The following is a 42456-nucleotide window of genomic DNA, read 5'->3' as shown; positions in this document are numbered from 1 at the left end:
TGCCGAGTACAAATGTTTGCCTGAAGATGGATTGGTGGCCATCAAACCGGCCAATGTGAGCTATGAGGAGGCTGCCGCTGTTCCCATCGGGGGAATAACCGCGTTGAACTTTCTAAGGAAGGGGAATATCGCGAGCGGAATGAAGGTCCTTATTTATGGTGCCTCTGGAAGTGTGGGGACTTATGCGGTGCAGCTTGCCAAATATTACGGGGCAGATGTAACAGGGGTATGCAGTACTGCCAATCTTGAGATGGTAAGATCTATAGGAGCCGATCGGGTTATAGATTATACGAAACAGGATTTCATGGCGCTTGAAGAAAGCTATGATCTAATCTTTGATGCCGTTGGGAAAATGATATCGAAAGTCAAAGAATCGACATTCAAAAAAGCACTGCGTACGAACGGAAAATATGTGAGTGTGGCTATGTCACAAAAGCCTCGCGTTGAAGATCTTATCTTCCTACAAGAGCAACTTGCAGCCGGTAACATTAAACCAGTTATAGACAGACGCTATTCGTTGGAACAAATTCCTGATGCCCATCGTTATGTCGAACAGAAACATAAGAAGGGAAATGTCGTCATTACTGTAAGTGAAACTGCCCGTTAGTGACAGCGCGGAGAACCCCACCACAAATAACGGCCAAAAAAGGGAGTATCCTCACACTCCCTTTAAGCTAACATTGTCTATTATCAAATGCCTACTTCACATTAATCCAATAAGGTTGAACCATATAGACCCCTTAACTTACGGTCTTATGGACAAAATCAATCTCATTTCTGATCCCTTTATGGGCGTCATTCCAGAGGCCCTTTATCAGGCGAATGCGCAGCAGGCATGTGTTAGGGTCTTCATCGTTATTGGCTTCGTAATACCAATCGGCGAATATGGTGCGCAGCTTTGTCATCATCTCTGCGTTCTTCTCTTCACATACCCAGCCCAGGTTCTCACCGATACCATCGGCCGTAAAGTTCTCGACGATGATACAAACGGCGACTTCGGGGTTCTGGGCGATCTGCTGCATCTTGCCTGAGGTCGCGTAAGTGACGGTGTAGAACGCGCCGTCCTCATAATAGGCATCCACAATGCGGGCGGCGGGACGGCTTTTGCCATTGGCCCCCGGTTCCAGCGCGATAGTGGACAGAGTGATCAGGCCGTCCTTATTACCCACTTGTTCTTCCAGCAGCTTCATGGCTTCGTCGTACTTGCTCATTGAATTACCTCCTAAAGTGTCATAAGGCATATATTATTAAGCTTATCATTGTAAAATTTTGGTGCATGTGAAGAATATTACGATCTTAGCAATTGTATAAGGTACTCGAGAAGGTGCACTTCAAAAAAATGAAGCACTTAGAGTCAGGAACAGATTAGCGGAAATTATCTAAATAGAACAACCAATATCAGGTTTGTTGTTGCTGCCGTAAATAGACTTGGCAAAATGCTCCCGGTTCTCAAAACGGTCCATCCCCCGGCAATACCGATGGTCATAGCATATATAGTGAATATTACTCCCTGTGTAAAGGACATAAACATAAACATAGGGGCGCCGCAGCATAATGAAAATAGTGCCGACTGAACGAAAATGGCCCTTTTATTTCCGATTTTAGCTCTAAGTAAGTGTAATAAATATCCTCTAAAGAAGAGTTCTTCGCCGAACATAGTGACAAACCCACTGTAAAAATACATTCCCGCTAATGATGAAAAGAGATCATACTGGTTCAGCCATGCAAAGGTTGTATCTGGATGTTGCCCTTTGCTGACAAGGTGAATGAAGGATTTATAGGTGCTTGACCATGGTTCGAATACAGCAAACACAACAAGCACTACACATAAATTCATGTTCATATACTTCAGGAATTTTTTTATTGGCATTTCCTTTATAGGGATTTCGTGTACATTGTTTGATTTACATAAATAAATGAACGGCACGAGTATCCAAATAAAAGTGAGGATCGGATAACTCCCCTGTAGAAGGTATGTGGCCGAAAAGGTTGCACCTAATGCTAAAACGGACCATGTAATGTAAAGGATGCGTTTATTGTTGATTTTCGTAAATGCCATGAGCGCTAGTATAAAAAGTCCAACAATGATAACCGCAAAAGGGATCTCCAGGGCTACAGCAGAGTCGCTTTTACTCTTGTTCAAATGAAGTAACTCTGAGACCGTAATGCCTTCAACCGGAATTAATATCTTGGTGTATTTATGAAATCCCTTGTAGGTTTCAATCGTACGCTTGTCAACATTCCACTTCCAAACCTTGTTAAAATTGCCTTTAAAGGAAATATATATTTCGTTGTTTTGAGGATCAAACAGCATTGTACATTGGGTTGGATAATTGCCGGTATCTTGTTTTGTTATGCTCAACAGTTCCAGTCCGCGGTCAATATTGAAGACATTCATATACTTCGATAGATATTCACTAGCAACCTTATATCTGTCAGCCCCTATTCCTTGAATAAATTTTGCATCCGTGTTCGTATAGTCCGAGTTTTTATAGTTGGTCATGATAATAAAATCATTCTTCATCGTTATCATTTCATTCTTGTGATCGCCGCTTTCCACGATCATGGCGTTTCCGTTCTTGTCTGCAACTAATCGGTGCAAGGTCGGATAGGGATATTGAACGATTCGATTGGAGACCAAGAACTCCTTGATTATATTGGAGTCTCCTGTGCTATAAAGATAGTTATCCATCGCATCGAAATAGAACTCGCCTTTTCCCGGCCTGCTTTTACCTGAGGTTTGCGGGTATTGCATTTGCGAAGATATAAATAAACCTTTCGAATTATATTGAACCGTAGGGCTGAATTCACCGCCCGCCCCCTTGGAGCTATCCTTAAACATAATGGAAAATACCTTGATACTGCCCTTCTGGGACGGCTTTAGCATGATCTCTGCATCCGGGTAATCGAAGTTCATACCGTATAAAACAATGTCTTTGGAGTAGACAGCAAACGAGGTACAGGCATAAACCTGTCCGCTTGATAGCAATAATGTGATACTGATGAATGCAAGCATGAAGTACTTTCTCATATTGGCCACCCCGAGAAATCCGCCATTGTAATACGAATCATCCCTCATTGAATTTCGGTATACTCGAGAATATCTCCAGGCTGACAGTTGAGCTCCTTACAGATCGCTTCAAGGGTATTGAATCGGATCCCTTTAACTTTCCCGTTTTTAAGCAATGATAAGTTAACCGTTGATATGCCTACTTTATCGGCAAGTTCATTTAATGATATTTTTCTATCTGCCATAACCCGATCTAGTCTAATGATTATCGCCATTCTAGTCACCTCATACGATGGAATCGTTGTCCTGCTGCAGTTTTAACCCGTAATGAAATATTTCAGCCATTCCCATAGCGAAGATTCCACATAGGATAGGCCAAAACGGGATGGAAGCACGAATATGTAACCTTAGATGTTCTGTACCAGGTAATAGGAAGTCTTGGGTGAAAAGTTGTTTTAGGATAATTCCCAAAACGAGAATGACAGCGGAGTACAGGAAGAAAGAATAAGAAATATGTCTTAGCCTATAGACATTGTTCATGATAAACGGAGAATGATGATCTAAAAACGATTTGAAAATATTCGAAAACTGCCGCACTAAATAAAGCAAGAGAATCCACGTCGCTAGGATATTCATTCCGATGGAAACGATAGCTGGGGTTGAAAAACCCGATAGCAGTTTGCTATCCACATTAATTTGAAGTCCAGGAGTGGTAAACTCGATTACCAGGTGACCCAGGGGTAATTTGTCCATGTAATGGAGTCCTATAAAAACAGAGGCGGCAATGAACATGAAGATACCGGCTCCTAAAACAAAGTACCAAACCGCAAGGGTAACTTTAGTATAATGATTTATTTTTTTTGCAGTTTCATTCTTCTGTTTCATAACGATTCGAATCCTTTCTATGTTTAATTGTAAGTTATCTGGAAATATTATAGCACTTGAATTTATCTATTACAATATATTTTTTATGTTTTACATTAAATATATAATGTATAACAGAAAATCTCCCGTTGCAGACAGCGCGGTGAACCGTACCAAGTAACAGCGAAAAAAAGGGAGTGTGCGGACACTCCCTTTGAACCACATAGACCCCTTAATTTACCGTCTTGTTGACAAAATCAATCTCATTTCTGATCCCTTTATGGGCGTCATTTCAGAGGCCCTTTATCAGGCGAATGCGCAGGAGGCATGTGTTACGGTCTTCGAGTAATGGGGCTGTCTATTTTTTTAGTGTTGTTAGCATGACACTTGACCTTAGGTCAGACCTAAGGTGTACTGTTGAGATATATTCCAGCCTCAACTGTAGGAGTGATCGTTATAAAAAGCGAAATTACGATTAGTGAACTTGCTAAGCTGATGAACGTGTCGGTCCATCAAATCCGTTATTTTGAAGAGAAGGGTGTTCTTCAGCCTGCTTACACGGATACAAATCAGTATAGGAAGTATGGTATGGATCAAATCTACGAGTTAGCCCGTATCCTATTGCTCCGCAAATTGGAGGTACCTGTCCAGTCCATTAAAGAATGCATGATTTCCCATTCTGCAGATCAGCATCTACAGCTGCTTCATCATTCCTTGCAGAATATCGAAGCAGAGCTGCTGCGCCTCCAAGAACTTCGGCAGTTCATTCTCAAAGTGTTACAGGAGCAGCAAAGCTACAGCTTGCAGCCCGGCCAATTCCACATTAAGAAGCGTAAATCCACATTTCTTAAAAGCTTTATTCAGCTGGATTCACATACGAGGCTTAACGCGGCAGTACTTGCTGAACAGGCCGACCACATCCCGAACTTGTTTGAATCCGATATCCATTACCTGTATGACGGTTCGGATACCGTTACCTTATATCTGGAAACTGAGGCTCCGGGAGATGTTGCTTTATCTGAAGGAGAGTACCTTACCCGGCAATGTATTATTCAGGAGGAAGAGCTTGAGCATCGGATTGAACAATTTTTCGACTATGCTGCTGCACAATCTATCCCTCTTTTGGGGCCTCTGGTTGTCATTGAAAGATCATATTTATCTCTATTTAGTCCCGATATGCTGCACTATGAGCTACAGGCCTTGATCGCACCGGTTGCAAAGTCTGAAGGGGGAAATCCAACATAGGGACAGTACCAATTACGATAGAGCCTATGCATTCCCGGTACAATAAACAAGTCGGAAGATTACTGGCTCAAGCGTTCCATGGCAAATTCAACATGCTGACCAAGATGAATGAGGATGATCTGGCTCTATTTTTCGAAAAGCTGCTGGAATACATCCCAACTGAACCGTCCACTCAAAGAATGGTCGCCCTGCAACAGGGAGAGGTGATTGGGAGCATAGCGATGAAATGGAAACCGGTTGTTGACACAAAAAAGAGCAGGCAGAAGCTGCCGTCATGGAGGATGCTCAGCCAATTTGGCAGATGGAACCTGATCAAAATGCTGATCGGCCTATATGTACTAGATCATCAACCTGAGTCTGGCGAATGTTATATAGCAGACCTTGTTGTTCATTCGGACCAGAGAAGCAAGGGCGTTGGAAAGCTGCTTTTGCAATGGGCACAGCAGGTTGTGGATATGGACCCGGGTCTGGATCGCCTAAGCCTGTACGTCTCGGGCAGTAACCCGCGCGCTCAGCAGCTATATGACCAATTATCGTTCCAAACACTGTCCCGGGAGAATCGGTTTATATTGCATCTGTTATTCAACGAATCGGAGTGGGAGTATAGGGTACAGAGGAGGGAGGGATTTTAAAGAAACAATGAGGAAAAAAAAGAGCTTAATCTATGCGATGATCGTCGTACTGCTTATTGGCGGTATAGGATTATATATTTTGGAGCAAAACCGTTTTGACATGGTAGAGCAGAGGGTCGAGATCCCATCGTCCACCGGCAAACTTACGGGAACTTTGGTGCTGCCTAAGAACGCTGCAGGCAAGCTGGGATTAGTCCTCTTTATCCATGGGGATGGACCGATTAATGCAACACACGATGACGGGTACAAGCCGTTATGGGAGCGGTTAGCTAGCCTCGGCTATGCCTCCTTATCCCTGAATAAAAGAGGGATCGGCGGGTCTGAGGGAAGCTGGCTGGAACAGAGCATGGATGATCGGGCAGATGAGGCTCGTGAGGCGATTACATGGGCAAAAGGGCATCCGTTGATCGATCCGAACAGGATCGGGGTATGGGGCGCCAGTCAGGCCGGATGGGTCATTCCTAAGCTTGCCGGGAAGGAGCAGTTAGCCTTCAGTATTCTTGTATCGCCCGCCATTAACTGGATACGGCAAGGAGCCTATCATACTCGTGAGCAGATGATCAAGGACGGTTATTCGGAAAAAGACATTCAAGCCGAAGAAACGTACGACTACCGGGTACGGCAGCTCTTAGCCAAACAGGCCGAATATGACGAATATCTAAAAATGGCGCAGGGAAGCAGCGTGATGCCGGAGGACAGATGGACCTTTGTCAGTAAAAACTTCTTGTCAGACGCAACGGACGATCTTCGTCATTTTAATTCTCCAGTACTCCTGCTTTTGGGGGAAGAAGATATCCATGTTGATTGGACAGAGACTGAGCATGTGTATCGCAATAACGTAAAGCCGGAACTGCTGACGGTTGAGGTCTTCCCTGACGCAGAGCATTCGATGTTAAGCACGAAAACAGCTGATTCCGATCTTCGGGCAGTAATGATCAGTCTCTTCATGCCCAGGCAGATCACGGTGCCGGGTTACATGGACCAAATAGAACAGTTTCTCGAGAGATTCACTAGGAATGGGAGTGTGTCATTGACGGCGGAACCATCAGCACCATGCTCTTCATAATTGAAGGGTACGGTGCTTTTTTGTATAGAGTCTAGCCTTTATCAGCCACAATCAGATGCGTAATCCCCGGCTCCCCTGAAAATTTAGTAAATCTTTAAATGTTCTTTAAAAGAACTTAGAAACTGCTGATTAAACTAAGTACATCACCAAGAACACCACAAAATAAATAATTGGAGGAATGTACCATGAACAACAATCAGAATGGGAATAAACCAACGAAGAGAACAAAATGGGTGGCAGGTACAGCGGTTGTGGCAGCAATATCATTAATGGCGATGGGAACCTCAGCTCTAGCTTCATCAGATAGGAGTGTTTTCAAAAGTTTTTTTAATGGGAATACCGAAATTTCGGCGGGATCTGCGACCTTAATTAATCAGTCTAAAGTAATGGCAGGGATGAAAACAACGGTAGAAGAAAGCATTATTGCAGGAAACGGTGCGATCATTATCGTTTCTTTTGAGAACGAAGACGGCACGGTTTTCCCGCAGGATGCAGCCATTGCTGCACTTGAACTGAATTGGGCAAAGGATGCCAGTTACATGGTGGAGCAAAGAGTGACAGAGGACGGTAAGAAGATCATCGCCATGTTTGATGTCGATACACCGAGTAGTCTGAAAGGAAAGAAAGTTACGATTCAGGCGGATGCCGTAGTGAATAACATTACAGGAGCCGTTATTGCTAAGGGTCCGTTCCAGAATACTTTTACAGCACAAGAGAGCAGTACATCGTACACTATCGGAGTAGATCATACCCTCTCACAGCAACAAGAAAAGCTGTCTCTTCAAACGATAAATTTGTCCACCATTGGGATTGGCATTGAAGGTAACCGCTTAGATGGGCACAGTGATCAATTACCGGAATATAACCCTAAAATTAGCATTTCGACATCAGACGGCAAGGAAACTGAACTTTATTTAGGCTCAACAAGTACATCAGATCGGGGATTTGAATGGCACTATAATTTAAACAAAGAGGGTAAAAAGGTCTTCTTAGATGCAGCGTTGATTACAAGTATATCGATCGATGGGCTTATCATTCCGGTTGCGAAATAAGCATGTTGGATGGGCTGAACGGGACTGTTCAACAGTCCCATTTTTCTTGTCAAAGTTAAGCTAACATCTTAAATAAGGAGGAAGTAGCATGGAACAATCGATTATGTTTACGATTCAATCCACCTATATCCTCGCACCCATGTTCTTATTAGTTCTTCTGTATTTGGTTGCAGATGCCCTGTGGAAAAAAAGGAAACGTAGTGTAGCCCAATATTTAATAATAATCACGTTTAGTATTTACTTATTGTGTGTCATGCAGTTAGTGTTTTTCCCCATCGAAGTGAATATTGGCAAATATGCTAATCTGACTCCTTGGTACAAGACGATTAATTTCATTCCAATATTAACGATCGACATAAAAACTTTTATATTAAACATCATTATGTTAATGCCTTTTGGGATGTATCTGCCATTACTCCATAAAAAGTTTGAATCCTTAAAAAACGTAGCCTATTCCGGTTTCTTTCTCAGTTTATCTATTGAGGTTCTTCAGATGATGATCAGAATAATATGTGGCAACGGCAGGAGCACGGATATCAATGATCTAATTGCCAATACCGCTGGAGCAATCTTGGGGTATATAGTAATAAACGGACTATTAAAGAGAAGCAATGGGAATCATATATTGCATAAGTTAAGATTAGGGTGACATAGAGCCCGGGTTTTGAGGGGAGAAACTATGAGTACAGAGATAGTTATTGTAGATGATGATAAAGAGATTGCCGAGTTAATTGGAGTGTATCTGCGCAATGAAGGCTATCAAATCTATACAGTGCACGATGGAGTTGAAGCCCTTCAATTTATGGAGCGTCACTCTGTTGATCTCGTGATATTAGATGTTATGATGCCCAAAATGAATGGACTGGATGTCTGCAGAGAAATTCGAAAAGAGCATGAAATTCCAGTCCTGATGCTAAGTGCAAAAACGGAGGATATGGATAAAATCGTTGGTTTAATGACTGGTGCTGATGATTATTTGATCAAGCCCTTTAATCCGTTGGAATTAACAGCCAGAGTAAAGGCATTGTTACGCAGAGCTAATTATCAGCCAACAGTTAAAGATCCGGATAGTATCTATATCCACTCCCTAAAAATTGATAAACAAAGCCACACGGTTCATGCTCAGGGGCAAGAAATAAGGTTGACCGCGATTGAATTTGATATTTTGTATTTGCTGGCCAAAAACCGCGGAAGAGTGTTCGGATCAGAGGAGATTTTTGAAAAGGTATGGAATGAAATCGGTACTGGATCTAATAAGACCGTTATGGTTCATATCAGTAACCTAAGAGATAAAATTTCTGCAGCAACAGGAGAAGCGGTTATTCAAACGGTTTGGGGAGTTGGTTATAAAATTGAAAAATAATACGTTATTTATTATTAAAACCATTCCGGTTTGGAAAGCAATTCTCTATGTCCTGCTATCCCTAATAGCATCGGCGGTAACAGCAGCTATTTTATTTTCCTCAATATATTATTTTCAGAAACAGTTTGGTTCGGTAGCCTTCATAGTGAATCTCCTTTCTCCTCTCTGGGCCATACTTGTTCCTTTGATTATTGGGTTGATTTTCTTACGATACCTGTTGTTGTTCTATCAAGTTGAAAAAAAGCGCTATGTTTCAATTGAATTTAATCATATGATACGTGAAGTTGAGCTTATTGCTAACGGTAATTTTAATTATAAAGTTGAAGAGCGAGCAGAAGCCGGTTTAAATGAGCTTGCTACTCATATTAATAATGTAGTCATTCAAGCCCGGAAGGCCATTGAGGAAGAGCGGAGATCCGAACAGATAAAAAATGATTTGGTGACCAATGTTGCCCATGACCTTAGATCACCGCTAACCTCTATCATCGGATACTTGAATCTTATCAATGAAGATGAATACAGGGACGAAGTCGAGCTTCGGGCTTATATACAGATTGTGAATGCTAAGGCCGAACGATTACATCATTTAATTAATGATTTGTTTGAATATACCTATGTCCAAAACAAAGAAACGCTGGTAAGCGATCAATCCATAAATATTGAAGAAATGATAAATCAGTTAGTTGTACAGCATAGGATTCAAATTCAAGCAGCAAACATGCAAATGAGGACATTCATAAAGAGTGATAATCCTGTCATTGTAGGAGATGGGAATAAAATAGCCAGGGTGTTTGAGAACCTTATTCAAAACGCCATGAGATACGGAAAAGAAGGGAAATATATTGATCTTATCGTAAGAGACTCGAAACAAACCGTTGAAGTTGAAGTGAAGAATTATGGGAAATCAATACCAAGTGTCGATCTTCCCTATATTTTTGAGAGATTTTATAGAGTAGAAAAGTCACGTTCAGAATATACGGGCGGATCAGGCTTGGGACTTGCTATTGCTAAAAGTATCGTCACATTGCATGGAGGGGGAATTGAGGCGAAAAGTGCGATGGGGACAACCTCTTTTGTCGTGACATTATTGAAAAAACCATAAAACCACAATTTGCCGCTTCAGCCATCACGGTGAACTGTATCATAAGTAGGGCAAGTTTTGATTTACCTTGAAGGGATTTTTACGAAACGGAGGGACAGATCATGGCGGCACACAGAGCGATGTCAGTTCCCTGGAGAAGCAGCGAAACCTGCTGATGATGAAGCTGGACAAGGTGAATGCGGCGCAGGGTAGCGAGATGCAGACTCCTTATCGCCGGGAGCAGCTGCAGCGGCAAATCCGGCTGCTGGAGGCCCAACTGGTGCAGAAAAGCGGGAGCAGCACTCCGGTCAATTTTGTACCGGCTTTTCCGTACCTTCTTGCTTTAAGAGGCGGCAGTGTATCGATTCTAATGTACCTAAACGACCAGACCACCCCGTGGAAGCCGTTCATTTGATTGGCGATATAAAGCACAGGAATCAGCGTAATCCCTTAATTGCGGGTCATTTGTAAAAAGCAGAGTAACCTCCCAACTTCCGCCCCTTACGCGTTGCTCATCCCCATCATCATCCCGCCTGAAGAGGCCGCCATATCGAAATCCTTCTCGGACATATTGATCCTCAGTCTTTTCATTAAATTAGGAAAACAAAAAATATTGAACATATGACAAAGAAGTTAGAATTTAAAGCGCTTTCAACTTCTTCTATAATCAAGTTATGATAAAAGAAAGGGGTTACAAACAATGACTAACTTGTTTTACAAGCCGGATGGGGCTTGGGTGGGAGACCTTATCCCCTTCTATAAAGACGGGAGCTTTCGTTTGTTCTATCTCCATGATTGGAGGGAGAACAAGAAAATTCACGGAGAAGGCACCTCATGGTTCGAGCTTCGTACAAGCGATTTCGTGCACTACGAAGAAAAAGGCGAAATGCTGAAGCACGGAAGTGCGAGCGAGCAGGACCTGAACTGCTATACCGGCTCGATCCTCGAAGCGGAAGGTGAATACCATCTGTTCTATACCGGTCTCAATCCGAATCCGGAATTCGTCGAGGACGGAGTGCCGCTCCAATGTGTCATGCATGCTGTGAGCACGGATATGGAATCGTGGCGGAAAATCCCTGAAGATACCTTCTATTCGGACGGTATTCATTACGAAAGACATGACTGGCGCGATCCCTTCGTGTTCTGGAACGATGAGGCGGGGGAGTACTGGATGCTTCTCGCCGCAAGGAACAAAGAAGGTCCTTCCCGGCGCCGGGGGAGCATCGGACTCTGCGCTTCAAGGGATCTCAAGAAATGGGAGATCCGCAAGCCTTTCTGGGATCCCCAAATGTACGTTACGCACGAATGTCCGGACTTGTTCCGGATCGGGGAATGGTGGTATCTGGTTTACTCCACGTTCTCAGACCGGTTCGTCACCCATTACCGCATGAGCAAATCTTTGAGCGGACCTTGGACGGCGCCGAGAAACGACGCGTTTGACGCCAGAGCGTTCTATGCCGCAAAAACATGGAGTGACGGAAACAAGCGGTACGCTTTCGGCTGGGATCCCAGCAAGGACAACGAGGACGATTATGGAGATTGGCAATGGGCCGGAAACTTGGTCGTACACGAAGTCGTTCAAGAACCGGATGGAACGTTAACGGTTCGCATACCGGAGACCGTTTCCCGGCATTTTGCAAAAAAGCAGGCAGCTGAGTGGGGTTCGCGGATCGGGAATTGGAAGGAGTCAGAGGGACACATAACTGCGGAGGCTAACGAAACATTTGCCTGCATATCAGCCGGCTCCATGCCCGAAACTTGCAAAATTTCGGCTCGGCTGTCCTTCGCTACAGGAACCCGAAGCTGCGGCATCATGCTTCGCGCAAGCGGGGAGCTCGACGAAGCTTATTACATTCGCCTTGAACCAATTCATAACCGCCTGGTGTTTGACATGTGGCCCCGCAGGGTGAAGGGCGAGGCGCAATGGCACATCGACGGAGATCGTCCGCATGCGGTAGAGCTGGAAGTGCCGATAGATTTACAAGCCGATACGGTTTACGATATCAAGATTGTTGTAGAAAATTCCGTTTGCGTCGTATACTTGGCCGATCAGGTCGCCATGACTACGCGCTTGTATAATTTAAAAGCGGGCAGCTGGGGTTGCTTTGTCCAGGAGGGCCGGGCGAATTTCGAACAGGCGTTTATTTCGGTTCCCAACTAACAGGAGGTCATTTACATGAAATATTATGTCAAAAGATTGGCCTTGGCGTTATCGCTTGTTGTTCTGGTGGCATTGGTGAGCGCATGCGGAGGCGGCAACAACAATAACGGCGCTGCAGGAAACGGATCGGCAACTCCGGCGAAGGTAGACAAGAAAACCTACAAATGGTTCGTAGCCCGCGGCGTGGACAGCCCTCCGGCGGTTACCGTAAAAGAAATTGCAGACGAGTTCTCCAAAACGCATCCGGATTTCGAACTAGTTCTGGAAGGCACCGGTGATCGCCCGTCCTATTTGCAGAAGCTGCGGACCTTGATTGCGAGCAACGAGATGCCCGCTATGTTCGATACCGATCCTGATGCCTATGCTTCCAAGCTGGTGCAGCAGGGAAAGCTGGTAGATATGAAAAAACTGCTGCAGGAGCTTGGGAAATACGATGAATTCCGTCCGGTAGCCTTGCAATACCAACAGTTCGCAGATGGTAGCATGTACACTTTCCCGCTCGAATACGGGATTGAGGTATTCTGGTACAACATCAAGATGTTTAAGAATCTCGGCCTTGAGCCGCCGAAGACGTTCGATGAGTTCATGCAGGTTGCCGAGAAGCTGAAGCAGGGCGGGATTACGCCGATTGCCGTCGACGGTAAGGACAAATGGCCGGTGCTTCGGTACCTGGCGTACAAGCCTTTCCGCATGACAGGCAATGATTTCATCGAGAATGTGAAGCAGGGTAAAGCCTCCTTCAAGGACCCGGCCGGCATGGCAGGCATTAATTTCGTACACGAACTGGGTACCAAAGGGTATTTCCAGCAAGGATTCACGGCAACGGATTACACGGCAGCACGCGACCTGTTCCTGGCCGGCAAAGCCGGCATCTATTACATGGGCTCGTGGGAAACTATGAATTTCGCAAACGATAAACTGAGCGCGGAAATGAAGGATAACATCGGATTCTTCCGGCTTCCCATGATGGAAGGCGCCAAGACGGCAGACAATGATTATTTCATTAACTCGGGCATCGGCGTTGCATTTAACCAGGATACCTTCGATGATACGATGAAGGAATTCGTCAAGTTCCTTCTGGAGAAATACCCGGAGGCCTATACGAAAAAAGGCCAGTTCTCGCCTTTCAAGTATTCGCTTGATCAGACGCAGGGGATGCCGGAAATTTTCTATAAGATTCAAGAGGAAATCGCGAAATCGGGAAGCGTCTTCGCGGTCCCGTGGGATACGCGCCTCGACCCGGCCACGAACGAGCTGCTTGGCAACGAGCTGAATGCTTTGGCTCTCGGGGCCCATACTCCGGATGATTTTGCGGAGCTCATGGATCAAGCCATTAAAGAAAACGCGCCGAAATATTTCAAATAGCCGCATTGAACAAACGGCCAGCCGGAATCCGGTTGGCCAGCTATGCAAGCCAAATAATACTAAAATGGGGAATGAGCAAGGGTATGGATAAAATCCTACGCAATCACAAAGCCGCTCTCGTCTTCCTGTTGCCTGCATTACTGGTGTATTTGCTCACCGTTCTGGCGCCCATCCTTTGGTCGATGTACTTTAGCTTCTTCTCCTGGGACGGGGTATCCGATATGGTCTACATCGGCTTTGATAATTATGCCAAGATGTTCGGAGGCGACAAAACGTTCTGGAAGGCATTCAGCAACAACCTGACCTATGTTTTGATCATTGTGGTCATGCAGGTGTTTCTCGGTTTGCTGGTGGCCATCTTGCTGACCAGTATCACCAAAGGCAGGGAATTGTTCAAAACGCTGTATTTCGCTCCTGCTATTATCACGTCGGTAGCCATCGCGCAGCTGTTCCAAAATGTGTATTCGTTCGATCCGGTCGGAATGTTGAACTATGTGCTGCAGCAGATCGGCCTCGGAGACTGGAGCAGGCCTTGGCTTTCCGACTTGAAGTGGGCGCTGGCTGCCGTATCGGTACCCGAAGGCTGGCGTTTTATCGGTCTTTATATGATTATCCTGTATAGTGCGCTAATTTCCATTCCTTCAGATATTGAGGAAGCTGCCAGAATTGACGGAGCTTCTTCCTGGAATCTGTTTCGTTCAATTAAAATGCCGCTGATTAAGCCTGTACTTATGGTTTCTATCATTATGGCTACTACGGGCGCGCTAAAAGGGTTCGACATCCCGTATCTCATGACGAACGGGGGACCCGGCCGTGTAACGGAATTGTTGCCGACTTATATGTACAAAACTGCATTCTCCAGTCTGGACTTCGGTTATGGAAGCGCGATGGCCGTATTTATCGTCATTGAAAGCCTCATCGCAGTCGCCTTTATCAGACGGATGATGGACAGTAAGGAGACCTGAAGATGAAATTTACCGGCTATTCCAAAGCGATTGTTGTGAGTATTTCATTTGCTCTTCTTGTCATTCAAGTTTATCCGATTGTCTGGGTGTTCATCTCCAGCTTTAAGGCGCCCACCGATTTTGCCGGCAACAACCCGCTTAGCCTCCCCAGCCGATTCTCATTCGAAAATTACCTGAGCGTGTGGCATAAAGGAAATCTGGGGACTTATTTTTCCAACAGTCTGATCGTCGCCATGACGACCATCGTGCTGGTGATCTTGTTCAGCGCCATGGCCGCTTTCGTTATTGAGAAGATGTCGTTTAAATGGAGCCAAAGCGTGCTGTTCTTATTTCTGTGCGGAATCATGATCCCGATCCAAGTTGTGCTTATCCCGCTGTTCATTCTTTATAACAAACTGGGGATTATCAATACGCTCACCTCTCTGATTTTGCCCCAGGTAGGTTTTGCTCTACCTATTTCGATCTATCTTTTCGTGAGCTTCTACAAATACATCTCGAACGAGATTATGGAGGCGGCTGTCATGGACGGCTGCGGTGTCTACCAGGTGTTCTGGCGGATGATCTTCCCTCTGTCCCGGAATACGATTGTCACGGTTGTCGTCATGAATCTGATTTTTGTCTGGAATGAGTTTATCTTCGCGAATACGTTTATTCACGACCTGAAATCCCGGACCATTCCGGTGGGCTTAATGGATTACATCGGCCAGTACGGTTTAACGGATTGGGGAGCAACCTTTGCCGCTATCAGCATCACGACGATCCCGACCATGCTGGTTTACTTCAGCTTCAACAAGAGCGTTATTTCCGGCATGACCGCAGGAGCGACTAAAGGTTAATCTCCCATATACCTTGGGCTAAGGTATACTGAAGATACCAGGTTCTACACTCTTCTCAGTCAGAGGGATTCCATGAAAATAAACCGGCTGTTCCTATCGATTAGCATCCGCAGCAAGATCATCATTTTGTCCATCATCTGCTCTCTGCTGCCGCTTGTCCTTATCGCCTCCTTAACCTTTGTCTATTTGAGCAGGGTGATTGAGAACAAGATGTCTGATACCACCTCCAATTTGCTGGGCTCCATCAATTGGAATATCCAAACTTTCGTGAATGACGTTGAAGCGATTTCGAAACTGATGTTGTCTTCCCGTGATGTTCAGTCCTTCCTTTCCTATGACAAGCCTGATTTCAAGGAAATCTATGACCTTCAAAATGCCACTCGCAGTTTGATCGTCAATATTTCCAACAATAAATCATATATACGTTACGTTTTCGTAGGCAGCGAACAAAGGGAACTGATGGTCACGAATCAATGGGACAGATTCAGTTACGACAATATCTATCAGGCGGTCTCCCGGTCGAAATGGTATAAGCAGGTGAGCGCCATGGGCGGCCGGGGATTATGGCTGAACAGCGATGAAGTCCGGCTTGTCAAGGACAGTCCGAACCTGCTGTTGTACGGTAAGCAATTAAATAATCTCGATACGCTTGAACCGATCGGGATGTTGATCATTTCGATCGATAGACGAGTCTTTGATGAAATGTTCAAGAACATTTCCAACAGGGAAAAAGGGGATTTGATGATCCTGGAGCAAAACAAAATCATCTATTCAAATTCCCGCAACACCGATTTTAAAAAGATTCCGCAAAAAGAATTGAATCAGCTTAATGATTTGCCTGAACAAGGCAACCGCATCGCAACGATGGGCGGAGAACGGTATGTCATCACCTTCGCAACCAATCCGGGAACCCGGTGGAAAGTGGTCAGCATGATCCCCTATTCGAGCATCAATTCGGAAATCATCCTGATCCGCAATGTTACGCTCTCATTGACGCTGATGGCTTTCCTGCTCGCCGCCTATGGCTCTTTTCTGATCTCAAACCGGATCACCAAGCAATTGACTTTGCTCTCTTCCGTCGCCAGAAAAGTGGCAAAACGGGATGAAATCGAAGGCATCCTCTTTGAAGAGGAAGACGAAATCGGCAAAATCGGCAATCAGTTCTTGCGGACCTTCCGTACCAATACCGAATTATCGGACAAATTGATCGAAGCCAAGCTGAAGGAGAAGGAAGCGGAGCTGCATGCGCTGCAGAGTCAAATCAACCCTCATTTCCTATACAATACGCTGAATTCCATATATCTGATGGCGGAACGAATCGGTGCCAAAAACATTTCCAAAATGGTCATGTCTCTTTCGAATATTTTTAAATTAAGCTTGAACAACGGGGACTACATTACAACTGTCGGCAATGAAATCGACCAAGTAAGAAATTATTTGGAGATTCAGAATATCCGCTATCGAGGGAAATTCGAAGTGACAATCGACCTCGAACCTGGAATCGAGCACATCCGCATGCTGAAGCTTCTTATTCAGCCGTTGGTAGAAAATGCGATTTTTCATGGAATCGAGTTGAAAGAGGATAAAGGGAACATTGCTATTCGGGGCCGAAGAGAAGGGGCAACGCTTGTATTCGAAGTTGAGGATGACGGAGTGGGTTTTGATCCTGCTGTTATGCAGCCGAGGGGATATGCCTTAAGGAACATACAGGAAAGGATCCAATTGCATTACGGCCAAGAGCGTGGGATCTGCATAGACAGCGTTCCGGGTGCCGGAACCAAAGTTACCCTTGAGATCGGTATAATGGATTGAGGTCGGGCTATGAAGGGGGGACATGTCTTGTATAAACTTTTTATAGCGGATGACGAACAGCTCGTGGTGGAAACGTTGTCGGCCATGATCGATTGGGACGCATCTGGGGTACAGATCGTGGGGACAGCAAACAACGGCAAACAAGCGCTGGAACGGATTCTTCAGTCGGATCCTGACATTGTCCTGACAGATATTCGGATGCCCGGCCTGAACGGGCTTGATCTGATCCGTGCCCTGAAGGAGAACGGCCGCAAAGCAGAATGCATCATCGTGAGCGGATATTCCGAGTTTGAATATGCCAAAGAAGCCATTGAGCTGGAGGCAGTGGATTATCTGATCAAACCGACAGAGCTCGAGGAAGTGGCCAAGACCGTCTCTAGGGCGATCGAGCGTCTGGAGCGTAAAGCGGATCAAACAGGGAATCGCCCTGAGCTTCGAATTGCAAAAGCATTAGATTCAGCGGTGTTTACGGATCTAATCGTCCATGGGAAACGTCCAACATTCGATCAAACGCCATTCGAAGGTTATGACCAGTTTGCAGCGATCCTGATCGGAAGCTCGGCGACGCTTTGGCTCGAACGAATGAAGAACAAGGGTGTTACGGATGCTCTCCTGAGCTTTTTGGCGAATCGCGGAATCGTCGTGGAGCTTTTCTACGAGCAGCAGAAGGTCATCTTATTATGCATGGCGAACCTGGAGGAGTACGCGCCATTAACGGAAATTCTGATGGCTGCAGCCGTAACATTTTCGAATGACAGTTCATTGGACGATATTTCATTGTCGTTTGGAATCGGTCCGGTTGTAACCAATATCATGCATGCGCACATCTCTTTTTTGGCTGCCGACAAGGCATGTCAAATGGGTTTGTTCTTCGGCGTTCCGGTAATGAACGTGAATAGCTGGCCGGAGATTACCCGCGTTTCTGAAAGAGTAGTCTCCGAGTGGTCTAATCAAATACAATCCTTTATCCGTTACGAACAAAAAGAGTTCGAAGAGATGCTTGAATGTTGGACGGAATGGGGGACAAAGCAATTAATCGCTCCCGTTACCCTGAAGAAGACAGGCGCACTGTGGGCAAACCGGTTGCACGATCTGATCGGGCAGGACTATGGAATCAAGATTGAGAGAGTGATCGGAGACCGCATGCGGCTGATTGAAGAGATACATGAAGCGCCGGATTGGGCATCTTTAAAGAAAATATGCATGGATTTGGCGCAGAGTATACAATTTTATTTGAACGTAACGAAGACTACCCTGAAAGAAAAGGTGGTTTATGAAATCAAAGCTTATCTTGAATCCCATTATCATGAGAATATCCAGCTTGATCAATTGGCAGAGCGGTTTGATCTCAACGCTTCCTATGTAAGTAACTTATATTCTAAATCAACTGGGCAAACGATTCTGGAATATGTCACTTTGCTGCGCATCGTAAAAGCGAAAAAGATGCTGAGGGAAAGCAGCTTCAAAATCTCTAAAATATCCTCTTATGTCGGATACGATAACCAGCGGTATTTCTGCCAAGTGTTCAAGAAGCATGTAGGCGTTAGTCCCGGCCAGTATAGAGAAGAGCATATGATAAAAAGCGAAGGAGATCATTCTCCAATTGGATAATCCAACGAATTGCATGGGCGTAGGAGGCAAGTAGAGCCTGCTGCGAGATCTCAAAGACTCGTAGTTCAATAAGAATAAAAAGGGATTTAGTTACCCGCCTGTATCATACCTTTGTACACAATAAGGCCCCCTATTGGCAAGGGGCCTTATTCTAGTCTATGCCATTACCGCTTTTTGGGACCGAACGAGCCTTCTTCGTATATTAGAAGTTTTCTAATACAATTTTTCCAATGGATCGTCCAGTTTCCAACTTCTCATGTGCCAAACGTAGGTTTGCTGCATTAATGGGTTCTAGTCGTTCATTTAGTGTAGTTTTTAATTTGCCATCATCGATTAAGTCCGCCAGGCGATTCAGCAATTCGTGTTGTTTAATCATATCTCTGGTATGAAACAAGGACCGTGTAAACATGAACTCCCATACAAACGTTACACTTTTAGAAAACAGCAAGTCCATTTTCAAATTTCCTGCCCAGGTAGCCTTATCTGTAGGAACAATACAGCAAATTTTACCTTGGGGGGTAATGGCGTCCGCCATATTCGATAGATGCTGTACAGTTTCATTCAAGCAGAAGATATAATCTACGGTATCTATACCGAATTCCTTGAGCTGAGGTAGAAAAGGGTTATTGTGGTTTATTATAAAATCCGCACCTAGACGTTTGACCCACTGAGTTGACTCTGGACGCGAAGCAGTAGCGATGACAGTCAAACCTGCTAATTTGGCAAGCTGAATGGCAATCGATCCCACTCCTCCAGCTGCACCGATAATAAGTATACTTTTGTTTACATGTGCGTTTATGCTAATTCCTAAACGATCAAATAGGCCCTCCCATGCAGTTATCGAGGTAAGCGGTAATGCGGCTGCGGCTGCGAAATCCAAACTTCTGGGCATATTTCCGACAATTCGTTCATCAACCAAGTGAAATTCACTATTACTGCCTGGTCGAGACACACTTCCTGCATAATAGATCTTATCCCCAGGTTTAAACAATTGACAGTCAGGACCGACTTGTTCTACGATTCCGGCAGCATCCCAACCAAGAATCTTCGGTGATTCGGCTTCGTAATTATGATTTTCGCGAACGCCTACGTCTGCAGGGTTGACAGAGATTGCTTTTACATTTACCAGCAAATCGCGGCCTGTAGGTTCCGGTTTATCCAAATGCAGATCAATAAGGCTTTCCGGATTGGATATTGGGAGGTATCGGTATGCGCCGACTGCTTTTATCTTTTGGTGAGTATTCATGATATCCATCCTCTCAAATAGGAAATGTTGTACAGTTGCATTGTAAATCAATTCGATTGCTTTAAGTAAGTACGCATATTTTTATGATATAGTATTAAAAATCAAACCGTTGGGGGGATAAGCTGATGGGAGACCGAAGAAACAAATATGGAGTGAATCCGGATATGCAAGCATGTCCGGTTGAAACAACACTGGATATAATTGGTGGAAAATGGAAGGGGATCATTCTCTATCAGCTCATGGAAGGAACGAAAAGATTCAATGAATTTAGGCGCCTCAACCCGGGAATTACACAGTTTATGCTCACACTGCAGTTAAGAGAGCTTGAACGGGATGGCATTATTCATCGAGAAATATACAAAGAGGTTCCGCCAAAAGTAGAATACTCCCTTACTGATTTCGGAAGGACTCTGGAACCGGTCATTGTGTCTATGAAAGCATGGGGGGAGTCTTATAAAGTGCGGATTAATGAAAATCGAACGATACAAGGGGCGGAGAGTTAAAGGCAAGTTAGGTAAATTCAGGCGGTGGGTACAAGGCCACTAAATATACAATGCACGTGGAGACAGAGAAAATCATAAAAATGCGACCGAAAGACGGCCTTAGAGTAATGGGGCTGTCTTCGTAGCGTTCCGCTTATACAATCGCGATATTGCGGCTTTTGCATCGCCGAAAGGCACACTTGATTGCATCTCCGCATTCAGTTATACCGATTTCCGTGAGGACCTTGAGAAATTTAAATTGCCAACGCTTATTCTCCATGGTGACGCCGATGCGATCGTTCCTGTCGAGATCAGTGGCCAAAAAGCGCATGAGCGGATCGCAGGCAGCCAGTTAGTCGTAATTGATGGCGGCCCCCACGGATTCAATGCTACCCACGCTAAGGGATTTAACCATGAATTACTGCAATTCTTGAACGGCTGATTGTGAGGGGGAACTACGCTTCGTATAGAAAAAGCAAAAGGGTCCGAGCTACAGATGCTCGAACCCTTTTGCTTTTAGCTTTTATTTTGAAAACGTAGTGTATGAGGAGCTTCCCATAGATACTCTATTTTTTACAATAGGAAATATAATTCTCCAGCCATTGTATCGTTACAGTTTCCCGTAAAATTGCACCATCTAATACAAGATAATCACCCAAATGTTCACTTTCAAGCGGAGGTATACTTTCATAACGTCCCATATTATTGCGTAAATGTTTCAGCCTGTCTTGATGCTGATGCAGATGATGCTCTAAGAGAATTTAAATCGAAGCGCTTTCTTTGCCACCAAATTGTAAACAGGGTTTCGGCATGAACGTTGTTGACAACATTTAAAAGCATGCGAATTCAGCATGTGCTCATGCGATTCCAGGCGGCTGAAGTCAGGATATCATACGTCAAGCCATTCGGTATCCCGGGGTGTATGACGCTCAAGACGGTTGACATCCATTTAATGCCTACGTATACTAATAGCAACTTTATAGGTTGTTCGTATAACCCCGATAATCGGTTCGGGGGCTCTACTGGGGTCCGTAAAATCCTAACTACGAACGCGATATCTACGATATTGCGCTCGCGGTTGGGATTTTTTGCATTTTACATTTCAAAGGGAGGTTTGGCATGAACACATTGCTGATCAAGAATGCCCGCAACATTATCACCATGGACCCGCAGCGCCGCTGCTACCCCGGAGGAAGCCTGTTCATCGAAGGACAGGAAATCAAAGCCATCGGGACGGACATTCCCTACGAGGACGCCGACACCGTCATTGACGCCTCGGGAAAGATCGTCTATCCCGGGCTGATCAACACCCATCATCACTTATACCAGACATTTACCCGGAACATCCCCCGGGCCCAGGACTGCGAGCTATTCGACTGGCTGCTGACGCTGTACGAAATATGGCGCCACATGCGGCCGGAGGATGTTTATCTGAGTGCCATGGTAGGCCTCGGCGAACTGCTGAAGACCGGCTGCACCACCGCTTCCGATCACTTTTATTGTTTCCCGGACGCCGTGAGCGGAGAGCTGATCGACGAGGAAATCCGCGCCGCCGGAGAGCTCGGCATCCGCTTTTACCCGACACGGGGCTCCATGAACCTGGGCAGGTCCCAAGGAGGGCTTCCGCCGGACGAGGTGACGCAGACGGCGGAAGTCATTCTGAGGGACACCCGCCGGGTTATTGAAACCTATCATGACGCCTCTAAATTCTCAATGGTCCGCGTCGGCGTCGCGCCCTGCTCGCCTTTTTCGGTGTCCGAGGATCTTCTGCGGGAATCCGCCCGCCTGGCGCGCAGCTACGGCGTCCGGATGCATACCCACCTGGCCGAGACGAAGGATGAAGAGGACTTCTGCCAAGCAAAACTCGGACTCCGGCCTCTCGAATACATGGAGAAGACGGGCTGGATCGGACGCGATGTGTGGTACGCGCACGGCATCCATTTCAGCGGCGATGAAATCCGCCGGATGGGCGCCTGCGGGTGCGGCGTCGCCCATTGTCCGAGCAGCAATATGAAGCTGTCATCGGGGGTATTCCCTGTACGAAGCATGCTGCAGGCGGGCGTTCACGTCGGACTCGGCGTGGACGGCTCGGCGTCCAACGACGCGTCCAATCTGCTCGGAGAGGCGCGTCAGGCCTACCTGTTGCACAAGCTGACCGCCGGAAGCGCGGGTCCGACGGCTGAAGAAAGCTTATGGCTTGGTACGGTCGGATCGTCGAGAGTGCTCGGCTGGGAGGACGCGATCGGCTCTCTGGAGGTCGGCAAGGCGGGAGACCTGTTCATGATTGACTCGCGAAGGCTGGAATATGCCGGCGCTTTGTTCAACGACACGGCTCTGCCTGTCGTCACGGGCATCAGCCAGAACGTCGATATGACCGTGGTCGGGGGCCGAATTGTCGTGAAAGACGGACGGCTCGTTCATGTCGAGGAAGAACGGCTCGCGGAAGCCGCGGGGGCCGCGGCGCTCCGGATGGTCCAGGCGGCGTCGGGACGAACCGGCGTCAATTACTTCAAGCATCGCGGACGAGCCTGATACGCGCCAACTAAGATGCCCCGAAAGCCATACCAATAATGGCTTTCGGGGCATCCTTTGTGTCCGCTCTGTTCTTGTTATGCCTTAGATCAGGTTTGCCGGCGTCTCGCCTTTAATCCCGGCCACCAGGTTTCTTGTCGCCGCCCAGGCCATTTCCAGCCGGGTCTCCCGAGTACCGAACCGATATGCGGCAGCAGAACCGCATTATCCAGCGCCGTCAGCGGATGATGGTCCGGAAGCGGCTGCTGCACGTACACGTCCAGTCCTGCCTCCCGGATCGTTCCGCTGCGCAGCGCCTCGACCAGCGCCTCTTCGTCGACGGTCGCTCCTCTAGATCCGTTGATGAAAATGGCGGTCTTCTTCATCAGCTTAAACTCGCGAGCTTAAACTCGCGCGCCCGTTTCGAACGTACCGGTCCAGCTCCGGCATCCGACGCGCCGTGGCCACCAGCAGACCGAAGATCGTATCGGCCACCGTGTCGTTTAGAACTCCCGGTGTATTGGTCGCCATTCTTCCGCGGCGGCTGATTTCGGGAATATGCAGATTATCGTATCCGCCGGAAATATTGCTCACGATTTTCAAGCGGGGAGCGCGGTCAAGAAATGCCGCATCCACGGCTGTTACATGATCGCTGATCCAGATACGGTAGAATCCAAGAATCTCGGCAACCAATTATTTATCCCCAAGGATGTAGGTTTCAAGAAAAGAACGGAGCTGGCTCCAGATGCTAATATCAGACATCGCCCGAGTATGCGAAAAGAAATCGAAAAGAACAACATTCACGTTCATTTAGGATATAAAGGGCTGTATGTTACCCAAGAAGGTGTTGTTTGCGCTGATCCAAATGGTGAAGAACATCTTATTCCGGGTACTTCAGTAATTTGTGCACTCGGACAACGAGCCAGAAGAAATGTCGTCGATGAGTTAATAGATTGTGCACCTTATGTAGCACAAATTGGAGATTGTGTTAAAGCGTCTACCATCACGACTGCAATTTATCAAGGATATCATGCTGCGCTTGATATCTAATGATTAGCGACTCACCATCAACACATGTGAAACGTTATTGAACGGATGCGGCTTCCTTAGCAGGAGGTGCATCCGTTTTTTGGTGTCTCTACATACCACATCCGGCCTCTTCTCTAATAGGTATATCTATCATGTATAATGTGAATTTATGTCGAATTAAGTTGAAAAAAAGTGCTGGGATTTTTCCGTAATCGCTATACGGGTGCTTGGCTTCCTGTATAATTTACGAATATGCAGATAGTTTAAGCTGCTGATTCCTGATCGTAGCCAATCCCCAACGAAAGAGAGTTGTGACCTTGAAATCCATAGCCTGGGTAACCGACAGCACCAGCACAATTGATTCTGAATTCGCCAGTAATAACCATGTTTATATTGTTCCTCTCCGTCTAATTGTCAATAATGAATGTTATAAAGAGAATATTGATATTACTGCTGATCAGTTCTATGATAAAATGCGCCAGAATGACAAGGTCGGCAGCTCCCAGCCGCCAATCGGTGAGTTCGTGGAATTATACGAGCGCCTGAAGGAAGACTATGATGAAATTATTGCGATACATTGTTCCTCCGAGCTTAGCGGAACCTTCCAAACATCAATGCAGGCAGCAGACATTGCTGGCGTTACTGTAATTGGCATTGATTCCAAGGTAGGCGCTTACCCGATCCGCGAGATGATTATGCGCGGCGTTCACTGGCAGCAGGCAGGCTGTTCTGCGCTGGAGATCAAGAGCAGAATCGAAAATATCATCCAAGAGATGTCTTTCTATCTGATCCCTGCCAGTCTGAGCCAGCTGCACCGCAGCGGGCGGCTCTCCGGCTCCCAGCTTCTGCTGGGCCAGCTGATGCGGATTCACCTGCTGCTGAAATTCGATAAAGGCAAAGTTGTCGTCGTGGACAAAATCCGCACCTTCAAGAAAACGAAGCAAAAGCTGCTGGAGACACTCGGCCAGGATATCCGGCTGATTCAGGATATTTGTATTATGCATGCCAACAATATGGAAGAGGCGCTGAGCCTGGAGTCGGCGATCAAGGAAATGTCGCCTTCTGTGCGTACGGAAATTATGACCTTTGTCCCGGTCGTAGGCGTTCATATGGGTGAGGGCACGCTCGCGCTATCGTGGATCAACAATACACCCATTAACAGTCTCACTGTTCAGGATAAAGTGCTGGAGCCTGTGCTTCAGGATTGAGTCCGGCTCGGCGAAATAGCTTACATACAAGAAAACCAGCAGGTCCCGGAGCGGGTCTGCTGGTTTTTTTGTCATGCATAGGTGTTTACGCGCATCTCATGTCTAAATGATATTAGTAAGCAAATAGATCTTTAGTCATAAGAGTAATAGAGTTTAAAGTGAATTCATTAAAATTCGACAAAATAAACCATTTCATTTGGACGTTGACAGCTAGACTATTAATTGGTATATTCCGGACGTTAAAAATTTTAGATAAATTTTATAGTGAAGGAGGAGATCCAAGAATACGGTAATCATCAACATAATTCTTTTATCGCTAAAAAATAAATAGCTGGAAGCTCATGGAGTCATCAAACAAAAAACGGAGGGATATATCAATGGCAAACGTTACAGTTGGACAGGAGAATGGAATTGCAATCGAGCTTCATTATGAGGATGTCGGGACCGGTAAGCCGGTTGTACTGATCCATGGCTGGCCGCTTAGCGGAAGATCCTGGGAGAAGCAAGTACCTGCACTAGTGGAAGCCGGTTATCGGGTGATTACGTATGATCGCCGCGGATTCGGCCAGTCCTCCCAGCCGTGGAACGGATACGAGTATGATACATTCGCGGCGGATTTGCACACATTGATTGAACACCTGGAGCTCCAGGATGTGACCCTCGTCGGGTTCTCCATGGGCGGAGGCGAAGTAGCGCGTTACATCGGTACTTATGGAACGGAGCGGGTATCAAAAGCGGTGCTGGCCGGTGCGATCCCTCCATATCTGTACAAATCATCGGATAACCCGGACGGCGGATTTGACGATGCGACTATTCAAGGATTTCAAGACGGGGTGAAGGCGGACCGTCTAGCGTTTCTGGATGGGTTCACAACCAATTTCTTCGCCTCCGGAGACAGAACGGACTTGGTAAACGAAGCGTTCCGCTTATACAATCGTGACATTGCAGCTTTCGCGTCGCCGAAAGGCACACTCGATTGCATCGCGGCATTTAGCTATACCGATTTCCGCGGGGACCTTGAGAAATTTAATGTACCAACGCTTATTCTCCACGGTGACGCCGATGCGATCGTTCCTGTCGAGATCAGTGGCCAAAAAGCGCATGAGCGGATCGCAGGCAGTCAGTTAGTCGTGATTGAGGGCGGCCCTCACGGGTTCAATGCTACCCACCCTAAGGAATTTAACGATGCATTGCTGCAATTCTTGAAGGGTTGATTGGAGTAGGAGCCACGCTTCCCAGGAGGCGTGGCTCTGACGCTTTTTGTGGATTACTTGGACCATAGCTTAAAAAATATCCCCAGCAACAAAATGAAGGGTAATAGCCAATACAAACCGTTTGTATTTTTGTCCCCCATAAGAAGAATCATCATGAGTTGAAAGGAAACTACGGCTCCACAAGCTGAGGCTGCAGTGAGGAATGCTTTCCATTGGGCGGATTCCACCATCCTATTGAATTTCGGCAAACTATATAGAATGGCCAGACAAAAAGATACTGCGGCGGGAATAACAATCATATTTCCAATATGAGCCTGATCTTTGAACTTAAAGTGATACAACTTAGATATGACGGACAATATCAAACCGATGAGAAGGAATAAACCGTTTAGCTTCATGGACAACCTCCTATTTTTGAGGGATGCCGAAGTATTGCGGAATTCACTGTCACACTTTATTATCATCATAACGAATCTCGGGAGTTGCAACAATCCCCCGTTTATCCGCTTCCTCCGTCCATAGATATAGAAAAAGCAAAAGGGTTCGAGCTACAGATGCTCGAACCCTTTTGCTTTTATTTTGAAAACGCAGAGTATAAGGAGCTTCCCATAGATGCTCTATTTTTTACAATAGGAAATATAATTCTTAATCACCGAAATGTTCACTTTCAAGCGAGGTATACTTTCATAACGTTCCATATTTTTGCGTAGATGTTCCAGCCTGTCTTGGTGCTGATGCTGATGATGCTCTAAGAGATGTAATACGGTTACATTATTTTTTGCTGGAAGGCTTACATACTATGGGACCAACAGGTTTATTGGTCAGGACTCTGGAGGCTTTCCGCACTTTTCTGGCGAATACCAGGGGTTTTTGGACGGCTTCCCAATGGATATACCAGATGTTCGGGTTCGTAAATAACCAGTGATTATGAAGAGCAGTTACTTTAATGCCTGCTTTGCGGAGTTCAGAGATAAATGGATTGATTTCCCGGGTGAGGATTACAGATTCCCCAAGGCATAGTGCTCTGCCGTCTTTACCAACACTCTCGAAGGAAATGCCGAACGGAAGTGTGAATAAGCCTTTTGAACGTCTGCCCAAGATCCGCACCTTAATATTAGTACGTAGCTTAGTTGCAACACATACCCCATTAACTACCTGGGGCTCACCACCAAAAATCTCCGCAAACTGTCTACAGAGTGGACTTATACTCATTTTTTATCACCATCCTTTTGATATATAGTATTTTTAAGAGGGTATCTTTGAAACGGCGTTGTCATCGATCAGGAGAATTAATATCCCAATAGTAGAGATTCGGGCGATAAGTTCTTCACCTGGAAATGATGCGGCTTGCGGCACATTTCAATAAACCAACAGCAGCCGCACGGAGGATGATCCGTGCGGCTGCTGGATTTTGTGGATGTGAATTAATTATCAAAGGGAGTATCGTTTACTGTATCCCCTTCATGTACCCCTGGATTGTCCGGGAGAACAAGTAGAGCAGAATACTCAGGAGGATGGCTGCGCCTCCAATGACACCAAAGTATACCATCTCAGTGTCAGCCGAATAAAACTTAACAATCTGCGCATTAATTGCCTGGGCAGCCGCATTGGATAAGAACCATAAGCTCATGGTCTGGGCGGAGAAGGCGGAGGGTGCTAGCTTGGTCGTAGCCGACAGTCCTACAGGAGACAGACACAATTCCCCCAGTACAACGATGAAATAGCTAAGAACGAGCCATAACGGATTAACCAGGGAATCCTCACCGCCAAAGTAAGCTGGTAACAGGATCACAAGGAAGGATAATCCGGCAAATAATAGACCCAAGGCGAATTTCTTCGGAATTGAAGGCTGCCGGTTCCCAAGCTTCACCCACAACCAGGCGAAGAGGGGGGCCAACGTGATAACAAACAAAGGATTTAAAGACTGGAACCAGGCTGGACGAATATGCATTCCGGCAAAATCGAGTTGTGTTCGTTTATCTGCATAACTGGCAAGGATGGTTGACCCTTGTTCCTGAATCGCCCAGAACATAATCGCTGCAATAAACAGCGGAATATAGGCAACGAGTCTTGAGCGCTCTACGCTTGTTGTGAGCGGACTACGGAACATGACAATAAAATACAGGGTGGGAATCAGAATTCCCAGAATACCTACAATCGTTATAAAGGATTTAAACGTTAACAGACCTAACGGAATCGTAACAGCCACGATAACAGCGAGAAGTACGGCACTGATACCGAAGATAAGGAATACTTTTTTTCGTTCGGCTTGTGATAACGGACTTGCGACTAAAGTGCCTGCTAGACCGAGGTTTTTTTTCTTGGTAGAGATGAACATGATTAATCCCAGAAACATACCGACGGCAGCAATACTGAAGCCCAGGTGGAAATTATAATCCCCGATGTATCCTACAATTAGCGGTGCGATGAAGGCTCCCAGGTTGATGCCCATGTAGTATATACTGAATCCTGCATCCCGGCGTCCATCCTGTTCGCTGTAAAGCTCACCTACAATACTGGATACATTAGGCTTCAGCAAGCCCGTACCCAGTACGATCAGAACCATGGAAACAAAAAATAAGGTAATACTCCCCGGGATGGCCAAGGTGATATGCCCGAGCATGATTAATATACCGCCGTAGAATACAGCCCTTGACGCACCGAATATCCGGTCCGCCAACCAGCCGCCAATAATCCCGGACATATAGACAAGTGAACCATAAATAGACATAATGGCGAGAGCTGTGCTCTCCTCCATGCCGAGTCCGCCTTGGCTCAGCTCGTAATACATATAATAAACAAGGATAGCTCTCATTCCATAATAGGAAAACCGCTCCCAAAACTCTGTGAAGAACAGAGTAAATAACCCTTTAGGATGTCCAAAAAATCCCCGTTGCGGAACACTTTCCACAACTCTTTGTTTGTTTAAATCAGCCATGCTGCTACTTCCTCCCTTGATAGTTAACAAAATTCCCTGCTTAAAGTATTATCCCTTAGTCAGACTACCCCCATATTAGTCTCAACAGCGGGAGCAAAAAAAATAGTATACAACATTGGTGAAAGATTGGATATGACATCGCTCCGAGAATGAAGTTTACATTGGATTGCCTGCAGGTTTGGACGATAACCAGAATTTTTTTCGGGTATACCGATGATTTAACGGGTGCCGGATCGTCTATACTTATGAATCACAATCGAATCCAAACTCGAGGAGGAACAATCTTATGACGTTAAAACTCACCCCTTATATTACTTTGGAGGGACGGGTAAAGGAAGCCATTCAGTTTTATGAACAAGCCATAGATGCAGAAGTCCTCTCCATAATTACTTACGGTGAAATGCCGGACATGCCTACTACGTTCACTGATGATCTGAGCGGTCTTGTAGCGCATGCTAAGTTAAAGGTCGGTGTGACAGAGCTGATGTTATCGGATACCCCAGGCGGTTCGCCTATTGAAAGCGGGAAACGGGTAACCATTTGCATTACCACAAACGACGTAGAACAATCCAAACGGATTTATGAGGCTTTGCGGCAGGAAGGGCAAGTCAATATGCCGTTTAGAGAAGAACCCTTCAGCCCTGGATTTGGTGATGTAACAGATAAATTCGGCGTGACCTTTCAAATTTATACGGAGCTTGAACATTAATTGCAGAAAGAGTTGCCCATAACGTTTGGGCGGCTCTTTTTTTATGGATGAAAGGCATTAAAACTAATTTAAGCTTCACTAAAGGTTCGAGCCTCATACTGAGTAAAAAGCAGATATGGGGAGTTGAAATGAAGATGAAAAAAATCAACTATGTCAAATTTGCGCTTGATATAGCAATGAGCTTATTGTTCGTTTTGTTTTTCAACAAAAATGTGTTAGGCGGGTTAGCGTTTCATGAAATAGCAGGCCTCTTTTTTGCCTGTGCATACATCACTCATATTCTTCTGAATTTGGGTTGGGTGAAGCGGGTCACTCTAAAAATGTTTAACCGCAGTTTATCCTGGAGAGTACGCGGCAGTTATGCGCTAAATTTCCTGTTGCTGGTTTCCATGACGTTCATCATTGTCAGCGGGATCCTTATTTCCCATGTCGTATTTCCGAATATTAATGTGGGCAACGAGAATTGGTTTAAAATGACCCATATCTCGGTATCTTTCCTGGTACTGGCATTGATCGGGATTCATGTCGGGCTTCATTGGCAGTGGGTCGTGAACATGTGTAAGAAAATAACCAGCATAAAGAAGGGCCGGACCTGGATGCGGTATGTTGCTCAAGGCTTGACGGTGATCATACTGCTATTCGGTTTATACCAAATCAATCAGACATCTTACGTCACTCATCTAAAAAGCTCGGTTTCAGCTTTCGGCGTAAACACGCAGCAAACTGGCTTCGGGAGCAAGGAGGCTTTCGCAGGCGGAGAGCGGGGTGGAATGAGAGAAGGGAGGCCTTCCGGCGGAGAAGGTCAATCTGGATTCAACCGGGGGGAAAAGGGAGGCAATGTGAACGTCGTCAATGTCATTTTGACGTATACCGGTATTATGGCTGTTTTCGTCATTGTAGCCTACTACCTGAAGAAATGGAGCTTATACCGTAAGAAGAAGACCGTTGTAAACCCGAATTGAGGGAGAGTATAAATGGAGGAAATGGTAAGCTTCTATAAAAAGTTATCAATACATGAGGAGATACCCCAAAGGTATCTCTTTTATTATGAAATAACCGAATATTTATGATGAACAATGAGTTAAGTCAACACCGGAGCTATTTCACAGACTACCATTACTAGTATTAAATAACTAATTTTGTTTGTGAAATTCCGAACAATATTCCTTTATTTTTCGTAATGTAAGATGAAAGGGCAGGCGGGGGGGAAGAATGATTAGCGATAGACAGCTTATAGAAGGTTATAAATCCGGGAAGCAAGAAGATTTTGAACTTTTGATAAACAGATATAAAGATGATTTATATCGGTTTTGCTGTCATCTTTCCTTGGATAGGCAAGAGGCAGAAGACTTATTCCAGGAGGTATGGGTGCGTATATTCCGTAAGCTGGGAATGTATGATCCCGAGCGGCCTTTTAAAGCTTGGCTGTTTCAGGTGACCATCAATTTGCATAGGGATCGATACCGGAAATTGAAAAGGCTGCGCGAACGTCTGACGTTTGCTTGGAGCTCTGAACATAGCGGATTTACGGAAATTAGTGATTCCGCACCTTTAACGGAAGAATATCTACTGAGAAAAGAGCAGGATCTGTACTTGGAACAATGTCTGCGCAATTTGCCTAAACGTTATCTGGCCCCGTTGATTCTGTATTACTATGAAGAATTCAGCTATGAGAGCATTGGAGAGATCCTTGGTGTTCCACTGGGAACCGTAAAGTCTAGACTAAACCAAGGAAAAAAATTACTTAAAGCGAAAATGGAGGAGCTGGGATAATGAATGAACCAACGGGAAGAGAGAAGCTTTTACAAGAATATTTCAGCGCTCCAGTAGCGACTCCCCCTTATTTAGTCCCCCATACACTTCGAAAAATTAGAGAAGGCAATCATATGGGCGCTCTGATCGGCGCAGTTGCACTGAATTTGATTATAGTTCTGGTACTTGCGGTTTTTTTATTAGCCGGTCCGCTGCTCTTGTTCTGGAAAATAGTAATATTAATTGTGTTTTTCCTATTTCAGGCCATTGCAGTAGCAATATTGCTTTACAACTTCTTTGGAAGCACTTTGGAGCCTTCAGCGTACTAAGCGGAATTTGCAATTTCAGAAAGGAGAACTATGAATAACCGAATGAGACTTGAAAAGTTTATTTTCTGGGCGTTTACGGCAATTGTTGTATTGGGATTTGGTGCTCTTTCCTTCGCAATGGCTCCTTATATGGATGATGCATGCGAGGACGATTTTGTATGGGTCTTTGTGATATTGGGATTGGCAGTGCTTTTTATTGCTTTAAATGCGCTAATTGCTGTGTTCATCTACAAAGACGCTTCAAAGAGAAATATGAATGCCTGGCTGTGGATGTTAGCCGTCATTTATATTCCGAATTTCATCGGACTTCTGTTCTATTTGTTCGCCCGCCGGCAGCATCACTCTCTCTCGGAAACTGAACCGAGGAATAAAACGAAACAATGTCCTCACTGCGGCAAGTTAATCCAATCTTAAGGGGTGTCAACAGAGATGAAGAGGAAATGGGTGTTTTCGGGGATTTTGGTCCTTGTGATTGTAACGATGCTGGCTGCTTGCGATAAGAGGTTAATGTTTGTGGGGTCGAGCTCCAGCACTAAAAATAAGATTGCTGCTTCCTATAAGCTGTTTACGGGTACGGATGAGAAGAAGGTTAGCCTCAAGAAGGGCGATACGCTTGCTGTTGACTATCAGTCCGAGGTTAAAAAAGGGGAACTGACAATAAATTTTTACGATCCCGATAATCAGCTGGTCCAGAGCATAAGTACTAACGAATCAGGAAATGAGAAGATTGAAGTAAGCAAGGACGGGAAGTACAGGTTTAAAATTAATGGTAAGCATACCAAGGGCAGTTACGAAATAACGTACAAAATTGAATAGTTCTGCGTAGAGACACCGGGGCGGGCTGCTTTCTCTTGCCAAAAGTTACCGAAGAAAGCAGCCTTGGAGCTTATCATTAGTACCAATGAAGCTCCCTGCTTTACAGGCTACATGGTCGTTTTAACTTTGATTAATAACTTCATGAAGGTCTCGCTTTCTTCCTCGGTAAGGCCCCGGGTAATGCTGTTCTCTACTTCCATGAAGATTTCGTCGAACTCTTCGACGAGGTCGGACCCTTTTTTCAATAGATATATTCGTTTTTGCCGCTCGTTCTCTTTGGGAATCTCCCGTTTAATGTACCCTTTTTTCTCTAACCCTTGCAGCATACTGGTAATCGTGGCTCCTGTACGGTTAAAGTGATCGGCCAGATCCTTCTGGATCACGCCTTTGTCCTGATTTTCAAAAATGTAGCCCATCATCTGCCCTTGTTGAGTGTTAAGTCCCAGCTCTGATAATCGGGTATTGGCCATGCCTCTGATCTTCATCCCAATATCCCGGATGATATCGGAGTAAGGGGTATGCAAAGCTTGCTTCGTCATCCTGTGCCTGACTCCTTTACGATAGGTTAAAACCTAATTATAAGATTATCTTAATTTTCGGGAAACAAAATGTCAAAGACAAACTGTTAGAACACAATTAATCATTATATTGACAGTTAGAATTCAAACTGTTATATTTCAATCATAAATTACATTTATTTTAGGAGGCTAAAACAATGATTACTGCAATCACCAATGTGCGTGTATTTGACGGAGAGAAAGTGATCAGACCCACTACGGTTCTGATTGAAGGCGAACAAATCCTATCGGTAGGCGGAGAAATACCGGAGCATGCGGATATTATCGACGCAGAAGGAGGGACTTTGCTGCCCGGTCTGATGGATGCTCACGTTCACACTTCCGTAGAGGGCCTGCGGGATGCACTGAAATTCGGAGTGACAACTGAACTGGAAATGATGGGCGGGTTCACCCAAAGCGGCCGCGAAGCGCAATTGAAAGGGATCGGGGATATTGCCGATGTACGGTCTGCCGGAATGGCGGTTACCCCTCCAGGCGGGCATCCCGATGAGCTCATGCCGGGGGATGGCGAAATCCCGGATTTTGTACTGAAGGAACTGGAGAAGATGAGCGAGGAGGACCGCAATGCCATGCTGGCCGCCCATGCCCATGCTCATGATCATGGAGAGGCACCCGCGGTAACCAACCGGGAAGAAGCACTGGCATTCGTAAACGAACAAGTAAGAGAAGGAGCCGACTATATCAAGATTATGATTGAAGAAGGGACGGTATTAGCTGCTCCCGGGCTGCCTGTCCTAAGCCAGGATATTCTGAGGGCCGCTGTAGAGGAAGCACACCGGCATCACAAGATTGCGATTGCCCATGTATTGACAGCCGAATCTGCCCGGCAAGCCATAGAAGTCGGGGTTGAGGGACTCGCTCACTTATTCATTGACCGGCCCGAGACCACCCCGGATCTGGTGAGAATGATTGCAGAGGCAGGCGCTTTTGTTACACCCTGCCTCGTCTTGAACTCCTCAATTATCGGTAACCCTGCATCGGAATTGGCAGGGGATCCGCGTGTGAGCTCCAAGCTCAGCCCGGAATGGATCGACACGCTGAATGCCAGCTTCAATACTTACCCTCAAGGCAGCATGGAAGATAACTACCGGAATGTAATGGACCTTCATCGTGCAGGCGTAGATATCCTGGTGGGTACGGATGTCTCTGTACCGGTTCCGTCGCTGGGCGGACTTGCCCATGGAGCCAGTGTGCACCATGAGATGCAGCTATTAGTAGAAGCGGGATTTACCCCTGTAGAAGCCCTTCAGTCAGCTACCTCGAAAATAGCCCGCCGTTTCGGCCTGACTGATCGCGGAACTATCGTAGAGGGGGCGCGGGCGGATTTGGTCTTGGTTGACGGGGACCCGGCAGCGAATATCTCGGACACGTTATCGATTCGCGGAGTATGGCAGCGCGGCATCCGGAGCAATTGAATATTTGCCTGGCCTTACTGGATCTATTTACCACCAACCTTAAGGAGACTTTTATCACAGCAACAATATTCACATCGCAAGTAATATGTTAGAATATCAGAACGACAGAACGACTTAAATTCATAATTCGCAAGCTATGATTGCTATGGATCACACTATAGCAGGAGCAGCTTCTGGAGAGACTGCGGGAAACCGCGGCGCCGAAGGGTTCACAATCTCAGGCAAAAGGACAGAAGAGTAAGGAATATGTATTTGTTATGCTGACAGCTGTCAGCAGGGCAAGTATTATTTCATATTCTTATGAACCGGGAGATTGGATGACATCCAATCTCTTTTTTTTATTGGCATCATTGCAATGTAATTCATTAAGGGGGAACGGGTTATGGCACAATCGGAATTAAAGAGAGAGCTGGCCAATCGGCATGTTCAACTGATTGCGATCGGCGGCACAATTGGTACGGGATTATTCTTAGGCTCGGGCAAGGCGATTCAGCAGGCAGGTCCATCCATTATGATTACGTATTTAATCGTAGGGATTGCGGTGTTTTTTGTAATGCGGGCACTGGGTGAACTCCTGCTGTCCAAAGCGGGATATCAATCGTTTACGGATATTGCCGAGGACTATCTCGGACCCCGGGCCGCCTTCATCACCGGATGGACTTATTGGTTCTGTTGGATTATGACGGCTATGGCCGATGTCATCGCTGTTGGGGTGTATGTGCAGTATTGGTTTGATATCCCACAATGGGTACCTGCCATCGCCTGCCTGGTCATTTTATTAGGGCTTAACTTATTGACCGTCAAAAACTTCGGCGAACTCGAGTTTTGGTTTGCTCTAATCAAGGTCATCACGATTCTCGCCTTAATTGGCATTGGGGTTATTTTACTGGTCATGGGATTTAAGACGGATGCGGGATCGGTGACGGTAAGAAACCTCTGGGAACACGGGGGAGTATTTCCGAACGGCGTTAAAGGATTCTTATTTTCCTTCCAAATGGTAGTCTTCGCTTATGTCGGTGTAGAGCTGGTGGGCGTATCGGCAGCAGAAACCTCCAATCCAGAGAAAAACATACCGTCGGCGATCAACAAAATTCCTCTGCGGATTCTATTTTTCTATGTGGGAGCTCTTTTTGTCCTGCTATGCATTAACCCATGGACAGAGCTCAATGCGTCGGAAAGCCCTTTTGTGAAAACCTTTAGCTTAGTAGGAATTCCAATCGCCGCCGGGATCATTAATTTCGTCGTATTAACTTCAGCCGCATCCGCCTGCAACAGCGGGATGTTCTCCACAAGCCGGATTCTTTATAACCTGGGCAAGAACAAGCAGGCGTCAACTCATTTTTCCAAACTGAATAAAAATCATGTGCCTGCAAACTCGCTGTTTATTTCAACGCTTGTCATATCCGCAGGCGCTCTATTGAGCAAGCTTATTCCGGAGCAGGCTTTTGGAATTGTGACAACGATTAGTGCCATTTGTTTTATATGGGTATGGGGCGTCGTGCTTGTGTGCCATATCAAATATAAGAAGACCCGGCCGGAACTCCAGGCTGCATCCAAGTTCAAAGCTCCCTTAACGCCGGCAATAAATTATGTGGTTCTGGCTTTGTTTGCTGCGATACTCATTATTATGCTGATCGCCGAAGAAACACGCCCGGCGTTGCTCTTTACTCCGCTATGGTTTGTTCTCTTATATATTCTGTATCCCAGACCGAGCAAAAGGGTGAAGGAAGGCAGTATAGCGACGGATATCAAATAGCTGTAAAAGACACCCGCCAACCTGTTGGCGGGTGTCTTTTATAGCTATGCGGAGGCGCAAGCCGCAAAGTGCAGGCTTCGGGGTAAATGTCCGGTTGCGCAGCCGGATTGCGTGTTATGCGGCAGATGTGGCGGCCCGGTTGCGGTGCAAAAAGCGCAATGGAATTGTGGGAAAGCGTATATGGGTTTTCGGTGTAGAATTGGAAAAAATAGATTATGATTGGTACAAGAAGAACAACACGAGCTGATAAGTACTGGTTGATAGATGAAGTGATAGAAAGTGAAAACTGGAAAGGAGCCTGACGACATGTTCGGTTTATCGTTCGGACGCGGGATGACGATCGCTTACTTTCAGCAGCATGCTGCCCGCTTGTTTATAGCTGGTGACAATCTGGATTGCCGGTATGCAAGAACATATTTAAGACAGAATGGTATAACAGCAACCCAATATATGCAGAACAACTTGTCTACCTTATATGAAGCAGCGGAAGAGCTGGTAGCTATGGGGAATGAGCGAATGGCTCTGTACGTGACACCAGCGAATTACCGCCTGTGCCGGAGCCTGACAGAAGCGGTGAAGGAATTGGACGAAGGAAGCCGGATCGTATGGTTCGGCAATGGTCTTGGCATGAACGGTACCTCGCTTCCTGCTGACATTGCTGCTGACGGACTGGTTCTCTGGGAACCGGAGCAGACATTGCTCCGCCTGGCAGAAGCAGACGACGGCTGGGAAGAGGCGGTAGGTGGCTTCATACCGGTAAGCCGGTTCACTGCCTGGAGCGTCGCTGCTGGAAAGGCAGTATCTCAGCTGGATGGCGAGGGTAGCGCTGATACCCGACTGGACCGGCTGAACGGGATATGGGAAGAGGCTTTGAAGCAGCGCTGGCCGGTGATTTCTTCTATTAAATGCGCTGATCGAAACGGGTATGGGCATAACATCCGCACCCATTCCAAGGAACGCTTCAGCGAAGATCTGAATCTCGCACTTCAGCAGCTTGGACCGGAAAGGCAGCTGTCCCTTGAAGGATTTCATTACTTGGCCGGGAAGAGGGGCAGAGCAGCGATCTGCGAGGCACTTGAAGCGTCCAGGCAGCTGACAGCAGGTTACAGCGCCGAGATACCGTTGGAATGGCTCCTGGAGCAGAGTGAATATACCCGGTTGCTGCAAGCGGGCATTACACAGATCATTATTAGAATTCCGCTAACAATGAATAAACTTCAGTTTAATGAAGCTTTTCAATTAACAGAGAGCCTGAAGAGAACATCTGCCGGGGTTAAGCTGGCTGCAGTGCTCATCGATGAAACGACGGATATTCTGGAAGGCGAAGCTGAGAATACAGCAGCTCTGTTGACCCTTTGGGTGAATGAAGGCCTTCTGCAGGCCGGTGATGTGCAGCTTGATATCGCAGGGCTGGCACCGGATGAGCATAAGGTTCCTGTACCGGAGTCCATAGCAGCATTCCTGCAGCGGTATCTTCGGCAAGAAGAGGAGCAGGCGCTGATTAACGGGTTCATGGCATACATGACCGGACAATATCCGCATCAGGTGCTGGGCAGCGGAGTTAAGCATATCGGTTATACCGAAGGAGAATGGAATCAGGCAACGGTGCAGGGGCTGGCAGAGTATTCGGCAATCAACAGCGCCATTCTCTTCGAGCATAACCCGGTCAGGGTTCCTTCTTCTACGGATACGATGTACGCTGGCCCGGAGGGGGTATGGAAGCGGGAGAACGAAGCTTATCTGGAATGGGAGCGCCAGTCTGAGCAGAACTCCTACTACTTATCCAATGCACACCAGATTAACCGGCTGGGCGAATACGAATATGAGCTGCAATTAAACGACTTTCTTCATATGGAACCGCTGGAGATCCGGCAGCTGCAATATTCCCAGGCTCAGGAAATGAACGTTGCGCCATCAGGCAGAGCCCCCCGCTTTCAGCTGTTAAATCTGGAAAGTGTGGAAGACATGGACCGGTTTCTTGAAGACGTAGAGCTGTTCAGCAAGTCCGGCATGTTCCGGTACGCCTATGAAATACAGGCGGATCTTATGGAGAGCTGCCGCTGGTCGGGGGTACATTCGTGCGCAGCCAGACAGCTGCCCCGGATCTTTGTTGACGGCGATGACCGGATATCCCCCTGCCGGGGCTGCGCCGTCATCGGTCAGGTGGGAGATTCACTGGATCAGCTATTAACCCAGGTGTCTGTGGTCTCAGAGGAGGAGCAGCTGCTCAGGGGCTGCCGGACCTGTGAGATTAAGGATTCCTGCTCCAAGTGCAGCTTCCTGCCTGAATATTTGAACCGCCAGCAGTATTGTGAGCTGCGCAAGAAGCACAAGCTGCTCCACCGCTATATGCAGATGGTGCAGGTATTTAAAGGCCTTAGTAAGTATGCCCGTTCGCTTCAGAACATCGAAGTCCACGAGCTGCGCGTCTCTCTTCCGGCATGTACACATCTCTGGAGACAGCCGGAGCCGCATATGCCTGTGAGCACAGCGGTGCTTGAAACGGTATTCCTCTTCTTCATTGGAGAGCAGCCGATGCTGTTCCATGCGGGCAGCCAAAAGCTGATGAAGCTGAACGAGCCGATGGCGCTGATACTGGAAGGATTGATGAGCGGTGCGGAGAGAACAGAGCTGGAACAGGAACTGATGACACGCTATCAGGTGGAGGGTGAGTTTGCAGCCCGCCTGGTTACACAGGCGCTTGGCTTGTTCGCTAAGGAAGGCTGTCTGATGCAAGCAGCGAGGGCTGTATGAAAGGAGGGGGTACCCCTATGTTAACGACAACCCGGCAATACCCGATGGTGCATCCGCTTAAGGATGTCCGGCTCGGAGATGAGGTTACTTCACTTGCAGCAGGGGAAGGCATCTATGTTCAGGATACGAACGGTAAAATTTATATCGACGGGATCAGCGGACTGTGGAATGTATCCCTGGGTTACCGTCATCCCGGAATACGCCAAGCCATCATGGAGCAATTGGATGCGCTGGCCTATGTGAATCCCGTGGATTACAGCAATCCGGTGACCCTGCAGTTTGCCGAGAAGCTGCTGCAGCTAACACCGGATAATCTGACTAAGGTTGCCTTCACATGCACCGGTTCGGAATCCGTGGAGCTGGCGATCAAACTAATGCGCAAATACCATCAGTTACGGCATCAGCTGCATAAGAACGTCATCGCTGTTCTGGACAAATCGTACCACGGCAGTTATTACGGTTCCATGAGCGCCAGCGGGATCGATCAGGAGATTTCCGAGAGTTATGGTCCGAAAGTACCCGGCTTCCTGTTCCATCCGGTGCCTGTGTGCAAGCATTGTACACCGGGTAACCTTGCCGGGGATTGTCTGAGCAGACAACTCGGTCAGCTGGAAGCATTATTTGCCCGTGAGGGGCATGTGATGGCCGGATTCATGCTGGAGCCGATCATCGGCTCAGGGGGGATTATTCCTATTCCTGAGGCTTATCTGCAAAGGCTCAAGGAACTGTGCCTGGAGCACGATGTGCTGCTTGCTTTTGATGAAGTGGCTACGGGGATGGGGCGTACCGGCAAAATGTTTGCCTTCGAGCACAGCGGGGTTACCCCTGATATTCTCTGTCTCTCCAAGGGGATTAACAGCGGCTATTTACCGCTGGGGGCCACCCTGTTCAGCGAAGCGATACGGCAGGCCTTTGCTCTTGCAGGCTCCCACATCGAGCATCTCTCCACGCAGAACGGCAATCCCATCGCTTGCGCAGCCGGAATAGCTACGCTGGAAGCGCTGGAACAGCCGGGCATGCTGGAAGCGGTAAGTGCAAGAGGACAGCTGCTTCGTTCCGCTCTGGATCAGGCGCTGCAAGGCAACCCTCTATATCTGGAGGTAAGGGGAAAAGGCCTGATGATCGGCGTTGCGCTGCGGAGCAGGCATCGTGCAGAGGAGTGTCTGCCGCCAGAGGAGCTGGCGGATATTGCCGGCAAGCTGAAGCGCCGGGGGTTAATCGTATATCCGTTTCACACACCAGGGTTAACCTCCGGGTTCCATCTGTTCCCGCCCTTCATTATCAAGGAGGAGGAGGTGCTGGAGATCGTATCGATCGTCCGGAAGGTACTGGGAGGGAGGTGAGAATAATGTCCCACCACCGGCATGAGCCAATGGTTTGCTGGAAACTTGACACTTCGGATAACGGAACAGAATATACAGTTTTTCGATCTGCTCCATACTTCAGAAACATTCGGCATTAAACTCTGAGATTGATCGTGAGAGGAGGTGAGTATCATGCAAAAGAATCTTTCCCTGCAATTCGAAGAAATGGAAGCTGTAACAGCTCCGGACTGGAAGGACATCGCAATCGGCATTGGTATCGGTGTAGGTATTGGCGTAGCGCTGACTTAATCTGCCGTTATACCGGGAAACGTCCTGTTAGCTGACCTTGAAGGGAGGTGAGTATCCATGCAAAAGAATCTTTCCCTGCAATTCGAAGAAATGGAAGCTGTAACAGCTCCGGACTGGAAGGACATCGCAATCGGTATTGGTATCGGTGTAGGTATCGGCGTAGCGCTGACTTAATATCAGCAGCGGTAGTAACGGAGGCAATGTTCACCTTATAAAAAACAAAATTTATTTAATGGAGGAGAAGTTCATGATGAATCAAGCGCTGGCTTTGCAGTTTGAGGAAATGGAATCTGTTGCAGCCCCGGGAGACGGTGCATTTCTGGCGGGTGTTGGCGTAGGTATTGCGATCGTTACCGGTACGGCAATCGTGGTGTTGACCTAATTACGGAAATAGCCTGATCGGCTGTACTTACTAAATCCAATATGAGGAGAGAATCGAAGATGAATAATGGACTGGGTTTGCAAATGGAACTGCTGGAAGATGTCGCTGCACCGGGCAGCGGAAGAGATTTCTTTGAAGGCGTGGCCGTTGGAGTGACCATCGCTGGAGGCGTAGTCGCAGTTATTGCCTTGACCTAATACATTTAATATTTCCTAAACCATTGGGAAGCCTCTTCTGCTTGGAAAGACGTATTCTGCCCGGGCAGGAGGGGGCCCCTATTATAAGCGGCTTGAGAGGGTGAGAGTGAATGGAATCGATAACACATCTTGAATTTCATGAGACCGAAAACAACTATTTCTTAGTTCAACATATATCCAGCCACAGGTTTGTAAAGCTGGGCCTCCGGGAGACAGAGTTCCTGCGCTATCTGTTAAGCGCAGCAGACGGAGAGGGATACCCGGGAACACTCACAGAGACTGAACGTGAATATATGACCGGGAAGTTTGCGGAGTGGGGGTTTCTGAGCCATTCCTCCGAAGCCGGGGAGACACCGGCGGCGCGCAAATGGAGCTGGAACTGGAAGATTGAAGATCTGACCGCGATCAAATTCCTGACGGTTAACCCCGATGAGCGGCTGACCGCCCTGCGTCCGGTGATCCGG

The 42456-nt window shown here is 46.7% G+C and carries 47 protein-coding genes, 1 pseudogene and 2 riboswitches; of the genes and pseudogenes, 36 read left to right on the top strand and 12 right to left on the bottom strand.

The window, feature by feature from the left end:
* On the top strand, window positions 1-607 hold a 607-nt coding region (locus tag AQR02_RS34740), incomplete at its 5' end, for an NAD(P)-dependent alcohol dehydrogenase (RefSeq protein ID WP_245237673.1).
* 133 nt (window positions 608-740) lie between these two features.
* Here the strand turns inward: AQR02_RS34740 and AQR02_RS22170 are convergent.
* From AQR02_RS22170 to AQR02_RS22155, 4 genes are all read right to left on the bottom strand, one after another.
* On the bottom strand, window positions 741-1211 hold the full coding sequence (locus AQR02_RS22170) for a pyridoxamine 5'-phosphate oxidase family protein (RefSeq protein WP_054942587.1): 471 nt from the start codon (window positions 1209-1211) through the stop codon (window positions 741-743).
* Between the two features lie 164 nt (window positions 1212-1375).
* Window positions 1376-3079 (bottom strand): CPBP family glutamic-type intramembrane protease, encoded by a 1704-nt coding sequence (locus AQR02_RS22165; protein ID WP_054942586.1) that lies wholly within the window; start codon window positions 3077-3079, stop codon window positions 1376-1378.
* Complete coding sequence (locus AQR02_RS22160; protein WP_054942585.1) at window positions 3076-3285, bottom strand: helix-turn-helix domain-containing protein; 210 nt, start codon at window positions 3283-3285, stop codon at window positions 3076-3078. The genes AQR02_RS22165 and AQR02_RS22160 overlap by 4 nt, the downstream gene beginning before the upstream one ends.
* Before the next feature lie 10 nt (window positions 3286-3295).
* A complete protein-coding gene (locus AQR02_RS22155; RefSeq protein ID WP_054942584.1) occupies window positions 3296-3895 on the bottom strand; it encodes a DUF2975 domain-containing protein in 600 nt (199 codons plus the stop codon).
* Window positions 3896-4321: 426 nt separating this feature from the next.
* Here AQR02_RS22155 and AQR02_RS22150 point away from each other — a divergent pair, with 426 nt between their 5' ends.
* The 14 genes from AQR02_RS22150 to AQR02_RS22085 all read left to right on the top strand — a co-directional run bounded on the left by AQR02_RS22150 (window position 4322) and on the right by AQR02_RS22085 (window position 19063).
* Window positions 4322-5119, top strand: coding sequence for a MerR family transcriptional regulator (locus tag AQR02_RS22150; protein WP_245237672.1), 798 nt, complete (start codon window positions 4322-4324; stop codon window positions 5117-5119).
* A gap of 92 nt (window positions 5120-5211) precedes the next feature.
* Window positions 5212-5751 (top strand): GNAT family N-acetyltransferase, encoded by a 540-nt coding sequence (locus AQR02_RS22145; RefSeq protein WP_245237671.1) that lies wholly within the window; start codon window positions 5212-5214, stop codon window positions 5749-5751.
* Window positions 5752-5758: 7 nt separating this feature from the next.
* Window positions 5759-6817, top strand: coding sequence for an alpha/beta hydrolase family protein (locus AQR02_RS22140; protein WP_054942582.1), 1059 nt, complete (start codon window positions 5759-5761; stop codon window positions 6815-6817).
* A gap of 185 nt (window positions 6818-7002) precedes the next feature.
* On the top strand, window positions 7003-7869 hold the full coding sequence (locus tag AQR02_RS22135) for a hypothetical protein (RefSeq protein WP_054942581.1): 867 nt from the start codon (window positions 7003-7005) through the stop codon (window positions 7867-7869).
* Between the two features lie 88 nt (window positions 7870-7957).
* On the top strand, window positions 7958-8518 hold the full coding sequence (locus AQR02_RS22130; protein WP_054942580.1) for a VanZ family protein: 561 nt from the start codon (window positions 7958-7960) through the stop codon (window positions 8516-8518).
* Between the two features lie 30 nt (window positions 8519-8548).
* Window positions 8549-9232, top strand: coding sequence for a response regulator transcription factor (locus tag AQR02_RS22125; protein ID WP_054942579.1), 684 nt, complete (start codon window positions 8549-8551; stop codon window positions 9230-9232).
* On the top strand, window positions 9222-10334 hold the full coding sequence (locus AQR02_RS22120) for a sensor histidine kinase (RefSeq protein WP_054942578.1): 1113 nt from the start codon (window positions 9222-9224) through the stop codon (window positions 10332-10334). The genes AQR02_RS22125 and AQR02_RS22120 overlap by 11 nt, the downstream gene beginning before the upstream one ends.
* A 67-nt stretch (window positions 10335-10401) precedes the next feature.
* Entirely contained in the window at window positions 10402-10728 is a 327-nt protein-coding gene (locus AQR02_RS32070) for a FlxA-like family protein (RefSeq protein WP_054942577.1), read from the top strand.
* Between the two features lie 285 nt (window positions 10729-11013).
* Window positions 11014-12474: a glycoside hydrolase domain-containing protein gene (locus AQR02_RS22110; RefSeq protein WP_054942576.1), complete on the top strand. Its 1461-nt coding sequence runs from the start codon at window positions 11014-11016 to the stop codon at window positions 12472-12474.
* A 15-nt stretch (window positions 12475-12489) separates the two neighbouring features.
* Window positions 12490-13839, top strand: coding sequence for an ABC transporter substrate-binding protein (locus AQR02_RS22105; protein ID WP_054942575.1), 1350 nt, complete (start codon window positions 12490-12492; stop codon window positions 13837-13839).
* Window positions 13840-13922: 83 nt separating this feature from the next.
* Window positions 13923-14804 (top strand): carbohydrate ABC transporter permease, encoded by an 882-nt coding sequence (locus tag AQR02_RS22100; RefSeq protein WP_209444245.1) that lies wholly within the window; start codon window positions 13923-13925, stop codon window positions 14802-14804.
* A 2-nt stretch (window positions 14805-14806) separates the two neighbouring features.
* Window positions 14807-15640: a carbohydrate ABC transporter permease gene (locus AQR02_RS22095; RefSeq protein WP_108722081.1), complete on the top strand. Its 834-nt coding sequence runs from the start codon at window positions 14807-14809 to the stop codon at window positions 15638-15640.
* Window positions 15641-15712: 72 nt separating this feature from the next.
* Window positions 15713-17452 (top strand): cache domain-containing sensor histidine kinase, encoded by a 1740-nt coding sequence (locus AQR02_RS22090; RefSeq protein WP_054942573.1) that lies wholly within the window; start codon window positions 15713-15715, stop codon window positions 17450-17452.
* A gap of 27 nt (window positions 17453-17479) precedes the next feature.
* The gene (locus AQR02_RS22085; RefSeq protein ID WP_054942572.1) at window positions 17480-19063 is read left to right on the top strand and encodes a response regulator; all 1584 of its coding nucleotides are present in this window, start codon (window positions 17480-17482) and stop codon (window positions 19061-19063) included.
* A 202-nt stretch (window positions 19064-19265) separates the two neighbouring features.
* Here the strand turns inward: AQR02_RS22085 and AQR02_RS22080 are convergent, their stop codons facing one another.
* Window positions 19266-20309 carry a zinc-binding alcohol dehydrogenase family protein gene (locus AQR02_RS22080; RefSeq protein WP_054942571.1) on the bottom strand — a complete coding sequence of 348 codons (1044 nt, stop codon included), beginning with the start codon at window positions 20307-20309 and terminating at the stop codon, window positions 19266-19268.
* 125 nt (window positions 20310-20434) lie between these two features.
* On the opposite strand from AQR02_RS22080, the gene AQR02_RS22075 reads away from it, so the two are divergent.
* The gene (locus AQR02_RS22075; RefSeq protein WP_054942570.1) at window positions 20435-20812 is read left to right on the top strand and encodes a winged helix-turn-helix transcriptional regulator; all 378 of its coding nucleotides are present in this window, start codon (window positions 20435-20437) and stop codon (window positions 20810-20812) included.
* A 124-nt stretch (window positions 20813-20936) separates the two neighbouring features.
* Window positions 20937-21233 (top strand): annotated as a pseudogene (locus tag AQR02_RS22070) (alpha/beta fold hydrolase); the annotation flags it as partial.
* 124 nt (window positions 21234-21357) lie between these two features.
* Here the strand turns inward: AQR02_RS22070 and AQR02_RS31535 are convergent.
* Window positions 21358-21552 carry a virulence activator alpha C-terminal domain-containing protein gene (locus AQR02_RS31535; protein ID WP_280818657.1) on the bottom strand — a complete coding sequence of 65 codons (195 nt, stop codon included), beginning with the start codon at window positions 21550-21552 and terminating at the stop codon, window positions 21358-21360.
* Between the two features lie 207 nt (window positions 21553-21759).
* Window positions 21760-21857: riboswitch (purine riboswitch) on the top strand.
* Between the two features lie 53 nt (window positions 21858-21910).
* Here AQR02_RS31535 and AQR02_RS22065 point away from each other — a divergent pair.
* Complete coding sequence (locus AQR02_RS22065) at window positions 21911-23323, top strand: 8-oxoguanine deaminase (RefSeq protein WP_054942569.1); 1413 nt, start codon at window positions 21911-21913, stop codon at window positions 23321-23323.
* Between the two features lie 89 nt (window positions 23324-23412).
* Here AQR02_RS22065 and AQR02_RS35370 read toward each other — a convergent pair whose 3' ends face one another.
* The gene (locus AQR02_RS35370; RefSeq protein ID WP_054942568.1) at window positions 23413-23688 is read right to left on the bottom strand and encodes an NAD(P)-dependent oxidoreductase; all 276 of its coding nucleotides are present in this window, start codon (window positions 23686-23688) and stop codon (window positions 23413-23415) included.
* A gap of 4 nt (window positions 23689-23692) precedes the next feature.
* Complete coding sequence (locus tag AQR02_RS35365) at window positions 23693-23938, bottom strand: Rossmann-fold NAD(P)-binding domain-containing protein (protein WP_342447493.1); 246 nt, start codon at window positions 23936-23938, stop codon at window positions 23693-23695.
* Here AQR02_RS35365 and AQR02_RS31525 point away from each other — a divergent pair.
* From AQR02_RS31525 to AQR02_RS22045, 3 genes are all read left to right on the top strand, one after another.
* Window positions 23861-24352: a ubiquitin-activating E1 family protein gene (locus tag AQR02_RS31525; protein ID WP_245237690.1), complete on the top strand. Its 492-nt coding sequence runs from the start codon at window positions 23861-23863 to the stop codon at window positions 24350-24352. The genes AQR02_RS35365 and AQR02_RS31525 overlap by 78 nt on opposite strands.
* 290 nt (window positions 24353-24642) lie before the next feature.
* Window positions 24643-25539, top strand: coding sequence for a DegV family protein (locus tag AQR02_RS22050; protein WP_342447492.1), 897 nt, complete (start codon window positions 24643-24645; stop codon window positions 25537-25539).
* Window positions 25540-25916: 377 nt separating this feature from the next.
* Window positions 25917-26753 (top strand): alpha/beta fold hydrolase, encoded by an 837-nt coding sequence (locus AQR02_RS22045; protein WP_054942565.1) that lies wholly within the window; start codon window positions 25917-25919, stop codon window positions 26751-26753.
* 53 nt (window positions 26754-26806) lie between these two features.
* On the opposite strand, the gene AQR02_RS22040 is transcribed toward AQR02_RS22045, so the two are convergent.
* From AQR02_RS22040 to AQR02_RS22030, 3 genes are all read right to left on the bottom strand, one after another.
* A complete protein-coding gene (locus AQR02_RS22040; protein ID WP_054942564.1) occupies window positions 26807-27151 on the bottom strand; it encodes a hypothetical protein in 345 nt (114 codons plus the stop codon).
* A 373-nt stretch (window positions 27152-27524) separates the two neighbouring features.
* Complete coding sequence (locus AQR02_RS22035) at window positions 27525-27965, bottom strand: DUF1259 domain-containing protein (RefSeq protein ID WP_054942563.1); 441 nt, start codon at window positions 27963-27965, stop codon at window positions 27525-27527.
* A 235-nt stretch (window positions 27966-28200) separates the two neighbouring features.
* Complete coding sequence (locus AQR02_RS22030) at window positions 28201-29691, bottom strand: peptide MFS transporter (protein ID WP_054942562.1); 1491 nt, start codon at window positions 29689-29691, stop codon at window positions 28201-28203.
* A gap of 286 nt (window positions 29692-29977) precedes the next feature.
* On the opposite strand from AQR02_RS22030, the gene AQR02_RS22025 reads away from it, so the two are divergent.
* The 6 genes from AQR02_RS22025 (at window position 29978) to AQR02_RS22000 (ending at window position 33297) form a co-directional block, all read left to right on the top strand.
* Window positions 29978-30400 carry a VOC family protein gene (locus AQR02_RS22025; protein ID WP_054942561.1) on the top strand — a complete coding sequence of 141 codons (423 nt, stop codon included), beginning with the start codon at window positions 29978-29980 and terminating at the stop codon, window positions 30398-30400.
* Window positions 30401-30528: 128 nt separating this feature from the next.
* Window positions 30529-31362: a DUF4405 domain-containing protein gene (locus tag AQR02_RS22020; protein WP_054942560.1), complete on the top strand. Its 834-nt coding sequence runs from the start codon at window positions 30529-30531 to the stop codon at window positions 31360-31362.
* 250 nt (window positions 31363-31612) lie between these two features.
* Window positions 31613-32173, top strand: coding sequence for an RNA polymerase sigma factor (locus tag AQR02_RS22015; RefSeq protein ID WP_054942559.1), 561 nt, complete (start codon window positions 31613-31615; stop codon window positions 32171-32173).
* Window positions 32173-32481, top strand: a complete 309-nt coding sequence (locus tag AQR02_RS22010; RefSeq protein WP_054942558.1) for a hypothetical protein — start codon at window positions 32173-32175, stop codon at window positions 32479-32481. The genes AQR02_RS22015 and AQR02_RS22010 overlap by 1 nt, the downstream gene beginning before the upstream one ends.
* A gap of 30 nt (window positions 32482-32511) precedes the next feature.
* On the top strand, window positions 32512-32895 hold the full coding sequence (locus AQR02_RS22005) for a PLDc N-terminal domain-containing protein (protein ID WP_082452013.1): 384 nt from the start codon (window positions 32512-32514) through the stop codon (window positions 32893-32895).
* Between the two features lie 15 nt (window positions 32896-32910).
* Window positions 32911-33297 carry a hypothetical protein gene (locus tag AQR02_RS22000; RefSeq protein WP_054942556.1) on the top strand — a complete coding sequence of 129 codons (387 nt, stop codon included), beginning with the start codon at window positions 32911-32913 and terminating at the stop codon, window positions 33295-33297.
* 107 nt (window positions 33298-33404) lie between these two features.
* On the opposite strand, the gene AQR02_RS21995 is transcribed toward AQR02_RS22000, so the two are convergent.
* Window positions 33405-33836: a transcriptional regulator, SarA/Rot family gene (locus AQR02_RS21995; protein WP_054942555.1), complete on the bottom strand. Its 432-nt coding sequence runs from the start codon at window positions 33834-33836 to the stop codon at window positions 33405-33407.
* A 176-nt stretch (window positions 33837-34012) separates the two neighbouring features.
* Here AQR02_RS21995 and AQR02_RS21990 point away from each other — a divergent pair, with 176 nt between their 5' ends.
* From AQR02_RS21990 to AQR02_RS32600, 9 genes are all read left to right on the top strand, one after another.
* The gene (locus AQR02_RS21990) at window positions 34013-35290 is read left to right on the top strand and encodes an amidohydrolase family protein (RefSeq protein ID WP_054942554.1); all 1278 of its coding nucleotides are present in this window, start codon (window positions 34013-34015) and stop codon (window positions 35288-35290) included.
* A gap of 163 nt (window positions 35291-35453) precedes the next feature.
* A riboswitch (glycine riboswitch) is annotated at window positions 35454-35533 on the top strand.
* 139 nt (window positions 35534-35672) lie between these two features.
* Window positions 35673-37046 carry an amino acid permease gene (locus tag AQR02_RS21985; protein ID WP_054942553.1) on the top strand — a complete coding sequence of 458 codons (1374 nt, stop codon included), beginning with the start codon at window positions 35673-35675 and terminating at the stop codon, window positions 37044-37046.
* A 306-nt stretch (window positions 37047-37352) separates the two neighbouring features.
* Complete coding sequence (locus tag AQR02_RS21975; RefSeq protein ID WP_054942551.1) at window positions 37353-39800, top strand: hypothetical protein; 2448 nt, start codon at window positions 37353-37355, stop codon at window positions 39798-39800.
* 17 nt (window positions 39801-39817) lie between these two features.
* Window positions 39818-41143 carry a daptide-type RiPP biosynthesis aminotransferase gene (gene mpaD, locus AQR02_RS21970; RefSeq protein ID WP_054942550.1) on the top strand — a complete coding sequence of 442 codons (1326 nt, stop codon included), beginning with the start codon at window positions 39818-39820 and terminating at the stop codon, window positions 41141-41143.
* Window positions 41144-41296: 153 nt separating this feature from the next.
* A complete protein-coding gene (locus tag AQR02_RS35360) occupies window positions 41297-41413 on the top strand; it encodes a daptide-type RiPP (RefSeq protein WP_332461358.1) in 117 nt (38 codons plus the stop codon).
* Window positions 41414-41470: 57 nt separating this feature from the next.
* Window positions 41471-41587 (top strand): daptide-type RiPP, encoded by a 117-nt coding sequence (locus AQR02_RS35355; RefSeq protein ID WP_332461358.1) that lies wholly within the window; start codon window positions 41471-41473, stop codon window positions 41585-41587.
* A gap of 73 nt (window positions 41588-41660) precedes the next feature.
* Window positions 41661-41795, top strand: coding sequence for a daptide-type RiPP (locus AQR02_RS35190; protein WP_280818651.1), 135 nt, complete (start codon window positions 41661-41663; stop codon window positions 41793-41795).
* Window positions 41796-41854: 59 nt separating this feature from the next.
* On the top strand, window positions 41855-41992 hold the full coding sequence (locus AQR02_RS32920) for a daptide-type RiPP (RefSeq protein WP_167347633.1): 138 nt from the start codon (window positions 41855-41857) through the stop codon (window positions 41990-41992).
* Window positions 41993-42102: 110 nt separating this feature from the next.
* On the top strand, window positions 42103-42456 hold a 354-nt coding region (locus AQR02_RS32600; RefSeq protein WP_159067816.1), incomplete at its 3' end, for a hypothetical protein.

Origin of the sequence: Paenibacillus ihuae (assembly GCF_001368795.1) — a bacterium.
GTDB lineage: Bacteria > Bacillota > Bacilli > Paenibacillales > Paenibacillaceae > Paenibacillus_AQ > Paenibacillus_AQ ihuae.
This window is presented reverse-complemented; position numbering and strand designations above follow the sequence as displayed.

What these genes read in the sequence shown, in the direction of transcription:
- AQR02_RS22170 (WP_054942587.1), bottom strand. Translation starts at nt 1,211, where the DNA reads ATGAGCAAGTACGACGAAGCCATGAAGCTGCTGGAAGAACAAGTGGGT.
- AQR02_RS22165 (WP_054942586.1), bottom strand. Translation starts at nt 3,079, where the DNA reads ATGAGGGATGATTCGTATTACAATGGCGGATTTCTCGGGGTGGCCAAT.
- AQR02_RS22160 (WP_054942585.1), bottom strand. Translation starts at nt 3,285, where the DNA reads ATGGCGATAATCATTAGACTAGATCGGGTTATGGCAGATAGAAAAATA.
- AQR02_RS22155 (WP_054942584.1), bottom strand. Translation starts at nt 3,895, where the DNA reads ATGAAACAGAAGAATGAAACTGCAAAAAAAATAAATCATTATACTAAA.
- AQR02_RS22145 (WP_245237671.1), top strand. Translation starts at nt 5,212, where the DNA reads ATGCTGACCAAGATGAATGAGGATGATCTGGCTCTATTTTTCGAAAAG.
- AQR02_RS22140 (WP_054942582.1), top strand. Translation starts at nt 5,759, where the DNA reads ATGAGGAAAAAAAAGAGCTTAATCTATGCGATGATCGTCGTACTGCTT.
- AQR02_RS22135 (WP_054942581.1), top strand. Translation starts at nt 7,003, where the DNA reads ATGAACAACAATCAGAATGGGAATAAACCAACGAAGAGAACAAAATGG.
- AQR02_RS22130 (WP_054942580.1), top strand. Translation starts at nt 7,958, where the DNA reads ATGGAACAATCGATTATGTTTACGATTCAATCCACCTATATCCTCGCA.
- AQR02_RS22125 (WP_054942579.1), top strand. Translation starts at nt 8,549, where the DNA reads ATGAGTACAGAGATAGTTATTGTAGATGATGATAAAGAGATTGCCGAG.
- AQR02_RS22110 (WP_054942576.1), top strand. Translation starts at nt 11,014, where the DNA reads ATGACTAACTTGTTTTACAAGCCGGATGGGGCTTGGGTGGGAGACCTT.
- AQR02_RS22105 (WP_054942575.1), top strand. Translation starts at nt 12,490, where the DNA reads ATGAAATATTATGTCAAAAGATTGGCCTTGGCGTTATCGCTTGTTGTT.
- AQR02_RS22100 (WP_209444245.1), top strand. Translation starts at nt 13,923, where the DNA reads ATGGATAAAATCCTACGCAATCACAAAGCCGCTCTCGTCTTCCTGTTG.
- AQR02_RS22095 (WP_108722081.1), top strand. Translation starts at nt 14,807, where the DNA reads ATGAAATTTACCGGCTATTCCAAAGCGATTGTTGTGAGTATTTCATTT.
- AQR02_RS22090 (WP_054942573.1), top strand. Translation starts at nt 15,713, where the DNA reads ATGAAAATAAACCGGCTGTTCCTATCGATTAGCATCCGCAGCAAGATC.
- AQR02_RS22080 (WP_054942571.1), bottom strand. Translation starts at nt 20,309, where the DNA reads ATGAATACTCACCAAAAGATAAAAGCAGTCGGCGCATACCGATACCTC.
- AQR02_RS22075 (WP_054942570.1), top strand. Translation starts at nt 20,435, where the DNA reads ATGGGAGACCGAAGAAACAAATATGGAGTGAATCCGGATATGCAAGCA.
- AQR02_RS22065 (WP_054942569.1), top strand. Translation starts at nt 21,911, where the DNA reads ATGAACACATTGCTGATCAAGAATGCCCGCAACATTATCACCATGGAC.
- AQR02_RS35370 (WP_054942568.1), bottom strand. Translation starts at nt 23,688, where the DNA reads ATGAAGAAGACCGCCATTTTCATCAACGGATCTAGAGGAGCGACCGTC.
- AQR02_RS31525 (WP_245237690.1), top strand. Translation starts at nt 23,861, where the DNA reads ATGCAGATTATCGTATCCGCCGGAAATATTGCTCACGATTTTCAAGCG.
- AQR02_RS22045 (WP_054942565.1), top strand. Translation starts at nt 25,917, where the DNA reads ATGGCAAACGTTACAGTTGGACAGGAGAATGGAATTGCAATCGAGCTT.
- AQR02_RS22040 (WP_054942564.1), bottom strand. Translation starts at nt 27,151, where the DNA reads ATGAAGCTAAACGGTTTATTCCTTCTCATCGGTTTGATATTGTCCGTC.
- AQR02_RS22035 (WP_054942563.1), bottom strand. Translation starts at nt 27,965, where the DNA reads ATGAGTATAAGTCCACTCTGTAGACAGTTTGCGGAGATTTTTGGTGGT.
- AQR02_RS22030 (WP_054942562.1), bottom strand. Translation starts at nt 29,691, where the DNA reads ATGGCTGATTTAAACAAACAAAGAGTTGTGGAAAGTGTTCCGCAACGG.
- AQR02_RS22025 (WP_054942561.1), top strand. Translation starts at nt 29,978, where the DNA reads ATGACGTTAAAACTCACCCCTTATATTACTTTGGAGGGACGGGTAAAG.
- AQR02_RS22020 (WP_054942560.1), top strand. Translation starts at nt 30,529, where the DNA reads ATGAAGATGAAAAAAATCAACTATGTCAAATTTGCGCTTGATATAGCA.
- AQR02_RS22015 (WP_054942559.1), top strand. Translation starts at nt 31,613, where the DNA reads ATGATTAGCGATAGACAGCTTATAGAAGGTTATAAATCCGGGAAGCAA.
- AQR02_RS22010 (WP_054942558.1), top strand. Translation starts at nt 32,173, where the DNA reads ATGAATGAACCAACGGGAAGAGAGAAGCTTTTACAAGAATATTTCAGC.
- AQR02_RS22005 (WP_082452013.1), top strand. Translation starts at nt 32,512, where the DNA reads ATGAATAACCGAATGAGACTTGAAAAGTTTATTTTCTGGGCGTTTACG.
- AQR02_RS22000 (WP_054942556.1), top strand. Translation starts at nt 32,911, where the DNA reads ATGAAGAGGAAATGGGTGTTTTCGGGGATTTTGGTCCTTGTGATTGTA.
- AQR02_RS21995 (WP_054942555.1), bottom strand. Translation starts at nt 33,836, where the DNA reads ATGACGAAGCAAGCTTTGCATACCCCTTACTCCGATATCATCCGGGAT.
- AQR02_RS21990 (WP_054942554.1), top strand. Translation starts at nt 34,013, where the DNA reads ATGATTACTGCAATCACCAATGTGCGTGTATTTGACGGAGAGAAAGTG.
- AQR02_RS21985 (WP_054942553.1), top strand. Translation starts at nt 35,673, where the DNA reads ATGGCACAATCGGAATTAAAGAGAGAGCTGGCCAATCGGCATGTTCAA.
- AQR02_RS21975 (WP_054942551.1), top strand. Translation starts at nt 37,353, where the DNA reads ATGTTCGGTTTATCGTTCGGACGCGGGATGACGATCGCTTACTTTCAG.
- mpaD (WP_054942550.1), top strand. Translation starts at nt 39,818, where the DNA reads ATGTTAACGACAACCCGGCAATACCCGATGGTGCATCCGCTTAAGGAT.
- AQR02_RS35360 (WP_332461358.1), top strand. Translation starts at nt 41,297, where the DNA reads ATGCAAAAGAATCTTTCCCTGCAATTCGAAGAAATGGAAGCTGTAACA.
- AQR02_RS35355 (WP_332461358.1), top strand. Translation starts at nt 41,471, where the DNA reads ATGCAAAAGAATCTTTCCCTGCAATTCGAAGAAATGGAAGCTGTAACA.
- AQR02_RS35190 (WP_280818651.1), top strand. Translation starts at nt 41,661, where the DNA reads ATGATGAATCAAGCGCTGGCTTTGCAGTTTGAGGAAATGGAATCTGTT.
- AQR02_RS32920 (WP_167347633.1), top strand. Translation starts at nt 41,855, where the DNA reads ATGAATAATGGACTGGGTTTGCAAATGGAACTGCTGGAAGATGTCGCT.